At 63.8% G+C, this 57030-nt stretch carries 53 protein-coding genes, 1 tRNA gene and 1 pseudogene; 27 read left to right on the forward strand and 28 right to left on the reverse strand.

Annotated elements, in window-relative coordinates:
* Nucleotides 1–609: 609 nt before the first annotated feature.
* Entirely contained in the window at nt 610–1173 is a 564-nt protein-coding gene (locus tag RH858_RS12950) for a hypothetical protein (RefSeq protein ID WP_310562095.1), read from the reverse strand.
* A gap of 497 nt (nt 1174–1670) precedes the next feature.
* Entirely contained in the window at nt 1671–2780 is a 1110-nt protein-coding gene (locus RH858_RS12955) for a tyrosine-type recombinase/integrase (protein WP_310562096.1), read from the reverse strand.
* Nucleotides 2781–3206: 426 nt separating this feature from the next.
* Here RH858_RS12955 and RH858_RS12960 point away from each other — a divergent pair, with 426 nt between their 5' ends.
* On the forward strand, nt 3207–3524 hold the full coding sequence (locus RH858_RS12960) for a winged helix-turn-helix transcriptional regulator (RefSeq protein ID WP_310562097.1): 318 nt from the start codon (nt 3207–3209) through the stop codon (nt 3522–3524).
* 84 nt (nt 3525–3608) lie between these two features.
* Here the strand turns inward: RH858_RS12960 and RH858_RS12965 are convergent, their stop codons facing one another.
* The 6 genes from RH858_RS12965 to thyA form a co-directional block, all read right to left on the reverse strand.
* Nucleotides 3609–4712, reverse strand: a complete 1104-nt coding sequence (locus tag RH858_RS12965) for a site-specific integrase (RefSeq protein WP_310562098.1) — start codon at nt 4710–4712, stop codon at nt 3609–3611.
* Between the two features lie 164 nt (nt 4713–4876).
* A tRNA-Glu gene (locus tag RH858_RS12970) sits at nt 4877–4951 on the reverse strand.
* Between the two features lie 117 nt (nt 4952–5068).
* Nucleotides 5069–6238 (reverse strand): amidohydrolase family protein, encoded by a 1170-nt coding sequence (locus tag RH858_RS12975; RefSeq protein ID WP_310562099.1) that lies wholly within the window; start codon nt 6236–6238, stop codon nt 5069–5071.
* Between the two features lie 56 nt (nt 6239–6294).
* Nucleotides 6295–7071, reverse strand: a complete 777-nt coding sequence (gene psmA / locus RH858_RS12980; protein WP_259536360.1) for an archaeal proteasome endopeptidase complex subunit alpha — start codon at nt 7069–7071, stop codon at nt 6295–6297.
* 148 nt (nt 7072–7219) lie between these two features.
* A complete protein-coding gene (locus tag RH858_RS12985) occupies nt 7220–7720 on the reverse strand; it encodes a dihydrofolate reductase (RefSeq protein ID WP_259536361.1) in 501 nt (166 codons plus the stop codon).
* Entirely contained in the window at nt 7717–8745 is a 1029-nt protein-coding gene (gene thyA, locus RH858_RS12990; protein ID WP_259536362.1) for a thymidylate synthase, read from the reverse strand. The genes RH858_RS12985 and thyA overlap by 4 nt, the downstream gene beginning before the upstream one ends.
* A gap of 83 nt (nt 8746–8828) precedes the next feature.
* Between thyA and RH858_RS12995 the strand changes: the two genes are divergently transcribed.
* The 8 genes from RH858_RS12995 (at nt 8829) to RH858_RS13030 (ending at nt 15965) form a co-directional block, all read left to right on the forward strand.
* Entirely contained in the window at nt 8829–9455 is a 627-nt protein-coding gene (locus tag RH858_RS12995; RefSeq protein ID WP_259536363.1) for an MBL fold metallo-hydrolase, read from the forward strand.
* Between the two features lie 66 nt (nt 9456–9521).
* On the forward strand, nt 9522–11135 hold the full coding sequence (locus RH858_RS13000) for a cobyric acid synthase (RefSeq protein WP_259536364.1): 1614 nt from the start codon (nt 9522–9524) through the stop codon (nt 11133–11135).
* Nucleotides 11132–11821: an HAD family hydrolase gene (locus RH858_RS13005; protein WP_259536365.1), complete on the forward strand. Its 690-nt coding sequence runs from the start codon at nt 11132–11134 to the stop codon at nt 11819–11821. The genes RH858_RS13000 and RH858_RS13005 overlap by 4 nt, the downstream gene beginning before the upstream one ends.
* On the forward strand, nt 11818–12771 hold the full coding sequence (locus RH858_RS13010) for a CobD/CbiB family cobalamin biosynthesis protein (protein WP_259536366.1): 954 nt from the start codon (nt 11818–11820) through the stop codon (nt 12769–12771). The genes RH858_RS13005 and RH858_RS13010 overlap by 4 nt, the downstream gene beginning before the upstream one ends.
* On the forward strand, nt 12768–13544 hold the full coding sequence (gene cobS / locus RH858_RS13015; protein WP_310562100.1) for an adenosylcobinamide-GDP ribazoletransferase: 777 nt from the start codon (nt 12768–12770) through the stop codon (nt 13542–13544). Before RH858_RS13010 ends, cobS begins: the two co-directional genes overlap by 4 nt.
* Complete coding sequence (locus RH858_RS13020) at nt 13529–14152, forward strand: NTP transferase domain-containing protein (RefSeq protein WP_259536368.1); 624 nt, start codon at nt 13529–13531, stop codon at nt 14150–14152. Before cobS ends, RH858_RS13020 begins: the two co-directional genes overlap by 16 nt.
* On the forward strand, nt 14153–15244 hold the full coding sequence (locus tag RH858_RS13025; protein ID WP_259536369.1) for an aminotransferase class I/II-fold pyridoxal phosphate-dependent enzyme: 1092 nt from the start codon (nt 14153–14155) through the stop codon (nt 15242–15244).
* Nucleotides 15237–15965: an adenosylcobinamide amidohydrolase gene (locus RH858_RS13030; RefSeq protein ID WP_259536370.1), complete on the forward strand. Its 729-nt coding sequence runs from the start codon at nt 15237–15239 to the stop codon at nt 15963–15965. The genes RH858_RS13025 and RH858_RS13030 overlap by 8 nt, the downstream gene beginning before the upstream one ends.
* A 5-nt stretch (nt 15966–15970) precedes the next feature.
* On the opposite strand, the gene RH858_RS13035 is transcribed toward RH858_RS13030, so the two are convergent.
* The 6 genes from RH858_RS13035 to RH858_RS13060 form a co-directional block, all read right to left on the reverse strand.
* Nucleotides 15971–16342: a DUF192 domain-containing protein gene (locus tag RH858_RS13035; protein WP_259536371.1), complete on the reverse strand. Its 372-nt coding sequence runs from the start codon at nt 16340–16342 to the stop codon at nt 15971–15973.
* Nucleotides 16343–16505: 163 nt separating this feature from the next.
* A complete protein-coding gene (locus RH858_RS13040) occupies nt 16506–17252 on the reverse strand; it encodes a phosphoglycerol geranylgeranyltransferase (RefSeq protein ID WP_259536372.1) in 747 nt (248 codons plus the stop codon).
* A 70-nt stretch (nt 17253–17322) separates the two neighbouring features.
* Nucleotides 17323–17541 (reverse strand): hypothetical protein, encoded by a 219-nt coding sequence (locus RH858_RS13045; RefSeq protein WP_259536373.1) that lies wholly within the window; start codon nt 17539–17541, stop codon nt 17323–17325.
* 62 nt (nt 17542–17603) lie between these two features.
* Nucleotides 17604–18890, reverse strand: a complete 1287-nt coding sequence (gene gdhB, locus RH858_RS13050) for a glutamate dehydrogenase GdhB (RefSeq protein WP_303650973.1) — start codon at nt 18888–18890, stop codon at nt 17604–17606.
* Between the two features lie 9 nt (nt 18891–18899).
* A complete protein-coding gene (locus RH858_RS13055) occupies nt 18900–19046 on the reverse strand; it encodes a rubrerythrin-like domain-containing protein (protein ID WP_259536374.1) in 147 nt (48 codons plus the stop codon).
* Between the two features lie 92 nt (nt 19047–19138).
* Nucleotides 19139–21610, reverse strand: coding sequence for a bacterio-opsin activator domain-containing protein (locus RH858_RS13060; RefSeq protein ID WP_259536375.1), 2472 nt, complete (start codon nt 21608–21610; stop codon nt 19139–19141).
* A gap of 296 nt (nt 21611–21906) precedes the next feature.
* Between RH858_RS13060 and RH858_RS13065 the strand changes: the two genes are divergently transcribed.
* The gene (locus RH858_RS13065; protein WP_259536376.1) at nt 21907–23685 is read left to right on the forward strand and encodes a glutamate--tRNA ligase; all 1779 of its coding nucleotides are present in this window, start codon (nt 21907–21909) and stop codon (nt 23683–23685) included.
* Between the two features lie 16 nt (nt 23686–23701).
* On the opposite strand, the gene RH858_RS13070 is transcribed toward RH858_RS13065, so the two are convergent.
* The 4 genes from RH858_RS13070 to RH858_RS13085 all read right to left on the reverse strand — a co-directional run bounded on the left by RH858_RS13070 (nt 23702) and on the right by RH858_RS13085 (nt 27168).
* The gene (locus tag RH858_RS13070) at nt 23702–24184 is read right to left on the reverse strand and encodes a DUF456 domain-containing protein (RefSeq protein WP_259536377.1); all 483 of its coding nucleotides are present in this window, start codon (nt 24182–24184) and stop codon (nt 23702–23704) included.
* Entirely contained in the window at nt 24181–26475 is a 2295-nt protein-coding gene (gene tmcA, locus RH858_RS13075; RefSeq protein ID WP_259536378.1) for a tRNA(Met) cytidine acetyltransferase TmcA, read from the reverse strand. The genes RH858_RS13070 and tmcA overlap by 4 nt, the downstream gene beginning before the upstream one ends.
* A 58-nt stretch (nt 26476–26533) precedes the next feature.
* Nucleotides 26534–26734 carry a dodecin gene (locus RH858_RS13080; RefSeq protein WP_259536379.1) on the reverse strand — a complete coding sequence of 67 codons (201 nt, stop codon included), beginning with the start codon at nt 26732–26734 and terminating at the stop codon, nt 26534–26536.
* A gap of 92 nt (nt 26735–26826) precedes the next feature.
* Nucleotides 26827–27168, reverse strand: coding sequence for a hypothetical protein (locus RH858_RS13085; protein ID WP_259536380.1), 342 nt, complete (start codon nt 27166–27168; stop codon nt 26827–26829).
* A 197-nt stretch (nt 27169–27365) separates the two neighbouring features.
* On the opposite strand from RH858_RS13085, the gene RH858_RS13090 reads away from it, so the two are divergent.
* Nucleotides 27366–27767: a universal stress protein gene (locus RH858_RS13090; RefSeq protein WP_259536381.1), complete on the forward strand. Its 402-nt coding sequence runs from the start codon at nt 27366–27368 to the stop codon at nt 27765–27767.
* On the opposite strand, the gene RH858_RS13095 is transcribed toward RH858_RS13090, so the two are convergent.
* The 3 genes and pseudogenes from RH858_RS13095 to RH858_RS13105 form a co-directional block, all read right to left on the reverse strand.
* Nucleotides 27764–28072, reverse strand: a complete 309-nt coding sequence (locus tag RH858_RS13095) for a hypothetical protein (protein ID WP_259536382.1) — start codon at nt 28070–28072, stop codon at nt 27764–27766. The two genes, RH858_RS13090 and RH858_RS13095, sit on opposite strands and share 4 nt — an antisense overlap.
* A gap of 3 nt (nt 28073–28075) precedes the next feature.
* The gene (locus RH858_RS13100; protein ID WP_259536383.1) at nt 28076–29227 is read right to left on the reverse strand and encodes a DUF63 family protein; all 1152 of its coding nucleotides are present in this window, start codon (nt 29225–29227) and stop codon (nt 28076–28078) included.
* Between the two features lie 125 nt (nt 29228–29352).
* A pseudogene (locus tag RH858_RS13105) lies at nt 29353–29781 on the reverse strand (Lrp/AsnC family transcriptional regulator); the annotation flags it as partial.
* Between the two features lie 107 nt (nt 29782–29888).
* Here RH858_RS13105 and gatB point away from each other — a divergent pair.
* Nucleotides 29889–31376 (forward strand): Asp-tRNA(Asn)/Glu-tRNA(Gln) amidotransferase subunit GatB, encoded by a 1488-nt coding sequence (gene gatB / locus RH858_RS13110; RefSeq protein WP_259536384.1) that lies wholly within the window; start codon nt 29889–29891, stop codon nt 31374–31376.
* A 3-nt stretch (nt 31377–31379) separates the two neighbouring features.
* Here gatB and gcvPB read toward each other — a convergent pair whose 3' ends face one another.
* The 4 genes from gcvPB to gcvT all read right to left on the reverse strand — a co-directional run bounded on the left by gcvPB (nt 31380) and on the right by gcvT (nt 35824).
* Nucleotides 31380–32798, reverse strand: a complete 1419-nt coding sequence (gcvPB, locus tag RH858_RS13115; protein WP_310562101.1) for an aminomethyl-transferring glycine dehydrogenase subunit GcvPB — start codon at nt 32796–32798, stop codon at nt 31380–31382.
* On the reverse strand, nt 32795–34123 hold the full coding sequence (gene gcvPA / locus RH858_RS13120; protein WP_259536386.1) for an aminomethyl-transferring glycine dehydrogenase subunit GcvPA: 1329 nt from the start codon (nt 34121–34123) through the stop codon (nt 32795–32797). Before gcvPA ends, gcvPB begins: the two co-directional genes overlap by 4 nt.
* 42 nt (nt 34124–34165) lie before the next feature.
* The gene (gcvH, locus tag RH858_RS13125; protein WP_259536387.1) at nt 34166–34546 is read right to left on the reverse strand and encodes a glycine cleavage system protein GcvH; all 381 of its coding nucleotides are present in this window, start codon (nt 34544–34546) and stop codon (nt 34166–34168) included.
* A gap of 153 nt (nt 34547–34699) precedes the next feature.
* The gene (gene gcvT, locus RH858_RS13130) at nt 34700–35824 is read right to left on the reverse strand and encodes a glycine cleavage system aminomethyltransferase GcvT (protein WP_310562102.1); all 1125 of its coding nucleotides are present in this window, start codon (nt 35822–35824) and stop codon (nt 34700–34702) included.
* 189 nt (nt 35825–36013) lie between these two features.
* On the opposite strand from gcvT, the gene RH858_RS13135 reads away from it, so the two are divergent.
* Both RH858_RS13135 and RH858_RS13140 read left to right on the forward strand, forming a co-directional pair.
* Nucleotides 36014–36463 carry an NYN domain-containing protein gene (locus RH858_RS13135; protein ID WP_259536389.1) on the forward strand — a complete coding sequence of 150 codons (450 nt, stop codon included), beginning with the start codon at nt 36014–36016 and terminating at the stop codon, nt 36461–36463.
* A 147-nt stretch (nt 36464–36610) separates the two neighbouring features.
* On the forward strand, nt 36611–37564 hold the full coding sequence (locus RH858_RS13140) for a transcription initiation factor IIB (protein WP_119819569.1): 954 nt from the start codon (nt 36611–36613) through the stop codon (nt 37562–37564).
* Between the two features lie 18 nt (nt 37565–37582).
* On the opposite strand, the gene RH858_RS13145 is transcribed toward RH858_RS13140, so the two are convergent.
* Nucleotides 37583–39274: a flippase activity-associated protein Agl23 gene (locus RH858_RS13145; RefSeq protein WP_310562103.1), complete on the reverse strand. Its 1692-nt coding sequence runs from the start codon at nt 39272–39274 to the stop codon at nt 37583–37585.
* A 133-nt stretch (nt 39275–39407) separates the two neighbouring features.
* Here RH858_RS13145 and RH858_RS13150 point away from each other — a divergent pair, with 133 nt between their 5' ends.
* Nucleotides 39408–39839: a universal stress protein gene (locus tag RH858_RS13150; protein ID WP_259532920.1), complete on the forward strand. Its 432-nt coding sequence runs from the start codon at nt 39408–39410 to the stop codon at nt 39837–39839.
* Nucleotides 39840–39918: 79 nt separating this feature from the next.
* Entirely contained in the window at nt 39919–41748 is a 1830-nt protein-coding gene (locus tag RH858_RS13155; protein ID WP_310562104.1) for a class I adenylate-forming enzyme family protein, read from the forward strand.
* Nucleotides 41749–41776: 28 nt separating this feature from the next.
* Here RH858_RS13155 and RH858_RS13160 read toward each other — a convergent pair whose 3' ends face one another.
* Nucleotides 41777–43063, reverse strand: coding sequence for an MFS transporter (locus RH858_RS13160; RefSeq protein WP_310562105.1), 1287 nt, complete (start codon nt 43061–43063; stop codon nt 41777–41779).
* 119 nt (nt 43064–43182) lie between these two features.
* Between RH858_RS13160 and RH858_RS13165 the strand changes: the two genes are divergently transcribed.
* On the forward strand, nt 43183–45864 hold the full coding sequence (locus tag RH858_RS13165; protein ID WP_310562106.1) for a GAF domain-containing protein: 2682 nt from the start codon (nt 43183–43185) through the stop codon (nt 45862–45864).
* Between the two features lie 24 nt (nt 45865–45888).
* Here RH858_RS13165 and RH858_RS13170 read toward each other — a convergent pair whose 3' ends face one another.
* Entirely contained in the window at nt 45889–46557 is a 669-nt protein-coding gene (locus tag RH858_RS13170) for a helix-turn-helix domain-containing protein (protein ID WP_310562107.1), read from the reverse strand.
* 318 nt (nt 46558–46875) lie between these two features.
* Here RH858_RS13170 and RH858_RS13175 point away from each other — a divergent pair, with 318 nt between their 5' ends.
* From RH858_RS13175 to RH858_RS13220, 10 genes are read left to right on the forward strand one after another with little or no spacing between them, the layout of a single operon-like run.
* On the forward strand, nt 46876–47463 hold the full coding sequence (locus RH858_RS13175; protein ID WP_310562108.1) for a hypothetical protein: 588 nt from the start codon (nt 46876–46878) through the stop codon (nt 47461–47463).
* Entirely contained in the window at nt 47460–48113 is a 654-nt protein-coding gene (locus RH858_RS13180; RefSeq protein ID WP_310562109.1) for a Rieske (2Fe-2S) protein, read from the forward strand. Before RH858_RS13175 ends, RH858_RS13180 begins: the two co-directional genes overlap by 4 nt.
* A gap of 1 nt (nt 48114) precedes the next feature.
* Nucleotides 48115–49608, forward strand: a complete 1494-nt coding sequence (locus RH858_RS13185; protein ID WP_310562110.1) for a cytochrome bc complex cytochrome b subunit — start codon at nt 48115–48117, stop codon at nt 49606–49608.
* Complete coding sequence (locus RH858_RS13190; RefSeq protein ID WP_310562111.1) at nt 49601–49834, forward strand: hypothetical protein; 234 nt, start codon at nt 49601–49603, stop codon at nt 49832–49834. The genes RH858_RS13185 and RH858_RS13190 overlap by 8 nt, the downstream gene beginning before the upstream one ends.
* A complete protein-coding gene (locus RH858_RS13195) occupies nt 49831–52752 on the forward strand; it encodes a molybdopterin-dependent oxidoreductase (RefSeq protein WP_310562112.1) in 2922 nt (973 codons plus the stop codon). Before RH858_RS13190 ends, RH858_RS13195 begins: the two co-directional genes overlap by 4 nt.
* Nucleotides 52749–53789, forward strand: coding sequence for a 4Fe-4S dicluster domain-containing protein (locus RH858_RS13200; protein ID WP_310562113.1), 1041 nt, complete (start codon nt 52749–52751; stop codon nt 53787–53789). Before RH858_RS13195 ends, RH858_RS13200 begins: the two co-directional genes overlap by 4 nt.
* Nucleotides 53782–54609, forward strand: a complete 828-nt coding sequence (locus RH858_RS13205; RefSeq protein ID WP_310562114.1) for an ethylbenzene dehydrogenase-related protein — start codon at nt 53782–53784, stop codon at nt 54607–54609. The genes RH858_RS13200 and RH858_RS13205 overlap by 8 nt, the downstream gene beginning before the upstream one ends.
* Entirely contained in the window at nt 54606–55274 is a 669-nt protein-coding gene (locus tag RH858_RS13210; RefSeq protein ID WP_310562115.1) for a molecular chaperone TorD family protein, read from the forward strand. Before RH858_RS13205 ends, RH858_RS13210 begins: the two co-directional genes overlap by 4 nt.
* Complete coding sequence (locus tag RH858_RS13215; protein ID WP_310562116.1) at nt 55271–56134, forward strand: hypothetical protein; 864 nt, start codon at nt 55271–55273, stop codon at nt 56132–56134. Before RH858_RS13210 ends, RH858_RS13215 begins: the two co-directional genes overlap by 4 nt.
* A complete protein-coding gene (locus RH858_RS13220; RefSeq protein WP_310562117.1) occupies nt 56131–57018 on the forward strand; it encodes a HEAT repeat domain-containing protein in 888 nt (295 codons plus the stop codon). The genes RH858_RS13215 and RH858_RS13220 overlap by 4 nt, the downstream gene beginning before the upstream one ends.
* The last annotated feature ends 12 nt before the right edge of the window (nt 57019–57030 follow it).

Genomic DNA, 57030 nt, shown 5'->3' on the forward strand with positions numbered 1-57030 from the left:
GATGTAGTTGAAGACAAATCGCTGGAGAAAAAATGCCCTATCTGTGACAAAGAATTTCGTTCTCTTGGAGCAAAGAATGGCCATATAACGAAGGTTCATGATCATTAATATTTGGGCTGGCGAAGGTGATATACCGTGGACGACTTTCAAACTGGATATACTTTTGCGAATTTAAGAGGTGGTGACGGATGAACCGTTGTAAAGGTGGAAAACGTAGAAAAGAATATGCAGGGGAGACGCTCAGGACAAGCGCCAGATCAGGATAGTCACCCACCAATGCCACCGGTTCGATCAGCCGTGTCGTAGCCGCAGCTTTCTCCGTGGACAATAGCTGTGCTTAGTCCTGGATGCGTCATAGAATCATCTGTGGAAGATTCTACAAACTACACCTTCCTAAACAGGTTCGCTTCGAGATCGTTTCTCCCGAGATACCTCGAGTAGGATTGAACTGGTTCACCACGTGGTCAGCGAGAGCGAAATTCAGCCGTTATCGGCGTGGTAGCGTGGAAAGAAAGTATCCCACCAGCTAATCATATATAATTTACAATAGATACTGCAACTATAATTACCCTAGATCAAACGGAGGTGGTTTAGTACGACGAAGAATCATCATGAAGTCTCCCCCTCACCTTCGAGGGCCGTGGTGAACTTCTTCACATCTACCCCGGCACTGTGAACACCTTCAAAATCTATCCCGAGCACCTTGTTCTCGCCGCTTTTATCCAGTTCTAAACTACCGTACTGACTCATGTCTGATGAAGATAGAGCCCAGTCGTACTCATCTGGGAGATTTTCAATAAGATCGTAAGCATACCGTCTTGAACAGCCAGTTGCGCCCTTGATCTCTTTTGCACCAACTTTCACAACAGACTGACCAGCACGCTTGTTCGCCGCAAATCGGACAATGCTTGCTACTTTTTGTTTTTTGCCTCCACTATCGCTGACGCGACCTCTGAGTCGTTGACATTCTGATTCGAGGTTGGAGATGTCTCTTTGCATTTCTTCAATCTGCTCTTCCATCTGCTTGCGACCCTGAACATTCTTATCAATAACTGACATAATGTTCTCAATTCGTCCATTGTGCTCTTCGACCATCTCGACAATTTCGATGAGAAGATTGACTAATTCGTCTCGCTGCATCGATTCTATCTCATCGCTATCAGGAAGCTCCATTACAGATCACCTCCTCCGGCTTCCATACCCTCGAACAACGAACACATTCGAAGCGTTTGCCCTGGTTAATACGAACTACAACGGCTCCATCTGCCGGACAGAAGAGCGATTCAACTGGTATCCGACGGGCCGTCATTTTTTCTCACCTTCCGTAGGAGGTCTTCGGGTGGTCACGACTTTGAGCCGATACTCATCGGATCCGTCGTGAACTTTGATACGATCACCTTCCGTTACATTTAGAGCCCGACACGCTTTGGCCCCAATGACGATATTATGAGGGGAAACAGCACTATAGTCGACAAATCCTCTATCTCTTCCAGGTCGAAGGACAATTACTCCGTCGTCATTACACACTGAGACACGATTAGCTTCGTCCGCAAGTCGGTGTCGCGCGAGTACTGGTAGTACGAAGTAAGGACTTCGTCCCTGTCTGGACTTCGTACCAACACGAACAGTTGCTGTGCCCAGATCATCTGGGGTATATGGCGACTGTTCGGTCATAGATCCTCCAGCGTGCTACTCCGAGCCTCGACGGACGAGTGATCGTACCTCTTGGTCGTATTGATCGATTTGTGTCGGAGCTGGTCACTTGCCTGACCTAGGCCCTCTTCCTCGGTCATATACGTGCCAGTTGAGTGTCGAATAGAGTACCACGTCAGATCCCGATTGTCCGTCCGAATATCCGTCTCTTGAAGCAGGCGGTCGAGCAGGTCGTTCAGAGTTTTAGAAGTGTATGGATTTGCCTGTCTGTTCAACCAGATCTCGTCCCGGCCATCGTACTTTGGCAGACTGGAACGCTGCTTGAGCCACCGTTTGTTGATCCGAGTCGTCGCCGCCGTTAGTGCGACTTTCCAGTTTTCTCGTCCTTTCGCCGATTCATCTTTTGGGATATGGATTTCCCGAGCATCAAGCCGCATCCAATCCGTCGTACTCTCTTCGACTTCGATTGGCCGCAGTGCTGCATCTAATGCTGTGAAGACAAGCGAAGGGATTTTGAGCGACTCGCGATGTGCGTTCCAGACGTCTCTCGTGATCTCCTCCTTCGGGAGTCCGGTTTTTTGAGCGAGATACTGCTTTATACGATCACGTTCGGTGGGATCAACCGACGAGTAATGCGGTAGCTGATCGATTTCTAGTGCGGCTTCACGGAGCTTCGGACGTTCGTCTCGCCGAAAGTAATCTGTCTCCCGAGAGGCCGACTCTTCGAATTGGTAGGTTGGAGTCCACGATCCACCGCCATTATCCGACCGATATTCGAAGTATTTCTCGAGCGTGTTTTGGAATTTTCGTTTACTCGATTGGCTATAGTGTTCGTCGTTGGAGCGTACAATTTGGTCCTGCTGGAGTGCTTCTTCAAGCCGATCAGCTACTTCGTGAGTGATTGGGTACGTCTTCTCCCCCTCAAGTACCCATGCGGCTCGGAGAAGTTGGTCGAATCTGGAGAGGTAGTTCTCGGTTGTTAACTTCGCGAGCCCCTCTCCTTTGTGAGGTGATTTCCCTTTATTCCGCATGAAGGAACGGAAGTCCCTCAAGTCCTGCTCAACCAAGATCTTGAGCCTTGGTCCGGCTAATTGAGCAGTCTGTTCAGTTAGAAGGCGGTCTGTCATCCGTACCACCTCCTGAAGTCTCCATGACTGCGCCTCCTTCAGATACCGAGGGGGCAATCGATCTGACGTGCACTATGCGCACGGGTACCTGTATTACTATATGTAGCCCATCGGCGGCTCGTCCGCAGACGGTGCACTCACCGCTAGTAGTTTGTGTGTGCGTTACCTCTTGTCGCTGAGGGCGTTCGAGCGCCCTCGTGGTGGCGTCTGTCATAGCGCGTACAGTGGACGCCACCTTTTCGGGTCCGTGCCTGCGGACCCGTTCTCGCAGCCCAACAGGGTCATCAATAGCCGGCAATCGGCGGCAAGTTGAGATATCAACTCCAGCAATGTAAATATAACGCCGAAGTTCGTTTTCGTGGCAACTATTATACTTCGCCGTCTAGAAAATGTAGATCAATGCTTCCCCGAAGATCGGCTGAATGGATGACCGCAACTGACGATCGTATATTGGAGATTCTGAACTCCGAAGGTCGATCAACCCCGAAAAACCTCGCCGAAACAGATTTCATCCACAGATCCCGACCTACTGTCAATCAGAGACTCCAAAAACTCGAGGAGGCTGGATTAGTCGAAAAAGAAGGCAGGGGCCTCTATAAGGTCACAGATAATGGAAGACTGTATCTAATCGGTGGATATGATGTTAGCGAGAGGGAGAAGACAATAGAAATTGAAGGAGAAGGAGCATACAATTTTGATCGTGTTAGGGTGGAGATTAGACGTATTATCAATGAGTATCTTTAGTTTGCATTGCAATAAGAAAATATTTGATATCCATTCAGATGCTTATTCGGTGATGATTACGAACAAAACTAAGGTCTTCAGGAATTATCCCATTCTATCGAGGGCGTCCCGTCGATCTTCTGCCGGGACCTGATCGTATTTCATCGTCGTCTGTGGGCTAGAATGGCGAAGTTGTGCCTGCGCTGCAGCTAAGCCTTCTTCTCGTGTCATGTACGTCCCTACTGAGTGTCTAATCGCGTACCAACTGAGGTCCCGATCTTCGGTATCAATATCCGTAAGGTTACAAAGCCGAGTCAGAAGATGCTTCAAGGCGCGTGAGCGGTACTCATTCCCTTGTCGTGTGAGCCACAGTGCATCCGAATTATCGTACAGAGGGATCGTGTCTCGTTGTTCTATCCATTTATCCAATACGTCGGCTGTTCTTGCCTGGAGGCTCACGATCCAGTTGTCCCTGTTTTTCGAACTCTCTTCCTTCGGGATACGGAGCACATTATTGTCGACGTCTACCCATGACGGTGTCGCTCGAGCTACCTCGATTGGTCGTAATCCAGCATCCAAGCTTGCGAAGACTAATGATGGGATCTTCCACCCGTTGGCACGATCCCAATCGTCAGGCGTAACCTCCGATTTGGGTTTCTCGAAGCGCTGAGCTAAATAGATCCGCCAGCGCTCGCGTTCTTCGGGTGTAAGACTATTATACGATGGAATCGATCCATATTCGAGAGCAGCTTCACGAATTTTACTTCGTTCCTCACGAGTCAGAAAATCTCTCGGCTGGGACGAACCACCAGAATTGAAGCGGATATCTGGCTCCCACTCATCGAGTCCATGCTTGTGATGTCTCCACTTCAGCAACATCTGTACTGCCTTCTGGCAGTTATCTTTGTGGGCGTTGCTCTTCTCCTCGTATGCCAATTCCTGCATCCACCCATCCGCATGCTCGTGAGTTACATCAGCGACATATCGTCCTTCTTGCTCCCAGACCCACCGATAGAACATGTCCATCCGGTATGCTCTAGCCCGCACTGTCTCGAAGGCATACCCATTGACTTTGTCTGGATTCTTCCCGAACGTGAGCAACCACTTGAGACAGTCCTCACGTTGGGACCGATAGTCAGATAGCTGACGTTCGTTGAGCAATTCCTCGCTTGGTTCCGTGACTACCGTGATACCGTCCAGATCGGTCATGATTGCCCCCTGAATCTTACATCGAATGTAATTGCCGGGGCAACAACATGAACCGCAAGACGGCGTCGGGGTAACACGGCTTCGATTACGTGTTTGCCCTGTGGCATCGTATTCACCTGAGGTTAGCCACGGACCAAAACCGCAAGACGAGAAAGGGAATGGGATGCTCCGACGGGGATTTGAACCCCGGTCATTGCCTCGAGAGGGCAATATGATTGGCCGGACTACACTATCGGAGCGTCCACGTTCTCTCGAACGCAATAGCGAGTAGCGATGTGACCCCTAAAACGCTTCCGTTTCGCCGCCGCCGTGCGATCCGTCACCACCGTTCCACCGCGGTCGACCCCGCTCGACTCTCACCTGATCTTCGATCCATCCTTATAAACTGCCGTCGGTGACTGCCACGCCGTGGCATCCGTGTTCGGATCCGCATCCAACACCACCAGATCCGCACGATACTCCGACTCCACGCGCCCAACGTCGTCGAGCCCCAGTAGCTCCGCCGCGTTGACGGTCGCCGCCTCCAGCGCCGTCTCGGGGGCCATCCCGTACTCGACCATGTACGATAGCTCTCCCGGGATGTCCCCGAAGTAGTTGAACGGCGTCCCGGCGTCGGTGCCCATCGCCACCCGAACGCCCGCAGACAGTGCGTTCTCGAAGGCACTCTCGAACGCCTCGGCCGCCTCCTCGGCCTTCGCGACAGCCTCCTCGGGAATGCCCGCCTCGACGCCGTGCTCGACGATCCCCCGCAGAGCGCTCGCGGTCGGAACCCAGTAGGTTCCCCGATCGGCCATCAGTTCCGCCGTCTCGCGACTCATGAAGGTCCCGTGCTCGATGCTCGTGATCCCCGCCCGGACGGCGTTTTCGATCCCGCGGTCGCCGTGGGCGTGGGCGGCCGTCGGGACGCCCTTCGCGCTCGCCGTCTCCACGAGCGCCTCGAGCTCTTCGGGGGTCAGCTCCGGGGCGCCAGTCTGGGCGCCGCTTGTCAACACGCCGCCGGTCGCCATGCACTTGATTACCTCTGCGCCGGCCTTGAGCTGCTCACGGACGGCCTTCCGGATCTCTGCCGGACCGTCGGCCTCCCGCCCGAACCAGTAGCCGTGTCCGCCGGTCATCACGACGTTTTCGCCTGCGGCCACCACCCTCGGCCCCTCGATCGTGCCCTCGGCGACGGCCGTTGCAGCGTCGACCGCCAGCGTCTCCCGCGAGCCGAGGTCCCGAACTACGGTCACACCCGCCGAAACCGCCGTCCGCAGGTTCTCGGCTGTGCGGTAGGAAGCCATGTACGCCGTGTCGTCGAGGTACTCCTCGACGTCCGGACGGCCGTCCATCGGCAGGTGGACGTGACTGTCGATCAGCCCCGGCGCAATATACTCGCCGGAGACGTCTGTCACTCGCTCGGCGTTCGCTTCCTCGAGTGCGGGGTCGTCCGTACCGACCGCCGAAATCTGTCCGTCTTCGATCGCGACGTCGGCACGCCGTGTTCCGGACGCGTCCGCCACGTGGCCGCCACACAGAAGGTGCATACTCGCGAGTCGACTCCCGGAATCGTAAAATCACCGCAGCCGGCGGAACGGGCCGGTTATTCCGCGCTGTCGTCCTCGTCGTCGTCGGTCGCGTCGCCGTCGCCTGTGTCCTCGTCGTCTCCCAGGATCCGATCGAGCACGTCCGCGACGTCTTCGACTGGACAGTGGCGGTAGCCGTCCTCGGGCGTCACCGTCACCAGGTTCACGTGCTCTGCCTCGAGCTCCTCCGACCGGACCTGCAGCGCCCGAATCGCGAGTTCGATTCCGTCTTCGAGCGTGAGTTCCTCGTCCCACTCCTCCTCGAGGAGCGACTGGATCTCGCTTCTGTCGGCGCCGATGACGGTCGCGCGCCACTCGTGTGGCGTCCCCGAGGGATCGGCGCTGAACAGCCGGGGACGGCCGTCCTCGATGCCGCCGATCAGAAGGGCAGCCCCGAACGGCCGGGTACCACCCATCTGGGTGTTCTCCTGGATGTAGTCGGTGACGTGTTTCGTCAACGCTTCGACGCCGACCGGCTCGCCGTATCGCAGCTGGTTCCCCTGGGCGAACCGCCGTGCGTAGTCGATCAGGTTCCGAGCGTCGGCGACGTGGCCGGCGTTGGTCGTCCCCACGTGGTCGTCCAGCTTGTGGAGCTTCTCGATGCTCTCGGCCTCCATCAGCTCCGAGGAGGGCTGTGCCAGCGCCGCCAGGACGACCCCTTCGGGGGTCCGGATCCCGACGCTCGGCGCACCGCGCGAGACTGCCTCGCGGGCGTATTCGACCTGATAGATCCGTCCGTCGGGCGAGAACAGCGACGTTCCGCGATCGTACGCCTGCTGGTCGTTGCCCCTCATCGTCGGTCCTCCCGGGTCGTCGGCGACAGTGATCCGGCCGTCTGTTCGGTCATCGCGCACGGCTATGGCTGCCGCGGGGAAAAACCCTCGCGAATCGGCACGACTCCCGTCCGGCCCTGCTGTCGTCTCCGGAGCCGGTCTGCACTCGCTACGACCGGCGTTCGTACGTCACGAACGAGAACGCTTCCCTGTCGTCCCGTTGGACCTCCCGCCAGTCCTCCCGGTCCCACGACGGGAACCGTGTGTCTCCCTCGTGTGACTCGTGGATCTCTGTCAGCTCCATTCGGGTCGAAAGCGGGCGGAACGCTTCATATACTGTCGCTCCGCCGGCGACGAACACCTCCGAGACGCCCATCTCCTCGGCCGCCGCCTCGGCGAGTTCGACCGCCTCGTCGACCGACTCCGCGAGGAGAACCTCGCCGGGGACGTCCGGGTCCGATCGCGAGAGGACGACGTTCCGCCGGTCGGGAAGCGGCCCACCGAGCCTGGCTTCGATCCCCTCGTATGTTCGACGGCCGAGTACCACCGGATGGCCGGTGGTAAGGCGCTTGAACCGACGGAGATCCTCGGGATACTCCCACGGGATCCCGCCCTCGTCGCCGATGACGCCGTTTTCTGCCACCGCGGCGATCAACGTGAACGTCGTCATTCTGCGACCGCGAAGTCGATGCCCGGTTCCGGGTCGTAGTCACGCAGATTGATGTCCTCGAAGCCCAACTCCTCGAGGGGTTTGTCCGCGATCTCGATCTCCGGACGGGCGTTCGGCTCGCGGGTGAGCTGTTCGAGCAGCCCGGGGACGTGATCGTACCCCTCTTCGTCGGGCGCTTCCGTCGGTGCCTCCGACTCGATCCACGCGTTGAGCTCCGCGTAGTCGGCCGCCCGGTCGGCGTCGGCGAGGCGCCGTTGCAACTCCGGCAGGTTCTGGGCGTACCACTCTCCTCGATTCCCTTGCCCGCAGTAGACGTGGGCGTCGACGATCGTGTGACCGAACTCCCCGAGTTCGAACCCGGTACGCTGGGCGATCGCGTTCGCGAGCAGCGAGTAGGCGGCGATGTTGAAGGGCACTCCCAGCGCGATGTCGCCGGAGCGTTGCATCAGCTGACAGTGGAGCTTCCCGCCCTGAACGTTGAGGACGAACGTGTAGTGACACGGCGGCAGCGTCGACACCGCCGCGTTGGCGGGGTGCCACGCGTTGACCACGTAGCGCCGCGAGTGTGGGTCCTCCAGGAGTCCGTCCAGCACGTACTGGATCTGATCGAACGTCCGCCGGACGCCCGTTCCCGACTCCGTCTCGACGGTGATCCACGGGTTGTCGTCGTCCGGCCACGACTCCCCCGGGAGCTGGCCCGCAGCTTCGGGGACGGGGTACCGTCGCCAGAACCGGCCGTAGGCGGTGTCGAGAGCCCCGTCCTCGTCGGCCCAGGCGTCCCAGATCCCTGTTTCCTCCGAGAGGTTCCGGACGTGTTCTTCCCCCGAGAGATACCACAGGACCTCGTGTATCAGCGAGTTCCAGCGGTAGCCGTCGAGTTTCTTGGTCGTGAGCAGAGGATACCCCGAGGCGAGGTCGATCGTGTAATGCTGGCTAAACGACGCGATCGTGTCGACGCCGGTTCGGTTCGGTTTGTACGTTCCGGTCGCGAGAGCGTCTTCGACGAGATCGAGGTACTGTTGCATGGCTCGGTTGTCGGTGGAGACGACCGGGGCCAGATACAAATAGATGCAGATAATTGAACTACCGACCCTCCGTAGGGAGAGCCATGATCCGTAACCTGGCAGCCGGCGTGCAGGCGTTCACGAGCAACGCGTTTCTCGTGGTGGGCGACCGGACAGTACTGGTCGACACCGGCGCCAACTTCGACATCGTCCCCCGAATCCGCCGAGAACTCGAGGAGCGAACAGTTGATGGGGACGACGGCGTCGACAGGGGTGGATCGACGACGCTCGACGCCGTCGTGCTCACCCACACTCACCCCGATCACGTCGGCAACGTTCCGGAGGTGAAAGAGGCGTTCGACGTCGAGACGTGGGGGTTCGACACCGACCAGCCCGCCACCGACAATCCGATCGAAGACGAGGAAACCGTTCGACTGGGCGATCACGACTACCTTGCGGTCCACACGCCGGGGCACAAAAACGATCACCTCTGTTTTTACGCCCGCGAACCGGGAATCCTCTTCGCGGGAGACCTCGTGTTTCAGAACGGTGGATTCGGCCGAACCGATCTCGCAGAGGGCGACCGAGGAAAACTGATCGAGAGCATCGACCGAATCCACGCGCTCGTCGGCGACGACGTCGCCGAGATGCACGTCGGTCACGGGCCGAGCCTCACCCGAAACCCGTCCCACGACGTGGAACTCGCCCGCCAGGCGGCCCGGATGGGATAACCACCTTCTCGGGATTCGAACCGGATCCCGTACGTTCTTGTCGGACCACGACAGACGGACGGACAAGTGACCCGAACGATCCTCGTCGCCGGTACGGCGTCACACGTCGGGAAAAGCACTGTCGTTGCCGGCCTCTGTCGTCATCTCGCCGATCGCGGGTTCGACGTCGCGCCGTACAAAGCACAGAACATGTCGAACAACGCGCGTGCGGTCCCGAAGGCGACGGCTCCCCGTCCGGTGGACCGCGATGGTGCGACGGATTCCGACGACATGCCGGAACGTGACGGGAACGCCTTCGGCGAGATCGGCGTCTCCCAGTACGTCCAGGCGCGGGCCGCCCGTATCCATCCGACGACCGATCACAACCCGGTCCTTTTGAAGCCCCACGCCGAGGGCGCCTCCCAGCTGGTCGTCGACGGCGACGCGGTCGCGACGCTCGCGGCCGGAGAGTACTACAGCGACTACTGGGATCGCGCCCTGGAGGCCGCCAGCCGAGCACACGGACGGCTCGCGGCCGATCACGAGGTGATCGTCGCGGAGGGGGCCGGCAGCGTCGGCGAACCCAATCTGCGGGATCGCGATCTCGCGAACGTCGAAACCGCGCGCTTCGCCGACGCCGACGTGGTGCTCGTGGCCGACATCGAACGCGGCGGTGCGTTCGCGAGCGTCGTCGGCACTCTCGAACTCGCGCCCGATGACGTAACCGACCGGATTGCTGGCGTCGTCATCAGCAAGTTCAGAGGCGACCGGGAGATCCTGGAACCGGCGATCGAGGAGCTGGAGGAACGCACAGGCGTCCCCGTATTGGGTGTCCTGCCCTACGACGATCCCGGTCTCCCCGAGGAAGACAGCGTCTCCCTGCCGGCGGTCGGCGAGCGCGCCGTCATCGGCGACGACGACGGCGTCCCCGAGCACCGAACCGTACAGGTTGGTGTCCCGCGGCTCCCTCGGGCCTCGAACATGACCGATCTGGGGCCGCTGGCTCGAGAGCCCGGCGTCCGGGTGGTCTACCTCCCGCTTTCCGCGTCGCTCGACGGGATCGACGGCCTCGTACTCTCGGGGACGAAAAACACCGTCGACGACCTTATCGCCCTCGAATCCGCCGGCATGGTCGAGGAGATCGCCGACTTCGAAGGCCCGATCGTCGGCCTCTGTGGCGGCTACCAGCAGCTCGGCGAGCGCATCCTGAACGCGGACGTCGAGGGGACCAGGGGCGAAACCGAACTCGAGGGGATCGGTCGGCTCCCCGTCGAGACGCGATTTTCCACCGAGAAACACGTCGAGGCCGTCGAGCGAACGCTCGCGCCGACGGCCGCACTCGGCGGCGCGACGGGGACCGTCTCCGGCTACGAGATCCACATGGGGGACACCGCGCTCCGGGAGAGCAAAGGGAGTTCGACGGACGATATCGACCGGCCGGTCGGCCCGACGAGCGCGGCGATGGATGACGTACTCGGGACGTATCTCCATGGGCTGTTCGAAAACGAAACCGCCCGTCGGGGCTTTCTGACGGCAGTCTTCGAGGCGGCCGGTCGACGACCGCCCGAGGCTGCCGGAAGCGACGCCGGCGTACCCGACCCGTACGACGCAGCCGCCGAGCTCGTCGCCTCGAACCTGGATCTCTCGCCGCTGAAGCTGTCGCCGGAGAAGCGACCTTCCCGGGAGGGAAAATACCCGTGAGCGACGATCGGTCGATCGCGATCACGTTCGATCTCTTTGGAACTCTCGTGTCGGCTTCCCGCCCGGACGATCCGGCGGAGGCCCTCGCGGAGGAACTCCGGACGCGGGACGTCTCCGTTCCAGAGAACTGGGAGGAACTGTACGCCACTCCGCAGGTCGACATCGAGCCGGGTCGGGAGCTCTCGCTTCCCGACCACGTTCGAGCGGCGCTCGAGGAGTCCGGGGTGGACACAGACTCCCCGGGGCAAAGCAGGCGCCCTGACGGGCCGGGATCTGGCGAAGCGGACGTCGTCACTGAGGCAGTTCGTGCCGCGTTCGACCGCCGAGTGAATCGTCGGGATGGAGCCGGGACAGCGATCGAGGCGGCATCTCGGAGGGGACGGGTTGGCCTGCTCTCGAACTGCTCGGTACCGGGACTGGTCGACCGGACGCTCGAACGGGTCGCGCTCGACGGTCGGTTCGACGCCGTTCTCGCGAGCGTCGACGTCGGCTACCGCAAACCGGACCGACGGGCCTTCCAGGCCGCCGCCGACCGTCTCGGTGTCGACGTGACGGATCTCGTCCACGTCGGTGACAATCCGGAAACGGACGGCGGGATCGAGGACGTCGGTGGGATCGCAATCCTGCTCGAGAACGTGTCGCTTTCGGCAGTGCCGGATCGGCTCTCGGAGGTGCGGATCCAGTGATCGAGCTCGCGTCACCGGCGAGTGTTCCCGCGGCCGTTTCCGTCGGCGTCTCGGCCGCCCTCGCGGTCGCGATCGCGTTCCTCCTCGATACGACCGTCGGAGAGCCGCCGAAACGGCTGCATCCGGTCGCCTGGTTCGGGCTGGCCGTCGCGGCGGTGGATCGCGAGTGGAGGCGTCCCCGAGTGGTCGGAACGCTCGCGTTGGGACTTCCCCTGGGGGCCGCGGCGATAGTGTGGGCGGTCGTCTCCGTCGCGCCGGGTCCAGCAGAAGCACTGGTCGCCGGGCTCGTCCTGTTCGTGACGCTCAGCCGTCGGCTGCTCCGCTCGGAGGCGCGGGCGGTCATCGCCGCAAGCGAGTCGGATCCCGCCGCAGCGCGCGAGCGACTTCCCGCACTCGCCGGGCGCGATCCGGAGTCGCTCGCCCCCGAGGAACTTCGCAGCGCTGCTGTCGAAAGCGCCGCGGAGAACCTCGCGGACGGTCTCGTCGCCCCGCTTGCGGCCTTTGCGGTCGGCGCCCTCGTCTCGCTTCCGGTTGCCGCGGCGGCCGCCGCCTGGGTGAAAGGGGTCAACACGCTCGACTCGATGCTGGGCTACCGGTCGAAAGCCGTCGGCGGGCCGAGCGCACGTCTCGACGACCTCGTGATGGCGGTTCCAGCGCGGGCGAGTGCAGTGTTAATTGCAGGTGTTGCGCTGGATCCCGCAGCGATCCGTCGGGCCGCTGGCTGGGCACGAACGCCCCCGTCGCCGAACTCGGGCTGGCCGATGGCGGCGCTGTCGGCCGCCATCGACGTCAGGCTCGAAAAGCCCGGATCGTACGTTCTCAACCCCGACGCGGCGTTTCCCGACGTCGGCTGCGGACTCGAGGGAGTCCGACTCGTCGACCGGGCCGCGATCGCGTCGTTTTTGCTTTCGGGCGGCTGGGTGTTGGGTCTGGGAGGTGTCCTCGGGTGACTGACGGACTGTTGCCCGCAGTCCGGGGGGCGATCGGGTTCCTCTCTCGGATCCCGATCGGCAGGGAGACCCGGGACTGGGAGGCGTTCGAACGCACGCCGACGGCGTTCCCGCTCTCGGGGTACGTCATCGGTGCGCTGATCGGCCTGCCGGTCGCCGTCGTCGCCGCGGCCGGGGTTCCCGCCGCGAGCGTGGCGGTCGTCGGACTGCTTGCCGTGTACGCGGTTGCAGGGATCAACAACCTGGACGGCTTGCTGGATCTCGGCGACGCGGCAGTCGTCCACGGCGAGCCGGACGAACGGGTCGCGGTTCTGAAGGACACCACCGTCGGCGTCGGCGCGATCGCGGTCGCCGTTGCCGCGCTCGTCGCGCTCGCGTTCGGATTTTACGGGCTCGGACGCGTCGGCTCCACAGCAGTGTTCGCTGTCGTGATCGCCACCGAAGTCGGCGCGAAGCTGTCGATGGCGGCAGTCGCCTGCGTCGGCACAGCCAGACACGACGGGCTCGGATCGGCGTTCACGACGAATGCGGACCGCAGCGACCTGGCGGTTCCGGTACTCGTGTCGCTACCGATCGTCGCGGTGGGTGCTCCCGTCGGGGCTGTTGTCCCCGTCGCCGCCGCACTCCTCGGCGCGTTTCTGGGAGGCGGATTCCTGGCGGCCTGGGCGAACCGCCTGCTCGGCGGCGTCAACGGCGACGTGTTCGGTGCGGCGAACGAAATCGCCCGTCTCGCCGGACTCCACGTGGGGGTGATCGCGTGGACGCTCTCGTGATGTGTGGCGGGCAGGGAACCCGCCTCGAATCGGACACTGAAAAACCCCTGGTGCCGATTTGCGGCGTTCCAATGGTGGATCGGGTCCGGGAGGCCCTCCGGAACAGTCGCGTCGATCGGGTGTACGCTGTCGTGTCGCCACATGCACCGGAGACCACCGCTCACCTCGACGGCGAGCTCCCGTGCATCGAGACGCCGGGGAACGGCTACGTCTCCGACCTTCAGACTGCGCTCCAGGCGGGACCGGTCGAACCCCCAGTACTCACGGCCGTTGCCGATCTGCCGTTGCTCGCATCCCAACCAGTGAACCAGCTGATCGCACACGCCCGGGAAGACCCTCGAAACAGGAACGTCGACGAACGCCCCGAAGGCGGCTTTCGCGTGCGATCGGCCACGACCGTCGTTCCGGCTGCACTCAAACGGGAACTCGAAGCGAGCATCGACGGCGACACCCCCTGGATACCGGCGGGGCTCAACGTGGTCGCAGCGACCGAAACCGAACGGGAGGACAGTCTCTTCTACAGCTGGGACGCACGGCTCGCAGTGAACGTGAACCGCAAACGCGACGTACGCGTGGCCGAACGTCTTTGTACGGTGGAGGAACCGTAGATGGATCCACACTCGATCGACGGCGTCGAACGCGCGACCCACGGCGGAACCGAGCGGGATGACCTGCTGGATTTCAGCGCCAACACGAACCCCAACACCCCTGCGGGAACCCGTGCGGTTTACGAGGCCGCGTTCGACGACGCCCGCAGATATCCCGACGACGGATACGACGCGTTCAGGCGGGCCGCAGCCGGCTTCCTCGAGCGGTTTCACGGCGAGGAAGAATCGGGTTCCGGCGACGCGTCCTCCGGCGACGTCGACCCCGAGGACGTCGTCGTGACACCGGGCGGGCTGGCCGCGATCAGACTTGCCGTCTCCGTTACCGTCTCGCCCGGCGACGAAGTCCTGATTCCAGCACCGAGTTTCGCCGAATACGAGCGTGAAGTCCGACTTCAGGGGGCAACACCTGAGTTTTACGGTCAGGACGAACTCCTCGGATTGGATCCGGAGCCGTACCCATTGGCCGTCGTCTGTACGCCGAACAACCCGACTGGGGAGCTTCCCGATCCCGATCGCCTGCGGGAGTTCACACACCGGTGTCGGCGCGCAGGGACGGTCCTCCTGGCCGACGAGGCGTTCCTCGGCTACCTGGATGCCCCGTCGCTTGCGGGCACGGAGGGCACCGTCGTCGCTCGATCGCTGACCAAACTGTTCGGCCTCCCGGGGATCAGGGTCGGCTACGCGGTCGCGACTGGCTGCCTCCGCGACCGGCTCGAAACAGCGAGGCGGCCCTGGAACCTCTCGACGCCGGCCGCCCGCGTGGGAACCCACTGTCTCACCGCCGACCGCCGGGGTGATCGGTTCGTCGAAGCGACCCGCGAGTCGGTCGCACTCGAACGGAAACGGATCCAGAAACGGCTCTCTACGGCGTTTGAGGTCGTCTCACCGCCGTCATCGGAGCCTGCAGCGCCGTACGTCCTGTTCGACGTCAGCCCGTCGGGACGGACCGTCGAGGAAGTCGTCGAAACCGCCCGCGATCGGGGCGTCGAGATCCGGGACGCGAGGAGTTTCCGCGGACTCGATTCCCACGTACGGGTTGCGATAAAAGGGTCCGACGCGAACGACCGGATGCTGGAGGCGTTGAATGTTTGAGACCAGCCTCACTGGTAGGGTCCTCGCGATCCGGCGACCGGAAACCGTCTGGTTGTCCACCGGCTGGCGCGGCGGGAGACGCGTCGCGGACGCCGCCTACAGCGTCACTGTTCCGGAGGGCTGGCATCCCGACGACCTCGCTGTCGACGTCGCCGACCGGTTGTCCGAGCCGGGAGTCGCCGACCTCCCGGCCGACGAGATCGGGCGAGCGGCACCGATACTCCTGACGGGAGTCGACGCCGAGAACGCACGCGGAGCCAGGCTGGGACCGGTGGAGGCGTACGCGACAGCGGGCGTGTCGAACCTCGCGGAGCTACCGATGGATCCGGAGGGCACCGAACTTCCGGACACTGGAAACGAGGACCGTCCGATCGGAACGGTCAATCTCGTGGTCGGGACCACCGCCGCACTCTCGAAGGGGGCGCTCGCCAACCTGGTGGCGGTTGCCGCCGAGGCGAAAGCGGCGACGCTGCTGTCTGCAATCGGCGCGCCCGGAACGACCAGCGACGCGATCGTCGTCGCCTGCGATCCGTCCGGCCCGGAGACGACGTTTTCGGGGAGCGCGACCGTCGTCGGCAACGCGGCGCGCGCCTGCGTTCGGGAGGCGGTCCGGGCCAGCCTGGCTGCCCGATACGACGAGAACCCGCCGCCGACCGCGGTCGATCGCGCCGAGTACGGCGTCGTGACCGACGATCGGGCCGAGGTTTTCTCGCCCGAGTAGCCGAGCTAGCCGTCGTTTTCCTCGATGAGCTCGATCGTGTCGCCCGGGTTCACGTCGGCGGCCGTCCCGGCCGGCAACTCGAGTATCGTGTCTGCGGTTGCCCGTGCGAACCCGATCCAGGGACGGAGTCGCTCGACGCGGATCACCTCGGGACCTGTGAGCCAGACCGCGTCGATCGGGAACGGAACGAACAGCATGTGAAGCGTTCGCGTGTCCGGACGGTCGAACCGAAACACGAGGGCGTAGTCGTCGGGGATCGACCGGCGAAACATCAACCCTCTGGCCTGTTGGAGCGTCGTGTCGGCACGGTCGATTGCGGTGGCCAGTGTCCGTTCCTCGCGTGCGTCCGGCGGACCGCGACGATGAACGAGTCGCACGTTCTGGGCTCCTCCAGCGATCACTTAACAGTTGTTGGCAATGTGATTTACTTTAGTTAGCTCGGAACGCGTAAACTGGCGTTCCGAACTCGATTACCGCGGATTCGTATATAAACCTGAGTCATATTGCCAACTACTGTTAACTGTACCTCGTCGCAATCGTTCACTCGGCGTCCGGGCCCGTCGCGTCGACGGCCGTCGATTCCGCGTGAGCGTCTTTCACGCCCTCGACAGTGTCGCGCACCGCATCGACCCCTTCCTCGTGGAGGAGATCCCCGACGACGACGACGTCCGCGTGTTTCCCCATACGGTAGGCGTCGTCGTAGTCGGCGATTCCGCCCCCATAAAACAGCGTCGCAGTATCGAGCGCGTCAGCGGCCGCAGACACCACGTCGGGGTCCCCGAGCGTCCCGGAGTACTCGAGATAGACGATCTCTTGACCGAACAGTTTCTCGGCGACTGCGGCGAAGGAGGCGACGTCTTCTGGGGCCTGGTCGCAGTCGGCGTCGGTGTATTCAGCTACTGCCGAGTCGGGGTTCAAGACGACGTACGCCTCGGTGTGGGTGCGATCCCAATCGAGCCCGTTTTCGATCCGGACCCACTCCTTGTGGGCGCCGGTGATCCAGAAGCTGTCCTCTGCATTGAACACCGTCGGGATCAGGTAGCCGTCCAGTGCCGGCGAGTCGATGACCACCGACGGGTTCGACGGCTCCTGATACAGCGGAACGTCGTGTCGGGAACACGCTTCGATTACCCGCTGCATCTTCTCTTCGGTTATCCCGCGCGTACCGCCGATCTCGATGGCGTCGGTGCCGGTCCGACAGACGTCCGCGAACGTCTCCCCCGCCACAAGATCCTTGTCGGGATCGACTTTCAGTACGTGGTCCCAGCCGTCCCACGGTGCACTCATTGAACTGCTATTGTCCCCCAGGGGGTTAAAAAGGGTCCGATAGGGATAGCTCGGGGTGCCGCGGTCGGACTCACAGTTCGCCGGCGAGACGTTTTGCAACGGCTCGCGCTTCTTCGGGTCGGTCGACGTGGTGTCTCGGCGCCCGCTTCGTCGCGACGTCCCGACCGCAGCCGTCTTCCGGATCACACGTCACGGAGATCTGCCAGCCGGTAGAGTCCTCGAGGTATCGGTAGTACAACGCTGAACCACACCGATTACAGGTCGCCGACGGGTGACGTCGAAGCACCATCGCGCCGGGATGGAGCCGGCTTCGGACTTAAGCGTTCGTGCGTCAGTCGCTCGAACGCTCGTTCAGGGCCACAGTCCCCGGGTCTCTTTGGCGGCGCCGATCCGTTCGAGCGCGACGACGTACGCTGCGTCCCGCCAGCTCACGTCGCCGGCCTCGACCTCCTCGCGGACCGAATCCCACGCCGAGAGCATCTCCGACTCGAGCTCGTTGTACACGCGCTCTTTCGACCACTTCCGGCGGTTGATGTCCTGGAGCCACTCGAAGTACGACACCGTAACTCCGCCGGCGTTGGCGAGTATGTCCGGGATCACCGGAATCCCCCGCTCTTCGAGCACTCGATCCGCGCCGGAGGTCGTGGGACCGTTCGCCCCTTCGACGACGACGTCCGCCTGGATCCGGTCGGCGTTCTCGAGAGAGAGTACGTTGCCGATTGCCGCCGGAATCACCACGTCAACGTCCAGTTCCAGCAGTTCCTCGTTCGTGACGGTGTTGGGCGCGTCCTGACGCATCACCGCTTCCGGTTCCTCTTCGTGTGACGGCACCGTTCGGGTGTCGAGGCCGTCGGGATCGTAGATCCCCCCGTTTACGTCGCTTACAGCCACGACTGTTGCGCCCCAGTCGTCGAGGAGCCGGGCGGCGTTAGCTCCGACGCTACCGTACCCTTGAACCGCGACGCTGGTCTCGCGGATGTCCATGTCGTAGTAGTCTATCGCCTCCCGGGCGATAATCGCGACGCTGCGTCCCGGCGCCTCTTCCCGACCGTGGCTCCCGCCGATGACGGGCGGTTTTCCGGTGACGACGCCGGGGGCAGTCTCGCCTTCCTGCATACTGTAGGCGTCCATGAACCACGCCATCGTCTTGCCGTCCGTCCCCATGTCGGGGGCGGCAATGTCCTTGTGAGGGCCGACTTCGTCGCGGATCTCTTCTGCGAATCGGCGGGTGAGTCGCTCCTTTTCGCGCGTCGACAGCTCCTTCGGGTTCACGACCACGCCACCTTTCGCACCGCCGAACGGGATGTCCATCACGGCGCACTTCCAGGTCATCCACATTGCCAGTCCGACACACTCGTCGGCGGTGACGTCGGGATGATACCTGAGCCCACCCTTGTACGGGCCGCGGACGTCGTCGTGTTGTGCACGATAGCCCGTAAACACGTCGACGGTGCCGTCGTCTCGTTTGATCGGTACCGAGACCTCCACGACACGGGTCGGATGGTTGAGTCGCTCGATTACGCCAGGATCGACGTCGACGTGGGCAGCCGCCTCGTGCAGCTGACGTCTGGCGGTTTCGAGTGCAGTTTCGTTTTCTGAATCTTCACCTGTAGCTTCCATCAGTGCTTTCTGAGACATGGAGGGTAATTACTCGAACGGTGTCGCTCGGTTGCGCATCGGCGCTGCACACTCCGGACAGTCGCCCGGATAGCTCGCCGCGGTGACGGTCTGGCCGCAGTTCGGACATTCGTACTCCGAGCGCCCGTCGACGTCGTAGGCTGCGTCGCGACACATTGGTACAAATTTGGGTACGAACTACCTGCAGATAGGTGAGTTGGGTGAACTGTAAACCACCCTTCGGAACGAAGGGGTTTACTATTCAACTTCTATTCAACTGTTATATACTCGTCCCCGCTGTCGAACAGCGACGTGAACAGTTTGTCCTGGACCCGACGGACGTGGTTGTAAAACGCGGTGTGTGAGATGTCCAGCGTGTCCGCGATCTCGCGGCCGGAGACGTTCCTGTTCGGTTCGAAGAAGCCGCTGTGATAGGCCACGCGGGCGACCTCCTCCTGCCTCGCGGTCAACAGCGCGCCGACGTCGTGGTCGGTGTCTCTGGACCGGAGCTGCTTTTGGCGTGCGGTCAGTTCTACCTCCGCAAACTGTGTGGAGAGCAGTTCGTCCACCGATCGCGACGTCGCCGCGTCCGGGACGTCGACGACCAGATCGAGCGCTTCCGGCGTGGCCGTGAGTGTCCGGCGGGTCGCACCGTGGTTCGCCAGCAGCGAGGTCACGAACGGCTCGTCGACCGTCAGGCTGACGAGTCCTCCCTCCCCCGACTCCCGAATCACTTCACAGTCTCGGACGGAAACGAGTTCGGTGGCCTCCGCAGCGACCGCCTCCGGGCTGGCCCCCTCGACGTCGACGAACACCACCGTGCTCTCGTCGGTGCGGGTCACCTCGCTTCGGACTTCCAGACGACAGTCCAGTGCCGTCGCCAGCCGCGAGAGGATCGATGCCGGATCCTCGAGCCGGTAAGAGAGCCTGAAGACGGTGTCGCTTTGAAGCGCTTCCTTCCGCTGGACGTCGTTGATGGCGGAGCCGATCGTGGCTCCCAGCTCCTCGAACACCGACCGAACAGTGTCGCTAAAGGAGTCCGGCTCGTCGTCGTAGACGGTTAGCGTCCCGAACAATACGTCGTCGTACATCAACGGAACCGACATAATCGAGTCGAACTGCCGAGACACAGCCTGCTTGCACCAGTCGGCCTCCTGGAGAACGTCCGCGACGTTCGGTACAACCGTCGTCGATCGGTTCCGTGCGGTCTGGAGTGTCGGTTCCTGGATCTCCATATCCTCCTGGACGGACAGCGAGATGTCGTCGAGATATCCGCTTCCGTCGCCGGCCCACTCTCGGGGACGGAGGTGACGATCGCGTGCGGTTGCCTCCCCGATCCACACGAAGGTGAAGCGGTCGCTCGTGGCCAGCCGCTCGCAGACGCCGCGTTCGATCTCGGCTCTGGAGTCGGCGTTGACCAGGATCCGGTCGATCTCCCGAATAATCTCGTTGAGGCGGTTCGCTTCCGTCAGACGGCGGTTCCGCTTTTTGAGTGTTTCGTCCCGTTCTCGGAGCTGCGTTTCCCGCTCCAGGCGATCGAACGCCGCCTCCGTCGTGGCCGCAAGCAGCTCGGCGATCTCTTCGTCGACGTCGGCGAGCTCTGCCTCCCCCGTGGCGGCTGCCAGCAGAACACCGTGATCATCCAGTGGGACGGCAACGACCCCCGACAGGGTCCCGAGCAGGCTGTCCGGGAGGTCGCTTTTGTCCACGTCCGATCGCGTAGTCCTCCGGCCGTCCACGTACGCCCGGCTGATGCAGGTCTCCTGGTCGAGACTCACGTCGGGAAGCGATCCGGCCGCCAGCAAGAGCGGCTGTGACACTGCCATCGGGTACAGGACGTTTTCCTCCCTGTCGAACCGATACAGAGCGACGCCACCGTTCGAAAGCGCCGTGGTCGCGTCCTTCGCCACCCGGGTCGCGATCTCGGCTTTCGTCTCGGCGTACAGCAGTTCTCGGCTCGTCTCCTGTAGCTGCGTCAGTGCGGTCTCGCGCTGTTTCCGTTTGGTTATATCCCGACAGCTGTACAGCGTCGTTCCCCCCTGGATCGACACCTGCCGGACGTTCACGAGCAGTGCGTGCTCGTCGCCGTCCTTGTCGGTCGCGGTACATTCGAGGTTCGTGAGCACACCCTCGGACTCCAATCGTTCCCGGTCGAAGAGATCGCCGCCGAGGAGCGCATCGATCGTTCCGAACTCGTGAATTTCCTCGACGGTGTAACCGAAGATGAAGTGAACGTTCGGACAGACGTACGTGAACTCCCCTTCGTCGTTCGTCACGAGGATCGTCTCCGTCATGTTCGTGAGCGTGACTCGATGGAGCTGCTCGGACTGTCGAAGCTCCCGTTCGAGACGCTCGCGTTCGGCCTGCAGTGAGCCCTGGACGAGAATACGACCGCCGTCCGATCGGGAGCCGTCACCGATCGGCTGGAATCTGAACTCGAGTTTCGTTTCGGCGTCGGCAGGATCACCGCCGTTCGGTCGGGGTGCGATCGTCGCCTCGACGTTCGCGTACTCGCCGTCCGCCGCGTCGGTGACCGCGTGCTGGAGCCGTCTTCGGGTTTCGACGTCACCCTGCCACGGGAGCGCCCAGAACCGCTTTCCCTCGAGGTGTTCCCGGGATGCGTTCAGACGGCCGGTCGCGGCGTCGTTGATCTCGCGGACGGTCCCGTCGGCGTCGAGGATCGCGACGAACCGGTCCGGATCCTCGAACAGCGAACCGACGACGCCCTCGCCCGTTTCCATAGTCGAACGAAGTAGTCTCGGAGCGAAAAACCTGTCTCTCGTTCCGATCCCCGACACTGTCAGCCACGTCCTCGACTTGTATTTCCCTTAAAACCCGGGGATCGTTCACGCTGCAAGCCGTTTTTGGTCGGCAACACCGGGTCAAAAACGACGACCGCCTTTTTCCTGTGGCGTCCGTAGCGGACGTTGCCCCTACCCGGGTGTGCTCTCGACGGAGCGCGTCATCGGATCCGGGCGTCCGCAGATTGGGGCGTCTTCGGATCCCTTTTTACTGCGCCCAGGCGAAGCCTCCGTCAATGGACGAAACTCTGAAACAGCGCGTTCGAACAGAGGCGAAACGACACGCCCTGTTTAACGCCCTCAAACACGGCAACGACCCGGACGTCGGAGCGATTATGGGGCCGCTCATGGGCGAGAATCCCGACTTCAGGCCACACGGCGACGAGATCCCCGGCGTCGTCGCCGGCGTCGTCGAGGAGGTCGCGGGGCTTTCCGAGACCGAACGACGGGATCGGCTGGCCGAACTCGCCCCCGAGATGATCGCGGAACTCGAGGCCGACGAAGAGGACGACGATAACGTTCTGCCGGAACTGCCCGACGCCGAGCAGGGTGCGGTCGTCATGCGCGCGGCGCCGAACCCCAACGGGCCGTGGCATCTCGGACACGCCCGCATGCCCGCCGTGATCGGCACGTACAAAGACCGGTACGACGGGGAGTTCATCTGCCGGTTCGACGACACCGACCCGGAGACGAAACGGCCGGATCTCGACGCCTACGACGCGATTCTCGAAGACATCGACTATCTCGGCTTCGAGCCGGATCGGGTACTCAAAGCCAGCGACCGCCTGGAGACGTACTACGAGCACGCACGAGAGCTGATCGAGCTCGGCGGGGCGTACACCTGTGACCTGCCCGCCGAGGAGTTCTCCGAGCTGAAAAACGCCGGCGAACCCTCACCCAACCGCGACAAAGAGCCCGAAACGGTGCGGGAAGAGTTCGAGGCAATGGTCGACGGGGAGTACGCATCCGGAGAGATGGTCCTTCGGGTCAAAACCGACATCGAACACAAGAACCCGGCCCTGCGCGACTGGGTCGCGTTCCGGATCATCGACACCCCCCACCCCCGAACGGAGGCGGCCGACTACCGGTGCTGGCCGATGCTCGATTTCCAGTCGGGGATCGACGACCATCTCACGGGCGTCACCCACATCATCCGCGGGATCGACCTCCAGGATTCGGCGAAGCGTCAACGGTTCGTGTACGACTACTTCGGGTGGGAGTACCCCGAGGTCCTCCACTGGGGACACGTCCAGCTCGACGAGTACGAGGTGAAGCTGTCGACCTCGACGATCAAGGAGCTGATCGACGAGGGGAAACTGACCGGCTGGGACGACCCGCGCGCGCCCACGCTCGCGTCGGTTCGGCGTCGAGGGATCCGCGGCGAGGCGATCGTGGAGGCGATGATCGGACTCGGAATGTCCACCGCCGACGTCGATCTCGCGATGTCGACGGTGTACGCGAACAATCGCGAACTCGTCGACGACGAAGCGAACCGTTACTTCCTGGTTCGAGATCGGGAGGGGAAACCCGCCGTCGAGGTTCCAGTGCGGAGACCTGCCGGTGTGGCCGATTCCGGGAGTCCAGCCGTCGGCACGCCACCGCTACATCCGGACCACGAGGACCGTGGTCGGCGGGAGATTCCAGTCGGGGATGCCGTGCTACTCGAAAGCGACGACCTTCCGGCCGACGGCGAGCGAACGTGGCTGAAGGGGTTCGGCTGCGTTCGCTACGAGGCTGCAGACGCCGACGCGAGTGCGGAAACGGGCGTGTTCGTCCCCACAGGCGACGACATCGACGCCGTCCGGGAAGAGGGCGTCCCCGTGGTCCACTGGGTTCCAGCCGACGGCGGAATCGACGTCCGAATGCGGACGCCCGACGGCGACGTCCGTGGCGTCGCGGAACCGGATTTCGCGGCAGCTGACGTCGACGAGGTGATCCAGTTCGAACGTGTCGGGTTCGTTCGTGTCGACGGGTCCGGTGACGGGGAGTCGGTCGTCTACTACGCACACCCCTGAACTCCGAGCCACACACTCAAAACAGAACGACGAAGACGACGAACCCGACGAGCACCGACAGCGTGAGCAACAACTGTACGCCGGTGGAGGCGAGAATTCCGGCCAGCGTATACAGCGCGCGCCGGAACGCGATCTCCGGCGGGGCCTCCTCGAGCAACTCCGCGAGAAAGACCACCGCGACGATTCCGATCACGATCCCGACCGGTCCGGCGACGAAAAACAAAACGAGTCCGGCGAGCACGGCGGCGACCGTCGTTCGGTTCGACGCGCCGGTGGCCTTCGCCGCGATGGCGCCGCCGAACTGTTCGACGACAGTCGCGATCACGGCGACGACGACGAGACTGAACAAAACAAGCGGGCCGATCGGCTCGGTGCCAAACAGCCAGTAGACGAGCACCCCCGCAAGGGAGAACAGCCCCGAGGGGACAAGCGGGACGACGCTGCCGACCACTCCCGCGATCAACAGCACGAGCGCCACGAGGAGCGCGATCTCGATCATTCGTACCGGCTCCGTTCCTCGCGGGCGGCGTCTCCACCGAAGCGTTCGACGAGTGGTCGATACGCCCGTCCGAGCGCGCGCAAGCACTCCCCCCGGGAGTGGTAGCCCAGTTCGTCTGCGAGCGTTTCGGCCGGTGCCCCCTGGAGCACCTTCCGAACCAGCAGTCGCTTTTCGTCGGGGGTGAGGCTCCGGACGTCACCGTCCGTCGACTGTCCCTCGAGGTCGGGTTCCAGCAGTCCCGCCGTCGCGAGCTCCCGGAACGCCCCCGGCGCGGCGGTGTACATCCCCGGCCCGTAGGCGGCGCTCGCGATGACCCGCCAGTCCCGCTCGGAGAGACGCTCGGCGGCTGTCTCCGGATCCGCGGGGCAGGCACCGATCGCGAGTCGGGCGACCTCGGGGTCGAGATCCGCGAGCGCGTCCGAGAGGAGATCACGCATTCGATCCCGGAAGTAGCCGGCGTGACGAGCCGCAAGTTTCCGTCCGTCGGGCCCGGTCGGGGAAAGCATGAGCGCGGAGTACTCCCCACTCGAATCGTTCCTGGTGGTCGAGACGTGGACGGTACCGTAGCTGTTGTCCGCCCAGAAGCGGAGCAGTTCCGGCGTCGCACCGTAACCGACCCCGAGATACTCGATCCCGTTACGGGAGCCGAGCCGCTCGTGCAGTTCCGTTAGCAGCCTGGAGCCGAGTCCACGGGATCGCACGGCGTGGTGGGTCGCGATCCGGGCGATCCGGTAGCCCGTCGGGGCACTCGCCTCAGGATCGCGGAGCTGGCTCGTCAACACGTCCGGAAGCATGTTGCCCCGGATCCGTTCGCCCAGATAGGTCCGCTGCCGGGTCGCCTCATCGAGGCCGCCCTCCCGGGCGAGAAGCGCCACCGACGCCACGTGCCCGTCCGACAAAAGCGCGTGCACTGAGAGGTTCGGCGCGTCCAGCAGTCGCGCGAGGTCGTTCGGCTCCGTCCGGTAGTGGGCGGTCACGAGTAGCCCGAACGCCTCCCCGAGGAGGTGCTCGTCGGCGGCGAGCTCTCCGGGAGATAGCTCCCGATAGGCGCACGTTTCGGGGGTGGCGTCCGCCACGGCCGGCTCTACCGCCGGGCTCGCGTCGAGCAGCAGCGCCCGGAACACCCACGACTCGACGGGATCGCCGGGGGCGTACCGGATCGGCTCCGTCATCGCAAGCTCCGTGACCTGGAGGCCGGATTCGGCCAAGCGCTCGCGGAACCGCACGGAGAACCCCCGGCCAGATCCCTCGTAGCCGTGGACGGTGGTGCAGAATCCGACTGCGGGCGCCCCGAGCAGCCGTTCCAGCGTGCGGACCGGGAGTGCGGCCGCCTCGTCGACGAACACGACGTCCGGATCGCCGGGCAACGTGACCGCGTCGGCGGGAACCGCAAACCGGACGTCGCCCGCGGTGGCTCCCGGATCGTCTCCCAGTTCGTCGGTGACCGTCCGGGCCCGGGCGAACAGTTCGTCGGCGTGTTTCCTGGTGGGTGCCGTGACCAGGACGTCGCGGCCGTCGGACGCGAGCGCACCGGCGGCCAGCCCGGCTGCGCTGGATTTTCCCCGCCCGCGGTCGGCCTCCAGCACGACCGCGTTTCCGGGTTCGCGGAGTCGCTGGAACGCCGTGACTGCCCGTACCTGATCGCGGGTCAGACACCGGTCGTACACCGGGGTCGGAAACGTCGCTTCCGGAGGGGGCTCCGGCGACCGGCGTTTCGGTGCGTTCGGTGGATCGGTCGTTCCCTCGCGGACGATCCGAATCGCGTCGCCGCCACCCGCGTCGACGTCGACGATCCCGACTCCCGGATGCTCGCGCAGGGTAGCGACGAGCCGGGACCGGAACCGTCCACCGACGTCGTCGACCGCGAACGGGGGGACGGCCATCGATTCGTCGAACGCGTCCCTGCGACGGGACCAGTCTGCAAGCGGCGGGGTCAACAGGACGAACAGCCCGCCGCCGTCGACGACCCCCGCGACCTGTCCGAGCACGTTCGGGGTGAACCCTTCGTGACAGTCAAGCAGAACGATCGATCGAGTCCGTCCCAGCAGCTCGTCGGCGCGTTCCGGCGCGTAACGTTCGAAACGGTGCCCGGATCGCGAGGAGACGACGGTCACGGTCGCGTCATCGCCGTTGTCGGAGTTCTCCGTCCGACTGGCGCCAAGGACGGCGTCGATCGCGTCGAATGCGGCGTCGAATCCCGCCTCTCGGTCGCCTGCGATCACGAGGAGGCGTCGCTGGTTTGCCCGGGTTGCCTTCAGGTGCAGCCGGCGAGCGAGTGCGGTGACGCTCATGGGAAAGAGTACGGAAGAAAACGGGAAGGTCGTTGCGACTCGACACCGACGCAACCGGTCAGTCTTCCAGTTCGAACGCGACTTCGACTTCAGCCTGGTACTGCCTGTCCTCGACGCTGGCTATCTCGACGCCGAACTCTTTTACTTCTGCCCAGTAGACGTTGTCCAGCGTTGCCTTCGCCCGATCGATGGCGTCGTCCGCGGCGGCGTCGAAGCTTTCGTCGCTTTTCCCGATCAGCGTGATCTTCTTGTAAACCATGGCGATCGCTACTACTCGTGGAGAGATCTTAAAATGACGTGTTGTTTCTGCGAAAGGACAACCACCTCCCGCGGAACGATCGCCGAGGACCGTCAGGGGCTGTTCGGTGCCCCCTGCATCACCTCGAAGTCGCCCTCCCTGTCGACGCCGATGACGGCCCAGTCGTAGGGGGGCTTCAGGCCGAGCAGGAACTCCCGGAGGTCGGGGGCCGCGCGTTTCCACGTCACATAACACCGAAGCCGGGCGCCGTCCTCGCCGCCGTCCGTGAGTACGCGTTCCGGCTCTTTCGCGTCGTCGGCGTCGAGGGGAACCACGTGAACGCGGCGCCACTTTCGCTCGGCGACGAACGTCGTCTCCCCGCCGGAGATCGTGTAGCCGAGCGACCTGAACACCTCCCTGGCCTCCGTCGTCGGTGGCATGCTTGCAGGGGCCATCTATCGGGGGGTTTCGCCCACATTGTGTTAAAGGTTATCACGATTCAACGACGCCGACATGTCGAAACGAGATCACACTGGCCGAGCGACACCCACGCCGGCTTCGACGGCCGGAACCGTCGGTGGGGGCGACTCTATCGAACCGGTTTCGAGCGAAAGCGACACGCTCTTGCCCCGAGACGTACCCATCTCGAGCAATGACGCTCGTCGTGGTCCCTGTCAGATATCCGCTCTCTGAACACTCGAGAGTCACGCTGGAACACGCGATCGGCGTGGCCGACGAACACGACGCGACGTTGACTGTTCTCCACGTCAACCTGTTTCAGGAATCGCGGAAAGTGACCCGGACCGACCTCAAACGCGCCGTCCAACGGGAGTTCGGGCGGCTACCGAATGCGAGATACGTCGTCCGCGGGGGGTTCCTCCTCGAGGAGACGATCCTCGAGGAGGTCGCCGCCGAAGGGGCCGACATCGTGGTGATCGGGGCGAAACAGGCGGGCCGCTGGCGACGGATGTTCCGCAACCTCCTTTCGGATCCCGACATCGACGAGTACCTCCGCGAGCAGCTCGACGCGACCGTGGTTACTGTCGACTTTTAAGTACCGCCGTCGTCGTTCTCGAACTCGCCGAGCAACTCTGCGGTGAGCCGCCTCGCGGCGTCGACGTGTTCGTCGGCTTGCGGGTCTCCGGTTTCGTCCACTTGCTCGAGGAGCTCCCGAACCTTCGCCAGCCGCTTTCGCCGCACCTCCGGGGACGCCCCTCGCTCGACGAGATCACCGACGAGCGCTTCCGACTCGCCGATCCAGTTGCTCGCGTCCCGTTCGACCGGCAGCTCCAGAACGGCCTGGAGCCTCTGGTGGAGATCGTGCAGCTGATCCCGGGTGTCCGGATCAAAATCGGTCACGCGTTACACCCCGAACGTCGCCCGCAGCATGTCGCGCGTTCCGGGTCCGAGCCCGACCGCGAGCACCGCAACGAGCAGCAGGATCGAGAACCGCGGGGACTCCTCCATGACCTCCGGTTCGAAGATCCAGACGACGAACGTCGCCGCCGCGAGCTTGACAAACAGGAACGGCCACGCGTCGCCGGTGACTGCGACGATCGCCTCCGGAAGGAACCGGCCCGTGTACTCGACGATCGCGGCGTTTATGGGATGTTTCGGAACGAGGTTTGCTCCTGCTCCGAGTGTCGGCATCCAGTTGAGGCCGATCACGTTTGCGACGCCGTCGACTGCGTGTCCCCAGATGATCACGAACCCCATCCATCCGGTTCCGGCGTTGATCCCGGGCGCGAACCGTGCGATCAGCCGCCACGTCCCCCACGTCGCGGCCGTCGCGATGAAAAGCGTCACGACGAGCACCTGGACGTGGAACTCGGTGAACTCCGTCGTTACGGCAAGGTAGCCGAGATATCCGATGGTGAGTACCAGGACGACGCTTCCGAGTCCGAACAGCGCGTAGTCGTACCGGTCGACCATCCCGCGTTCGGCCGCCGAATACGCCGCGAGCACGCACGCGAGCGTGAGGAGAAACACCGTGACGTAGATGAACGGGCTGATTATTAGTGCGCTGTACGGGAATGCCACGAGCGGCTCCGCCCCTGCCCGGACGGCGGAGACACCGGCGTCCTCGACGGTGCGAAGCGCCCCCCCGAACAGCATGAACGGGAACAGCGCGTAAAAGAACCGCCGGTCGGTCCCGATGTCGAGTCGCTTGAGCAGCACGTAGACGCCAGCGAGCGCTATCAGGAGCACCGTGATGTAGCCGAGCGACGAGACCGGCGTGTATCCCGGGTAGGCGACGATCTGGCTCGCCGCGTCGGCCTCCGCGCAGGCCTGAGTGCCCTGGAGATACTCGACGGTCCCGCCCGACCGGGCTGTGCAGGTTGCGCCGTGCCCGTCGGCGGCGACCGGCCCCCAGAAGTACTGCCAGATAAACCGATCGTAGACGAGTCGCGGGAACAACAGATATCCGACGCCGAGCACCGCCACGATTCCGGCGACCGTGGCTGCCCAGGCCCCTTCCGGGTTCCGATAGAGGCGATCGGGAAGGCTACTCATATCCATCACACGGGCGAGGGATCGCTTCAGCGTTCCGATCCGCCGTCGGATCGAGTACCGCTACCGAACTCTCCGGCGGAGTCCTCCGTAGAGCGCTCACTCTCGGGAACAGCCACGCCGACCGCCTCGTAGTCGGTACCGAGGATGATCATCGTCTGAGAGCGTGCGAACCCGGCCATCTGTGCGACGTTGTCGAACATGATCTCACGGAGCTCGTCGATGTTCGGAGCGTGCACCCGCGTCATCACGTCGTACTCGCCGGTCGTGAGGTGGACCTCGGTGATGCCGTCTATCTCTCGCAGCCGCTCGAGGGCGTCCTCCTCTCTGCCCTGTTCGACTCTGAGGCCGACGAACGCCGACACGCCGTATCCCAGCGTTTTGGGATCGACTCGGGCGTGGTATCCCTCGATGACGCCCGCCTCCTCCAGTCGTCCGACGCGGTCGTGAACTGTCGCGCTGGACATGTCGATCCGGCGGGCAATCTCGCTGAATGGCGTCCGCGCGTCCTCCTGGAGGAGCCGCAATATGGCACGGTCCGTGTCATCGAGTTCCATGGTTCGTTCAGGGGCTCCGCGGCCTTTGAGGTTGCGAATGCGTCAACGTATCGCCGCGACGGTGTCGTCCCGTCACGTTTTACTCGCCCGGCCACGAACCCCGCCCAATGAGCGCGCAGGCCGCCGAGAAAGACCTCGCGGTCGTCATCGGCCTCGAGGTCCACGTCCAGCTGGAGACGGCAACGAAGATCTTCTGTGGCTGTTCTACGGACGCCGCCGACGGGGAGGAACCGAACAGTCGAACGTGTCCGACCTGCCTCGGGCTCCCCGGATCGCTCCCGGTGCTCAACGAGGCCGCAGTCGAAGCCGCCGTCAAGATCGCGAAGGCGCTCGACGCCGAGATTCCGGAACGGACCACGTTCCACCGCAAGAACTACTACTACCCCGACCTGCCGAAGAACTTCCAGCTCACCCAGTACGACGCCCCGATCTGTGCAAACGGCGAACTGGAGATTAGCGTCGAGGGGACTCGCCGGTCGATCGGGATCACGCGAGCACACCTCGAGGAGGACCCCGGCAGCCTCGACCACGTCGGCGGTGGGATCGACACCGCCGACTACACGCTCGTCGACTACAACCGGGCGGGGACGCCCCTCGTCGAAATCGTGACGGAGCCGGACTTCCGGTCGCCCGCCGAGACCAGAGCGTTTCTGGCGAAACTCGAGGAAGTGCTGGAGTACCTCGGCGTGTTCGATCCCGAACGGGACGGGAGCCTCCGGGTCGACGCCAACATCTCGATGGTTCCCGGCGACGCCGTCGACGACGGCGGTCGAATCGCCGAGGAAGCGCTCTCGACGGCCAACCGAACGGAGGTGAAGAATATCTCCAGTCACAAAGGGGCCGAGAAGGCGCTCGCCTACGAGGTGACCCGCCAGCGGAACGCCATCAGACGGGGACGGGAGATCGAACAGGAGACACGCCACTGGGACGAGTCACGCGGGATCACCGTCTCCATGCGGACCAAGGAGGCGGAGAAGGACTACCGCTACTTCCGTGAGGCCGACCTGCCGCCGCTTGCGGTCGCCGGCTGGCGCGACCGGATCCCGATCCCGGAGCTGCCGGACGCCCGCCGCGAACGGTTCCGCGAGGAGTACGGGCTCGACGCCGAATCCGCCTCGAAACTCACCTCGACCAAAGAGGTCGCCGACTTCTTCGAGGACGTCGCAGCAGAGTTCGACCCCGACCTCGCGGCCACCTGGGTGGCCGACAACCTGCTCGGGGAACTGCACTACCGCGACATGGAGATCACCGACGTGGCCGGCCGTCTCGATGAGTTCACCCGCCTGATCGAACTCGTCGACGGCGAGGAAGTGACGGTCAAGAACGCCGAGGAGATCGTCCTCCGGACGATGCTCGACGAGGGGCGCTCGCCCGACGAGATCGTCGACCGCGAGGGGCTCGGCAAGACGGGCGGCGAGGCGGTCGCCGCCGCCGTGACCGAAGCGATCGAGGAGAACCCGGAGGCGGTCGAGGACTACCTGGCCGGCGAGGGCGGCGCGATCAACTTCCTCGTCGGACAGGTGATGCAGAAAACGGGCGGCAGCGCCGATCCGGGGGACGTCAATCAGCTGTTGCGCGAACGACTGGACGACTGATCGTCACTCGTCGTTCAGCGTGTGCCACGAGAGAATCGGATTCCGTGCGGCCGACGCCTGGTCGATCCGGGCGGCGGTCGTTCGGTTGGGCGCCGACTCCAGCGTTTCGTCGGAGTCGCCGTACGCCCGGTTGAACGCCTCTGCGAGGTCCTCGACGGACTCTTTGCTCTCGATTTCGGTCGGCTCGGTGAGCATCGCCTCCGGAACCATCTCCGGCCACTTCGTCGTCGGCGGGTGGACCCCGTAATCCAGCATCCGCTTTGCGACGTCTGCGGCGTCGCGGTCGCCGGAGGTAGCCGCGAACTCGTGGTGGAACGGGCCGTACGGCACCTCCAGGTCGATCTGGGACGCGAGGTAGTTCGCGTTCAGCACGGCCTTCGCACTGGTGTCGACGAGCCCCTCGTTGCCGAGCCGGCTGATGTAGGCGTAGGTTTTGATCAACACCAGCCAGTTGCCCATGAAGCCGTGGACTTTTCCAATACTGTGGTCGGGCTCCTCGAGAACGTAGTTGCCCTCGCGCTCGCGAACTTGCGGTTCCGGGAGGAACTGCTCGAGTTCTTCGACGACGCCGACCGGGCCCGCGCCCGGACCGCCGCCGCCGTGGGGGGTGGCGAACGTCTTGTGCACGTTGTAGTGCATGATATCGAACCCCATGTCGCCGGGCCGGGCGCGTCCGAGCAGCGCGTTCAGGTTCGCGCCGTCGTAGTACAGTACGCCACCGGCGTCGTGGACGATCTCGGCGATTTCGACGATGTCGCGCTCGAACAGCCCAACCGTGTTCGGGTTCGTAAGCATGAGCGCGGCGGTGTCTTCCGACACCGCGGCCTCGAGCGCCTCGACGTCGACGCGACCCTCCTCGTTGGAGGGGAGTTCGACGACGTCGTAGCCTGCAAGCGCCGCGGTCGCGAAGTTCGTCCCGTGTGCCGAGGCGGGGATGATGACCTCGCTTTTGTCGTTGCCGTGGTGTTCGTGATACGCCTTCGCGATGAGGATCCCGGTGAACTCGCCGGCCGCGCCGGCCGGCGGCTGGAGCGTCACTGCGTCCATGCCGCCGATCTCGGCCAAATACTCCTGGAGACTGTGATACAGCTCCAGTGTCCCCTGGACGGATGCAGAGGATCGGTCGGGATGGACAGCCGCGTTCGGATCCGCCGCGAGGTCCTCGGTAAACCGCGGGTTGTACTTCATCGTACACGACCCCAGGGGATACGGCCCGGAGTCGATGCTCCAGTTCATCTGCGAGAGCCGGGTGTAGTGGCGCGCCACTTCCGGCTCGGACACTTCCGGCAGGGTCAGCGAATCGCGGGTCAACTCGTCGGGCAGCGGCGAGTCGTCCCCGATCTCGACGGTCGTTTCGTTTTTCTCAGACAGCAGCGGTTCGTGTTTGTCCTCGCGCGTGTAACGGGCCTGATCGTGTCTCATCGTGCCACCTCCTCGAACGCCGCGACGAGACCGTCCATGGCAGCCTCGTTCGTGTCGTCCACGCACACCTGCAACAGGTGATCGTCGACGACGTGGACCGCGTACCCATTGGATTCCAGGTCGCCTGCGATGGCAGCGGCCGGCTGGTCGGACCGGACGAGGAACTCCCGGAAGTGGTGCCGATCGTGGACCGGGGCCTGGAACCCGGAGAGCTCGTCGATTCGATCGGAGAGTTCGGCCGCGTTCTCGACAGCATCGGTCGCCAGATCGACGAGTCCGGTCGGTCCGAGCAGCGCGGCGTGCATTGCGGCCCGGAGCGCGACCCACGCCTGGTTGGTACAGATGTTCGAGGTCGCCCGCTCCTTGCGGATGTGCTGTTCCCGGGTCTGGAGTGTCAGCGTGTACGCCCGGTTGCCGGCGTCGTCGTCGCTCGCCCCGACGAGTCGCCCCGGGACCTGTCTGAGGTACTCTTCTTTCGTCGCAAACAGGCCGAGACCCATTCCGAAGCTCGTGGGCAGCCCCAGCGCGTCGGCCTCGCCAACCACGACATCGACACCCAGCGCTGCGGGCTGTTCGAGCAGCGCCATCGCGACCGGATCGGTGCCGTAGACGAACAGGGCGTCGTGTTCGTCGGCGAGATCGCCGACGGCGGACAGTTCCTCCTGGATAACGCCGCGGACAGTCGGGTTCTCGGCGTAAACGGCGACGACGTCCTCGCCGATCCGGTCTCGGATCGCGTCGACGTCGGCTGCGCCGTCGTCCATCGGGTACGTCTCGACGACGAGATCGGCACCGTCACAGTAGTTTTCCAGCACCGACTGCTTCCCGTCCCGGAGCTGTTCGGGAATCAGCACCGTATCCCCTGAGATCTGCCGGAGCCGGCTGGCGAGCGTTGCCGCCTCACCCAGCGCCGTCGCTCCGTCGTACATCGAGCAGTTGGCGATCTCGAGACCGGTGAGTTCGACGATCAACGACTGATACTCGAACAGTGCCTGCAGGAACCCCTGTGTGATCTCCGGCTGGTACTGTGTGTAACTCGTCAGGAATTCTGCCCGCAACGAGAGGTGATCCACGAGCGAGGGGACGTAATGCGAGTAGTGTCCCCGGCCCAGGAACTCCGTCAGATCGTCGTTGCGAGCAAACGTCCGGCGAACCTCGGACTTGACCGCGGGCTCTCCCCGTGCCTCGATGTCGAGGTCGCCATCGAAGGCCACCTCCTCGGGGATGTCGAACAGCTCCGACTCGTCGTCGACACCGACCGCCTCGAGCATCGCCGCCACGTCGGCGTCCGTGTGCGGAGCGAACGGCGTTCCACCTGTCGTCATCGCCCGCTCCCCCGTCGGAATGCTGGTTGGATCATGGCTCGATCACTCGATCTGTGCTTCGTACTCGTCTGCGCCGAGAAGATCGTCGAATTCTCCCTCGTCGCTCACTTCGATCTCGACGAGCCAGCCGTCCCCGTACGGGTCGTCGTTGACGAGTTCCGGCTGGTCGAAGACGGCGTCGTTTACGGCCGTCACTTCCCCCGAGACGGGGGCGTAAACGTCCGAGACCGCCTTGATGGATTCGACCACGCCGAACTCCCCGGCCTGCTCGACCGTGTCGCCGACGTCCGGCAGTTCCACGAAGACGATGTCGCCGAGTTCGTCCTGGGCGAAGTCGCTGATGCCGAACCGAACCGTGTCGCCGGTCGTCGTCCACTCGTGTGTGTCCCTGTACCGCAGGTCGTCGGGTATTTCGAAGCTCATCCCGGTTGAAATTCGGGGATCAGGTACTTATACGGCGTGGACTTCGTCCGGCCCGCCGGAGACGATAGATCCAAATCCCCGAACCACGAACGGCATGGGGTTCAGCAATCGGACGAACGGGGATCAGACGGACGGGGATCAGACGGACGGGGATCAGACGAACGGGGGCGTGACGACCTTCGCGCGCTTCTCGTCGCCGCGGACGACGACCGAGATCTGGTCTCCCTCCTCACAGTCAGTCGAGAGATATCCCAGCGCGATCGGTTCCGAAAGCGTCGGGCTCATAGTTCCCGACGTGAGGTGTCCGACCGGTTCGCCGTCGGCGCGGAGTTCGTAACCGCCGCGGGGGACGCCCCGGTCCAGCAGTTTGACGCCGGTGAACCGCTCCTCGATGCCTTCTTCCTTCTGCGCCTCGAGGGCGTCGCGACCGATGAATTCCGTGTCGAGTTTGACTGCAAAGCCGATGCCGGCTTCGTAGGGCGTGTGCGGTTCGTCTTCGGGGTGGAAGTCCTCGCCGGACAGGAGGAACCCCTTCTCGATCCGGAGGGTGTCGCGGGCGCCGAGGCCACACGGCTGACAGTCGAACGCCCCCCACACGTCGACTGCGGCGTCGGTCGGGCACATCACCTCGAACCCGGGCTCGCCGGTGTATCCGGTCTTGGCGATGAAGCAACGTGCCCCCGCGATAGTCCCGAAGCCGGCCTCGTTCCGGGAGAACTCCGAGACGGAGCTTGCCGGCGCCGACTCCTCGAGTTCGGTGACTGCGTCGGCGACGAGTCTCGGGGCGTCGGGACCCTGCACCGCGACCATTCCCCACGACTCGGTAGTGTTTTCGACCGTCGCATCCAGCGCCTCGTCGTCGCGATAGTCGACCCACCGGTCGTACATCTGTTCGTCGTGGCCGGCGTTCGGGATGAACAAAAACGACGTCTCGTCGTCCGCGGCGCCGGCGGCTTCGCCGTCCGGATACCGGTAGACGATCGTGTCGTCGATGATGACGCCGTCCGCTCGGGTGATCGCCGAGTACTGTGACTCTCCGGGGTCGAGGGCGGTCACGTCGTTGGTCGTCAGTCGCTGCATCAGCGTCGTCGCGTCGGGGCCCGACACCTCGATCTGTCCCATGTGTGAGACGTCGAAGATGCCGGCCTCCTCCCGAACGGCCGCGTGTTCGACCCGGATCGAGTCGAACTCGACGGGCATCTGCCACCCGCCGAAGTCGGTGAACTTCGCTCCTAGATCGTCGTGTGTTCCGTGCAGCGGCGTTTCGCGTGATGCCATACCGGATGTACGGCTGTCACTGGTAATTGTTCTTGCCATCCACTTTTTTGACGGGAGGCTCGCTGTGAGTCGAAACCGATGAAGGTAGCTTGTCAGCGGATCCTCGAACGCAATCGTCTCTCCAAGGCCGTTACGGCAACACGACACCGGGAACGCGGAGTATTTCCCCGCCGGCCCGGTACGGGGGATATGAACATCGTGGACAGGTTTCGAACCCCGTCGAAGCCCACCGGCGTCGCGCTGTTCGTCGACGGTCCCAACGTGCTCCGCGAGGAGTTCGACGTCGACCTGGACGACGTTCGAGCGGCAGCAGAAAACCGGGGACCGCTGGTCGCCACGCGGCTGTATCTCGACGAACACGCCACCCCCGGGCTGATCCAGGCGGCGGAGGCCAGGGGCTTCGAGGTGATCGTCACGAGCGGCGACGTCGACGTGAAACTCGCCGTCGACGCGACTGCCTTCGCGATCGAAGGACGCGCCGAAACCATCGCCATCGCCTCCAGGGACACCGACTTCAAACCGGTTCTGGAGGCGGCCAACCGCCACGGTTGCCGGACGTTCGCGATCGCGCCGGGAACTCACGGTCGATCGGACGCGCTTCGCAACGCCGCGACCGACAGCGTCACACTCGGCGAATAGCTCGGCTCCGGCGGCTGTCACCCCCGTATTAGGCCCCAAACTGACCTATCTATTCGGTCAGATATTGCTCCGAACCGGAGCAGCTAAATCGAGCAGTTCATTCCCCAGCAAGAATCTTTATATATGAACCCCACCACAAATCTTATAATGGAACGTCCGAACAGGCAGCGCCAACAGCAGCGAGAAGCCGAACAGGAATCGGACGAATCCGTCAATTGCCCGGAATGTGGCTCCGAGGAGGTCGTCGCGGACGCGGATCAGGGGGAACTCGTCTGCGACGACTGCGGGCTCGTCATCGACGAACGACAGATCGACCGCGGACCGGAATGGCGGGCGTTCAACCACTCAGAACGACAGTCCAAGTCGCGCGTCGGCGCCCCGATCACGGAGACGATGCACGACAAGGGGTTGACGACGACGATCGACTGGAAGGACAAAGACGCCTACGGGCGGTCGATCTCCTCGAAGAAGCGCTCCCAGATGCACCGGCTGCGAAAGTGGCAGGAACGCATCCGCACCAAGGACGCCGGCGAGCGCAACCTCCAGTTTGCCCTCTCGGAGATCGACCGCATGGCGTCCGCGCTCGGTGTACCGCGCTCGGTACGGGAAGTCGCCTCCGTCATCTACCGTCGCGCGCTCGATGAAGACCTCATCCGCGGCCGCTCCATCGAGGGCGTCGCCACCGCCGCCCTCTACGCCGCGTGTCGTCAGGAGGGCATTCCCCGATCGCTCGACGAGGTCGCAGAAGTTTCGCGGGTACCACAAAAGGAGATCGGCCGGACGTATCGATACATCTCCCAGGAACTCGGCCTCGAACTGAAGCCGGTCGATCCCAAGCAGTTCGTCCCCCGGTTTGCGTCGGCGCTGGAACTCTCCGAGGAGGTACAGGCGAAGGCGACCGAGATCATCGACGTCTCGGCCGAACAGGGCCTCCTCTCGGGGAAATCCCCCACCGGGTTCGCCGCCGCCGCCATCTACGCCGCCTCGCTTCTGTGCAACGAGAAGAAAACCCAGCGCGAAGTCGCCGACGTCGCCCAGGTCACCGAAGTCACCATCCGAAACCGCTACCAGGAACAGATCGAAGCGATGGGCTTCAGGTAGCGGTCGGGGGCGCCCCTGTTATCCGCGGAGGAAGACGACGACTTCCCTGTCTTCCAGTGCCGTCCGATAGCTCCGCTCCTGGTAGCCGTCGAGTCGCTCGGCCACTGCGTTCCGGTGCTCCGGTGTCGTCAACACGACCGCTGGCGGGTCATCGTCTGCGTCGTCGCCGACGTACTGGGCGAGTCCGTCGGGGGACGCAACGCTTTCCGACTGCGCACCTGCGCGTTCGAGATACCACGGCAGCGGGAGGCGTTCGCCGAACGTGGCGGCCTCTTCCTGCGACAGCGGCGGCGCGTCGAACGCACGCTCGTCGGCAACCGCGAACTGGTCGCCGACGTAGACGGCGTCTGGGCTTCCGACCTCGGGACTCCCGGCTCCGGGCCCTCCGTCGTTCGTCCCGCCGATCGCGTCGGCGATATCACCGACGAGCGGTTCGAGGTCGTCGGCGGGCTGGGCGAAGTGAGCGAACCGGTCGTGATACTCCTCGTCGTCGAGAGCCGGATCCCCCGGCGTCGCGTACGCGTCCGCCGCCAGCGCGGCCGTCGGAACGGCGAGTGCGAGCAACACCAGAAGCACCGCAGCGAGGCGGGCGGCGTCGTCGGCCGCGAGGGCGTTTCGGGCCGACCGGAACAGGAGGGCGATCCCGACCGCAGCCGGAATCGAAAGCACGACCGTGACGTGGACGAGCACCCAGGAGGCGAGCACCTCGTTTCCGAGCGAGAACACCAGAACACCGAACCCGGCAGCCAGCCCGGCCCAGCGGATCAAAAATCCAGATCTGCCGTCACCATCGTCGGCCCGAATCCCGTACCGCTGGGCGAAGAAGCCGATTGCGGCGGCGACGAGGACGGGAAACCCCTGGAGCGTCAGGGATTCGGTGGCGAACGTCACCGCATCGAGGAACTGTGTTCCCTCCCGGCCGGCGACGTATACGCCAGTTGCGGCGTCGAACGGATCCACCAGCGCGGCCTCGAACAGCGCGAACGGGCCGAGATCACTGCCGCGCGGCACGTACGCGACGAACAGCGTCGCCGCAAACGCCAGAGCGCTCCCGGCGACTGGACCGAGCCAGCGATCCGCGAACGATCGAACCGCCGCGACTCGGCGTTCCGAAAGCGCTTCCGCGTCGCGCACGCGCCGGTGATCTACCGCAAAGACGAACGCGGCCGCGAACGCAGCGAGATAGCCCAGTGCCTGCATCGAGGTGGCGACGGCGAGTCCGGCGGCGACACCGGCCGCGTAGAGGAACCGCGCGTCGTCCGCGTCGACTGCGCGAACTGTCAGTCCGACTGTAATTAAGGCGAACGTGGCGACGGGGAGATCGCCGCGCAGAAAGCGGCTGTAGTAAAGTAAAAGCGGCGCGAACCCGAGCACCAACGCGAGTGCGACGGTCTCGTCGTCCCGGAGCCGGCTTCGGAACAGCAACGCGGCAAGCGCCAGTCCACCTCCCAGGAGCGCCACCGCGGCGCGGGCGCTCGCGTCCGTCGCCGGGAGCACCGCAAACAGCGTCTCGTTGAGGTGATACAACAGCGGACCGCCGCCCACCGGTCGGTACGCGTAGCTCCCGGTGTCGGCGTACCGGAGCGTCCAGTAGCCGACGCGGGCCTCCTCCCAGTGGAACGGCCGCGCGCCCAGCCGGACGAACCGGGCGAGCATCCCGGCAACTGCCACGGCCGCGACGGCCGCGACGACGCGGTCGATCCGGCGCATAACCCTCCGTTTCACTCCGTCCCAAGAATGTTTTCGGGTTTCCGTCGGCGGCCCGGTCGGTCGACGTTCCGCCCGGTTGCCTCGCCGTCGCTTATATCATGGTTTTTAACGGAAGGGGTCGTAGCTTCACTCGATGTACGACCGAATCCTGATCCCGACGGACGGGAGCCCGGCGGCCGAGGCGGCGATCGAACACGCGATCGACATCGCGGAGAAGTACGACGCGACGGTTCACGCGCTGTTCGTCGTGGACGGTGCAGCCTACTCGACGCTCGAGGCGGGCGCCGAAATCGTGATGGAGGCGCTGGAATCCGAGGGAAAACGGGCGGTCGAACGCATCGCCGAAATCGCAGACGACGCCGGTCTCGACTGCGAAACGAGCGTCGTATCGGGGACGGCCTACCGATCCATCCGCGAGTACATCGACGATCACGACATCGATCTCGTGGTGATGGGGACACACGGCCGCCGGGGGATCGACAGGTATCTCCTGGGTTCGGTCACCGAGCGAGTCGTTCGGACGTCCGACGTGCCAGTGTTGACCGTTCGAAAGCCGGCCGAGTGAACGGATTCAGTAAAGATTCGGAAAGCGAGAGATCGAAAGCGACCGGAACACAGTAGTAGGAGGCTATGAATCGCCCACTATGCGCGATTGGCTGTCACACAGGGCGGCGGCGACGCCGGATCGCCAGGCGTTGATCCGCGCACGCGACGGCGAGACCTGGACGTACGCCGAACTCGACGAAGAGGTCGACGCCCTCGCCGGCCGGCTCGCCACGCTCGGCTTCAAGCCCGGAGATCACCTCGGCGTGGTTTTGCCGCCCCGCGTGACGTACGTCCGACTCGTCCACGCCGCCATGCGGCTCGGGCTCGTGTTGGTTCCGCTGGGTCACGACCTCACGGAACCCGAACTCGCCGATCGGGTGGGACGGGCCGACCTTACCGCGCTCGCCTGTGGGGAAGAGACGCTGGAGCGAGCGGTTGCCGCCGTCGATGGCACCGACGTTCCCCTCGTCACCGTCGATCCAACCGAGGGAGACGTCGCAACCGGAGATGCGTCCGATGGGAACCTCTCCGACGGGGACACGGGTGAAACTGTCACGGCCCTTTCTACCGTCCAGCCCGGCGAGGTGATCGTCGCCCCCTGGGAGCGCGTTGATCCGCTCCTCTTGCTTTTCACCTCCGGAACCACCGGGACGCCGAAACCGGTCGACGTCCGGATGGGGAACGTGCTCGCGAGCGCGGTCGCCTCCTCGTTCAGGCTAGGAAACTGCCCGGGCGACCGGTGGCTCGTGACGCTCTCGCTGCATCACACTGGCGGGATCGCACCCCTGTATCGAGCGACGCTGTACGGAACGACGATCGTTCTCCGTGAGGGGTTCGAGGCCGGCCCGGCCGCCGACGACATCGACCGGTACGACGTAACCGGCGTCTCGTTGGTTCCGACGATGCTCGAGCGGATGCTGGACGTCAGAGGGACGCTATCGGACTCGCTTCGAGTTGTACTTTTGGGCGGTGCGCCGGCCACGGCCGAGCTCGTCGAGCGGTGTCAGGGCTTTTCGATCCCGGTGTATCCCACCTACGGAATGACCGAAACCGCCTCGCAAGTGGCCACAGCCGCTCCCGACGAGGCGTTCGCCCACCGCGGAACCGTCGGCCGACCGCTGCTGTGGACCGACGTAGAGATAGTCGACGACGAGGGTAACCCGGTCGCCCCCGGCGAACGCGGCGAAATCGTCGTCTCGGGTCCGACTGTCGTTCCCGGCTACTACGGGATGTCCGAGCAAACAGATGACTCGTTCGGGGAGCGAGGGTTTCACACCGGTGACGTCGGCTACGTCGACGCGGAGGGAAAACTGTACGTGACGAACCGGCTGGACGACAGGATCGTCACCGGCGGCGAGAACGTCGACCCGGTCGAAGTCGTCGACGTCCTCCGGGGCCATCCCGACGTCGCAAACGCTGCAGTGGTGGGCGTTCCCGACGACACGTGGGGTGAGATCGTTGGGGCACTGATCGTTCCCGCCGACCGTCCGGGGGATGCCGACGTGGATGTCGCCGTCGACACCGACCCCGACAGGAGCGACCGGGAGGCAACCCAGGAGCCGGTCGGTCGCAGAGAATTGACCGCGTTCTGCGAGAACCGACTGGCGGACTTCAAGCTCCCCCGGGTCATCGCGTTCGGGGATTCGCTCCCTCGAACAGTGTCGGGGACTGTCGATCGGGACGAGATACAGGAGCGGCTGGAAGCAAGACTCGAAGAACGGGTCGACGATCAGGTGGCACTCGACGAAGATGACCCGGACCCCGAGGCGGAAGAGGCCGACTCGGAGGCGGAAGAGGCCGACTCGGAGGTGGAAGAGGCCGACTCGGAGGCGGAACGGAACGTGTCCGAACCGGGTTCCGAGGAGGACGTGTTCGATTACACCGAACCGTCCGACGCCGAGTTTCGGGGACCAGCTCACGAGGAGTGACTCGCTCGTCTCGAGCAGGAGATCCCAGTCACCCACGGTCGACGACGACCGACAGGTATACCGACAGGATGACGCTTGCAGCACCCAGCAGCAGAAACACGACGAACCCGTTCGCGTAGCCGGCGACTCCCTGGATATCGACGACGAGCCCGAATATCGGTGGAAGGACGAACCCGCCGAACGCGCCGATCCCACCGACGAGTCCCGCTGCACCACCGACTGCGCTGGGGATGTAGTGGGGCAAAAGCTGGAAAACAGCCGCGTTGGCGAGGCCAGTGCCTGCTGCAAGGAGCGCCATCCCGACCGCAGCGGAGATCGGGGTACTCGAAACCATCAGGGAGATCGATCCGACTCCGATGACGCCGAACCCGGCTATCGACGCCGACTCCCCTCCGATCTGGTCGCTCGCGACGCCGCCGACAACTCTCACGACCGTCGAGAGAAAGACGAAGCCAATCGCAGTCACCACTCCAGCAGTCCGGGCATCCAGCCCGTGGAACGCGGACCAGTAGGTAGGAAACCAGACGGTAAGCGCGAGGAACCCGCCGAACGAAACGAAATACAGGCCGACGAGTGCCCACGAGCGGGGCAATCTGGCGGCTTCCCTGATCGAGTCGTACCTGTCGCCGCCCGGAAACATGACTTGCCCGAGCTCCTCGGCCCGGGCTCTCGCCTGCTCGGGGGCAACGCCTTGCTTCAGCAGTTGGAAGTAGTATGGATCAACTGCAAGGTGGGCGTACAGAAGGGTTCCCGCGGCCAGTACCCCGAGCCAGAGGAGGTACGTGTTCGCGAGTCCGACCGCGGAAAGCGAGATCGGAACGAGAACGGTGAACACGCCGGGGGCACTGTTGCCGAGGCCACCGTAGACGGCGAGGGCGGTTCCCTGCGTTTCTATCGGATACCAGTACGAGGCCTGGGCGCTGCCGACTGGAAAGACGCCGACCCCGCAACCGGCGAGGGCACCGAAGAGGAACACCAGCGGGAACGACCGCCGGTCCAGACCGTCCGGATGAAACCCGACCAGAAGTGTGGCGAGTCCGGCCATCCCGACCGTCGAAAGCACCAGCAGAACCACGAACGGCCGTTTCGGACCGATCTCGTCGGCCCACGCGCCGACCGGAATCCGGAGCAGCGAGCCGATCAGGTTCGGCGCCGCCACGAGCAGCCCCAACAGCACGCCCGAAAGCTCCATTGCCCGAGTGAACTCTTCGGCAGCCGGGCCGTAGACTACCACCACCCCCAGGCCGAGGAAGAATCCGAACGTCGCGCCGGCCAGCCCGCGACGGGGTGTCCCGTCGACGGAAACCTCGCCCATACGTTGGCAACATCGAGGCCCGGTTTCTAGGTTTTGAAATCCCTGGCAGCCCTCTTCTCACTCAGTTAAAACCGTTGTGAGTGTTTAATGAATGACGAACGTACCTACAACAGAGTCAAATGTCGGATCAGTTCCTCGAGCAACGCACTGGAACTCACCGTCGGAGGGAGGGATTGACAGTTCTTCTCGTCGCACCGACGACGCTTCTCCCCGAACTCGAGCGTGGCATCCGGCCGGAGATCGATCGCGTCCTCACCACCTCTTCGGTCGAGAGCGCGCTCGCGTTGCTCGAAGGATCTGTCATCGACTGTGTGGTCAGCGAACTCCGGCTCGACGACGGTGACTGGCGCACGCTTTTGAGCCGGGTACAGGAGCGGGAGACGTCGCTCCCGTTCGTGGTGTGGACGGCGGACGGTGACGAGTCCGTCGCGAGCGACGGCATTGCCGCCGGTCTGTCTGATTACATTCCACGGGAGTCGACCGGCGACGTTGCCTTCGAAGCGGCTGCACGCCGGATCCGCAGAACAGTCGAACGCACCACCTCCCGGGAGGAGGGAGTGGGACGTGACCTCGAAATCGTCGCGGACCTGAATCAACGCCTGGGCCGCACCGACTCGGTCGAGGAGGGATTACACGTCGTGCTCACGGAAGTGTGTGAGTTGACCGAGTGGGCGTACGGTGAGCTGTGGGTGCCCGACTCCGAGCGGTCGGAACTCCGTCACGCGAAGTCGTACGTCCTCGACGACGCTTTCGGCGAGTTCGTCGACGTGACGAGGACGACGACGTTTCAGAAGGGCGAAGGGCTCCCCGGGCGGGTGTGGGCGACCGGGGACACGGAGTGGATCCGTGACGTCGCTGATCTCTCGCCGGACAAGTATATCCGGACGGAAATTGCAGACGAGTCGGATTTCAGTGCCGCGTTCGCCATCCCGGTGATCGTGGACGGCCGACTGGAGGCGGTGCTGGCGTACTACCTGACGGAGCCGCGCACGTTCGACTGTGAAAGCGCCGCCGTCGTCGAAACGCTCGCAGCGAGTTTCGGACACCTGATCGCAACCGAACGCGCGACCAGACGAGTCGGTGACGGTCCGATCCTCGAGCGGCAGGAGTCACAGTTGGAAACGCTGGAAGCCGCCACAGCAGGGCTACGCGAGGGGGGCACGGAGGACGAGATCGCCCGAACACTCGTCGATGTCATCGCGGACCTTCCAGGGGTGACCCTCCCGGTGGCGTACCTGTATGACAAACGCGAAGCGCGACTCGTCCCGATCGCGGCCGCCGGAACGGATTCCCTCGACGGGATCCCGGACGCGTTGCCAGGCGAAAGCGTCGTCTGGCAGGCATTCACGGAGGGCGAGATGAAACGGCTCGACGAGGGGCAACTCGTTGACGGGCTCGCTCCCGTCGGCACCGACGCCCATCGTCAGGTGGTGCTTCCGATCGGCGAACAGGGCGTGTTGATCGTCGCCGAATCAGAGGACGGATCAGGCTTCTCCCGGATCGAAATTCTACAGGCGGTGTGCCGGATGACCGGAGAAGTACTCGCACGACGGCGCAGCGAGGAAGAGCTCGCCGAGCGCAACGAGGAGCTCGAGACCCTACAAGACACGGTCGATCGCGACCAGCGGCTCCTCGAGATGGCTCAGGAAGCAGTCAGCGCAGTCGTGGGTGCAGACACCAGGCAGGCGATTTCCCGGCGAATCTGCACAGCACTCGCCAGCCAGCCGGGGATAGACGGTGCCTGGATCGGCGTTCCGGATCCCGGCCGGCGCGAACTGGAGGTGCACGCCGCCGTCGGCATGCCGGACGCGTATCTCAACGCCGTCCGACTCGCGCTGGAGGAGGAAGGTACGCTACCGGCCGTTCGGGCTGCAACACGGAGTGAGCCAGTCGTCGAACGCAACGTTGGGAATCGACCCCAGGAAACGGGTTGGCGGCGATCGGCGCTCCTGTATGGGTTCCGGTCGATCGTCAGCGTCCCGATAGAGCACGACGATTTCCTCTATGGGGTACTGACGGTCGTGAGCACCGACCTGGAGGCGTACGACGACTGGTTGCGTTCGGTTCTCGTTCGGGTTGGTCGGCTCGTCGGACACGGCTTCAACGCGATCGATCGGCGGGATGCTCTGATGGCCGAAGACCCGGTCGGAATAACTATCGAGCTGTCCGGCTCTCGGGACGTGTTCGATCGGCTCGTCGCAAACTGTGGAACGACGCTCCACATCCGGAACGTTGCCCGCCGCTCCGACGGCAGCTCGCTCGTGTATTTCCTCGCCGAGGGGGGCGACGCAGACGAGGTTTCGAGGTACCTCGAAGAGGACTCGGTCGTCCAGAGCCACCGAACACTCTCCCGGGACCAGTCGCCGGTCTTCGAGGCGGTCATTGTCGGCGATTGCATCGTTGCCGAGATGGCGGGCCTCGGTGCGGAGGTTCGCTCCGTCACTGTGTCACGCCGTGGGGCACGGATCGATCTTTCGACACCACGTGGGCGGGACAAACGCGAGTTCGTCTCACGCCTGAAAGATGCGTATCCCGGCGTCGAACTGACAGCGTACGTGACAGATCCGCAGTCGGGACCGGCGTCGACGCCGGCGTTCGAGGACTTGCTGACCGACCGTCAGCGCGAGATCCTCGAGGCGGCGTACCACAGTGGGTTCTTCGACCAGCCACGAAAAAGCACGGGCAAGGAGATCGCCGAGTCACTGGGCATCTCGCAGCCGGCCTTCTCGACGCAGCTTCGGGTGATTCAGCGCAAACTCGTCGAATCGATCTACGACCTGGAGTCGGCCGACCGCTCGTGAATACGGTGGGGAGGCTGGCGACCGCTAGAAGAGGTCCGTCACGAGTTTCGACTGGGCGGTGCGGAGACGCTCCGAGAGTGCGGATTTGCTGATGTCGAGTTCGCCTGCGATCTCCTCGAGGTGTACGTCCGCGCCGCTTTTAAAATAGCCACGTTCGACAGCTACCTCGACTGCCTCGCGCTGTTTCTCGGTCAATGTCGATCGATCGAACAGCACCAGATCGCCACAGTTTCCGGGTTCGGACACGACGAGGCGATCCACGGCGACGGATTCGACGGTCGATTTCAACTCGGTTACGAGTGGCCTGATCCCATTTCTGTCACTGATATGGGTCGTCACGTGCAACCAGCCGTCGGACACGCCGGTGTACTTTGGAACGCAGTCGAATCGCTGGAACGTATCGCAAAGACAGGACGCGTTCTCTTCCCGGCCGCTCATCGACACGACTTCGCCGCTTTCTAACACGAAGTCGATGAGACATCCCGACTCGCTCCTTGCGAACTGAATGTCTGATACCTCCGTCCCCTCGAGCCGGCGCGAGGTCCGGGGCTCCCCGCCGGGGGAGCCGAACGGGCGTGTCAACGGACACGAGTAGGCGGGGCCCGGCCTGAGGCGAAGTTCCAGGCGGGCACAGTTCCCTTTCGTACGGTCGATCGATCCCCCTGTGTTCCCCCCGTACTCTTTGATACTCATCCGTAGTTCGAATAACTACTGTGTGGTGCATAAGCAGATGTGTTAATCCGATAACCACAGTTCCGAAGATCCAATAATGATTGGCTGATCGTGCTGCTACCGGTTATTATTATGTCCCTCCGGACTTCCGCTTCGAGTTTGCTTTCGATCGAAAACGGGAGGGGTCTTAAAGTCCCGGACCGGTCCGGAGTGAGATACACCGCCCCGGTTTGCTTCGATACACCTGTCGACGATGATTGCCACGACTGTCTGTACAGATAGCGAACCGTATAGTAGCGGGAACAGGTCCCGCCCCAGACACCGCAGAGGTGTACCGCCGTGAGACGACGAGCGGCTGTCGTCTGGCTCGTCGTCGCGGCGGCGATCGTTCCGATGTGGATAACCGCCCTCTACGGCGGGCTCCCTACGGGGGTCCTGGAGATCAATTACGCCCTCACGGACATCAGGCCGCTGGACGGATTCATCGCGGTTCCCGGAAAGCTCACGCCGAGCCAGGTGGGGGTAATCACCTGGATCGCACTGCTGGGTCTGCTGGGCGTGCTCGCCGGACTCCACCGTTTCATGGAATCGGCGACCCGGCCCGCCTTCCCTGAGGCCGACGGCGGACAGTTCGTCGTTCCTGACTGGTTTGTCACTGAAAAGCGGTGGGTCGTCGAGTACCATCCCGGGGGCGAATCCTCGGAAGGGTTGGTGGTAGTCGCAGCGCTGTCGGTGCTTGCGATCGCCTGTGCGATGCTTTTTGCCGCCGAGTTCGCCACCCTCGTGCGCACCCAGTACATCGGCCTGTACGCGACGGGAATGTTCGTCTCGCTGGCCGCGATGACCGCCGCGTTTTACGCGTGGTTCATGCCCCACGTCGAGGTCGCCGAGCACCGAGGGCACGATGTCGGAGGTGAGACACCGTGACAACCGGTTCGGGCAACGACCGCTGTGGAACCCCCAACCAGCCATGTGATGAGAGCTGTGATGGCGAGGAGTATCCGAGCATCTTCCGCGACGACCGGGCACAAGTCCAGCGTCGAACCCTCACGAAGGGAATCGTTACGGTCGGCGGCGTCGCCTCCGCGCTGAGTCTCGCAGCACCGCTTTCCGCACTCCGGGACGTCGACGTGCTGGATCCCGCCTACACCGGCCCCGTATACGAGGAGAACATTCACCTCGTGGACGCTGACGGCGAGCGGATCCACGAGGAGGACCTCGAGTATGGGGACGTCATAACCGTCTTTCCGGAGCCGAGACCGGACATCCGCGACGCACCGACGCTACTCGTTCGTCATCCCGAACAGGAGTACGCCGAGGAAACCGCACTCGAACACATCGTGAGCGGGTACGCGGCGTTTTCGAAGATCTGTCCCCACATGGCTTGCATGGTGAGCCAGGTCGACGGAAACATTCTGGTGTGCCCGTGTCACATCGGGGAGTTTGATCCGCTCGACGGGGCAGCAGTCGTCGGGGGACCGCCACCGCGTCCCCTGCCGCAACTGCCGATCACGTTGAGCGCCGAGGGGTACCTTATCGCGACCGGGGATTTCCTTGCTCCGGTGGGGGTGGAGTGAGATGAGCCGACTCGACCGATACTACCGGCGCGGCTACGAGTGGTTCGACGAGCGACTGGATCTCGATTCCGAACGGAGTACCCTCGGCAAAGCGTTTCCGGCGGAGGACTCGTTCCTCCTCGGAGAAGTCGCGCTGTTCAGCTTCGTGGTGCTGGTGTTGACCGGGATCTTCCTCGGCTTCTTCTACCAGCCGAACACCGCGATGGTGGAGTACCAGGGCAGCATCGCCCAGTTCCACGGGGAGGAGGTCCCGCAGGCGTTCGCGAGCGTGCTCGCGATCACCTACGACATCTCCTATGGGATGTTCATCCGACGGATCCACCACTGGGCAGCACACCTGTTCATCGCCAGTGCCGCGCTGCACATGATGCGGGTGTTCTTCCAGGGTGCCTACCGGAACCCGCGGGAACCCAACTGGGTGATCGGTGTTCTGCTCGTGGTTCTTGGGATGGCCGCCGGATTCACGGGGTACGTGCTCCCGTACGACAACTTCGCAGCGGAAGCAGCGAGCATCGGATACGTGGTTGCGAGTTCGACCCCGATCGTGGGCGATTCGATCGCGTGGATCTTCTTCGGGGGCGACTACCCGACTGCGCTGTCGATCCCCCGGATGTACTTCCTGCACGTGCTCGTGATCCCGCTTCTCATCGGGATCTTGCTCGCAGCGCACATGGTGATTCTTTACAGACAGAAACACACGGAAGGTGAGCGAGACGAAGATTTCACCGGAGAACCGGTGACGCCCGCAGACGCCCCGACGGCGTCGCCTGTTGACGAAGGTGGGTCCGAGCTGGGCCTTTCGAACGAACCAACGAGCACAGACGGCGGACAACCCGAAACCGCCGCGGCGGCCGGCGGCGACAGAACCGTCGATCGGGACGACGACGGCGTCGTCGTCGGGCTTCCGTTGTTCCCCCAGCAGGCCGCACTCAGTGCGATCGTGTTCTTCCTCACGCTCGGGACACTGTCGCTTCTCTCCGGGTTCTTCTCGGTCCACAACATCGTTGAGTACGGCCCGTACGATCCGACGAGCACGCCCGAGCTGGTTTTACCGGACTGGTATCTGATGTGGATGTTCGGCATCCTGAAGCTGCTCCCCGACTGGGTCGGCGTCGGGCCGCTGACAGTCGAGTTCGTGGGCGGCGTACTGGTCACGGGACTCGTCATCCTCCTGGTCCTCGTGTGGCCGTTCATCGACCGGTACGAGGAGCCAGGCCACTTCGTCGTCGATCCACTCGAGCGAGATTGGCAGACCGCCACCGGCGTGGCGGGGATCGTCTTCCTGTCGATGTTGTCGCTCGGGGGAATGAACACGGTGGTCTCGGATCTCACCGGCATCGCGACGAGCAGCCTCAATCCGATCCTGCTGTCGCTTGCGATTATCCTGCCGATCGTGGCATGGCTGATCGTCTACGCGACGCTGGGTGGCTTCGCCGACGACTCCGGGGACGGCCCGGAGCCGTCGGGACCGTCCGGAGGTGACGAGGATGCGTGAACGGCTGCCGGTCCTGGATCGCCGGACGTACCGGTGGACCGACCGGCTCACGAAGCTCGCGGGCGTCCTGGCCGTCGCCGTCGCCCTCGAGGTCGGTATCGTTTCCGGCGGGGGGATCGCGCTCGCGCTTGCGGGCGTAGTTCTCGCGTTGAGCACTGTCCCGATCGAAACGACGCCGGCAACCGACGCCGGATCGACGGACGCCTTCGAAGGTGAACCTACATGAGCAAGACGGATCCACACGACACGACCGACCGAACCGACGACGCGAACAGCTCCGGAAGCGAGGGCGGCGTCGACCGCCGTCGCTTCCTGCAGGGAACCGGGCTCGCCGCCCTTGCTGGTGCCAGCGGGCTCGGTGCCGCATCGGAACTGCTGAACTTCGGCGGCCTGGAGACGGTCGACGATCCGATCGGCAACTACCCGTACCGCGAGTGGGAAGACCTCTATCGCGAGGAGTGGGACTGGGACAGCGTCGCCCGCTCCACCCACGGGATCAACTGTACCGGCAGCTGTTCGTGGAACGTCTACGTCAAAAACGGCCAGGTGTGGCGCGAAGAGCAGGCCAGCGACTACCCGGACATCAACGAGGAGCTCCCGTCGAACAACCCTCGGGGCTGTCAGAACGGTGCTTGCTTCAGTGATTACGTCAACGCCGACCACCGCGTGAAATACCCGCTCCGCCGGACCGGGGAGCGTGGCGAAGGGAAGTGGGAGCGTATCTCCTGGGACGAAGCGCTCGACGAGATCGCCGAGCACGTAATCGAGAAGGTCCAGGAAGGCGAATACGACGGGATCGACAGCTACACTCCGATCCCCGCGATGAGCCCGGTGTCGTTCGCCTCCGGGACTCGGCTTGTCAACCTCCTCGGTGGCGTCTCCCATTCGTTTTACGACTGGTACTGTGACCTCCCGCCGGGACAGCCGCTGACGTGGGGTCACCAGACGGACAACGCCGAGAGTTCCGACTGGTACAACGCCGACTACATCATCGCGTGGGGATCGAACATCAACATGACACGGATCCCCGACGCGAAGTACTTCGTCGAGTCCAGATACGACGGAGCAAAGACAGTCGGGATCTTCTCTGACTACTCGCAGACCGCGATCCACACCGACGAGTGGCTGGGCCCGGAATACGGCTCCGACGCGGCGCTGGCGCTCGGGATGGCTAACGTCATCGTCGACGAGGAGCTGTACGATCAGGAGCACCTGAAAGAGCAGACGGACATGCCGCTTTTGGTCCGGGAGGACACCGGCAAGTTCCTCCGGGCCTCGGAGGTCGGGATCGACGCTGACGACCCGGAGCACGCAATGGTGATGGTCGACGGGGACGGAGCGTTCCGACTCGCGAAAGGGTCAGTCGGCGACCGCGACGGTCGAACCGATTTCGACGCCTCGATCGAACTGGACTTCGATCCACAGCTCGACGTTCGCACGACCGTCAGTACAGACGACGGGGACGTCCCGGTGCGATCCGTGTGGAACAAACTCCAGGAGCGACTCGCCGAATACACCCCAGAGACCGTCCACGACGAGACGGGTGTCGGGACGGAAACGTACCAGCGGATCGCCCGCGAGTTCGCGAATGCCGACCGGGCGAAGATTATCCACGGCAAGGGCGTCAACGCGTGGTATCACAACGATCTGGGCAACCGGGCGCTCCAGCTTCTGGTCACGCTCACCGGCAACCTCGGGAAGAACGGGACCGGGTTCGACCACTACGTGGGCCAGGAAAAGATCTGGCTGTTCCGCGGCTGGCAGCAACTCTCGTTCCCGACCGGAGATATTCGGGGGATGCCGTCGACGCTGTGGACTTACTACCACGCCGACATCCTCGAGGAACTCGAATCCGACGACAACTGGGTGTCCGGCGAGTATGACACCGCAGATCGGATCAGAGAATCCATCGACGAGGGATGGATGCCGATGTACCCCGAGGAACGAGAAGACGGAACCCGGCCGGATCCGAACACGATGTTCATCTGGCGTGCGAACTACTTCGACCAGGCGAAAGGCGCCGAGTTCGTCGAGGCGAACCTCTGGCCCAAACTGGATCTCGTCGTCGACATCAACTTCCGGATGGACGGGACGGCGCTGTACAGCGACATCGTGCTCCCCGCGGCGACGTGGTACGAGAAATACGACCTGAACGTGACGGACATGCACACGTACGTCCATCCGTTTACGCCGGCAGTCGAGCCGATGGGCGAGTCGAAACCCGACTGGGAGATCTTCCGGCTGATCGCCGAACGGATCCAGGAAATCGCCCAGGATCGCGGGATCGACCCGATTCCGGACCGTAGCTTCGACCGGGAGATCGATCTCCAGTCAGTCCACGACGACTACGTCCGTGACTGGGTCACCGACGAGGAGGATGCGCTGACGGACGGACTGGCCGCCTCGGAGTTCATCATGGAACACTCCGACGAGACGAATCCGGACTACCTCGACGAACAGATCACGTTCGACGACATCGTCGACCAGCCACAGCGGTTTCTCGGGATCGACCCACACTGGACATCTTCGGGCGAACTCGATCAGGACACCGCGTACGTGCCGTGGCAGGATCACACCGAGGACAAAGTGCCGTGGCGGACCTACACAGGGCGTCAACAGTACTACATCGATCACGACTGGTTCCTCGACTTCGACGAGGAGTTACCGACCTACAAGGAGCCGCTCGAGGAACAGGACACCGACGAATACCCCCTCGAGTACATCCAGCCGCACGGTCGACACGCCAAACACTCGACGTGGCGTGACGACCCCAAATCGTTGCGGCTCCAGCGCGGCGAGCCCACAGTCTGGTTGAACCCCGAAGACGCGAAGGAACGTGGCATCGACGACGGCGACACGGTCGTCATGCACAACGAACTCGCGGAGATCGAGTTGGTGGCCAAATACTACCCCAGCCTGCCACAGGGAACCGCGATGCACTACTTCGCCTGGGAGCGGTTCCAGTATCCGAACCGGAAGAACTTCAACAACCTGCTGCCGATGCGCATGAAGCCCACGCAACTGGTTCAGTACCCCGAAGAGAGCGGCGAACACCTGTACTTCTTCCCCAACTACTGGGGTCCCACTGGCGTGAACAACGACACCCACGTCGAGGTGCAGCCGAAAGGAGGTGATTCCGCATGAGCCGCACGGAAACCGCAGACGGCGTCGACAACCAGATCGCGATGGTGCTCGACCTGAACAAATGTATCGGCTGTCAGACGTGTACGATTTCGTGTAAGACCAACTGGACGGACGAGCCGGGCAGGGAGTACATGTACTGGAACAACGTGGAAACCAAACCCGGCGAAGGCTACCCCCGGGGATGGGAGGACGTCGGCGACGGCTGGGCCTCTGAAGACCGTACCGAGCGGTCCCCCGGCGAGATCCCGTCACTGGAGGAGTACGGTCGCTCGTGGGAGTTCAACCATCAGGAGATCTTCTACGAGGGCAGCGACGAGCATCTGGCGCCGGAGGAGGACCCCGACTGGGGACCCAACTGGGACGAGGACGAAGGAGACGGACAGTTCCCCAACTCCTACTACTTCTACCTGCCCAGGTTATGCAACCACTGTACGCACCCCTCCTGTGTGGAGGCGTGCCCCAGACAGGCGGTGTACAAGCGCAGCGAGGACGGGATCGTCCTCGTCGACCAGGAGCGGTGTCGCGGCTACCGTCACTGTGTCGAGGGATGTCCGTACCACAAGATCTACTTCAACGTGGAGGAGAAGACCGCCGAGAAGTGCATCTTCTGTTACCCCCGGATCGAGGGCAACGGCCCCGACGGCGAACAGCACGCCCCCGCATGTGTCGAGTCGTGTGTAACCCAGCTCAGATACGTCGGTCGGCTCGACGACCCGCAGGGACCGATCTACAAGCTCGTCGAGGAGTGGGAAGTCGCACTGCCACTGCACGAGGAGTACCACACCGGTCCAAACGTGTTCTACATCCCGCCGATGTCGCCCGGGCAACACACACAGGAAGGTGAAAGCATCGACGCCGATCGGATCCCGCCGGAGTACCTGGAGGAGCTGTTCGGCGAGGACGTCCACGCCGCCCTGGACACGCTCGAACGCGAGCGCCAACGCGTCAGGGCCGGCGGAGAGAGCGAACTGATGGAGATACTCACGACGAACGACATGGAGAACCAGCACAGAATGGAGGTGTTCGCCGATGACTGACCGCACCCGTCAAGCCGTCGCGGTCGTCGTCGGGATCGCCGCCATCGCAGTCGTATTGCTGGCGTTGTCGGGCCCTGCGCTGGGATATGCGGTCGGCGTAAACGAGCTTCCAGTGACGGAGATGACCGCCGACGATGACCTCGAGGATCCCGAAGCGGAAGCGTGGGGCGAGGTAGAGTCAAAGACGGTCGTCCTCTCGAGCGCCGAAAGCGGTCTCCCCGGATACGAGGACACCGCGGTCGGGTTAGCCGACGTCGAAACAGCGCACACCGACGAACGGATTCACATCCGGTTGACGTGGGATGACGCCACCGCGGACGAAGAGATCGACGACCCGCAAGCCTTCGTCGACGGCGTGGCAGTCCAACTGCCGTTCGAACAGGACAAGGAACCGCCGATCGAGATGGGTAGCGAGGAGCAGCCCGTGAACGTCTGGTACTGGAGCGGGGACGGTGAGGTCGAAGAACTGTACGCCGGCGGCATGGGTTCGACGACCGAGATGGACGAGTCGGCTGTGTCCACGCAGGCTGTCCACGACGACGGTGAGTGGTCCGTCGTGTTTACCCGGGATCTGACCACTGACGACCGGGAGCGGACGGAAATCGCGACGGACCAGCGCCTGAACGTCGCGTTCGCCGTGTTCGACGGCGACAACGCAGAGCGCGGCGGTATCAAGGCCGCAAGCGAATGGTACCACTATCCGATGGACCCCGAGCCGGGTCCGTCGGTGCTCGAGTTGGTGCTGTGGACTGTCGGCGGACTCGCGATCGTCGCAGTGCTCGTGATGACCGTCTACGGGATCAGGAACGTGAAACAATGACTGGACATGGAACGACGGTCGACTCCGCCGACGAATCAGGCACAGTCGAACTCGAGGACGGCGAGGTCGATACGACACTCGCCAGTCGAGCGACCGTGTACGGGCTTTTCGTGCGGCTGTTCGACGAACCCGACGAGCAGGTGTACGAAGCCATCGATGACGGGAGCCTCTCTCAAGAGCTTGCAACCCTGGTCGAACGAGCCGACCTCGAGATCGACTCGCCCCAGTTGGAAACTGACGACGACCTGCGTACGCTGAAAGCGCGGTTCAACGACATCTTCGAGGTCGGCGTCCCGATGCCCTCCGTCCCCCTGTACGAGTCGTCCCACCGCGACGACGTCTCCTGGCACGACCTCAACCTCGATCTCGCCCGGGCGTACGACTACTACGGCCTGGACGTCGACGACTCGAACCGCGAAGATCACGACAATCTTCGCCTCCAACTGGAGTTCGCGAGCTACCTCGCCCGACGGGAGGCGGTCGGCGATCCCGACGCGCGTGCAGCCAGACGCGACTTCCTGGATCGCCACCTCACAGTGTTCGCCCGGCAGCTGAGTGACGCAATCGAGTCGGAACCGAACACTGGCGTATACGGGGAACTCGCCGATTTCCTCGAGGCGTTCGTGGCGGCCGAACACCGGTCACTCGCATCGACAGACCAATGACCAAAACCACGTCGCTCTCGCGTCGAGCTTCGACCCGACTCCGTCCACAGCGGCGGCCTCAGCTGTTTCGGACGATCGTGCTCGGCGTCGCATTCGTGACTGTGGCTGTCTTGACAACTGTCGGAACGCTCGGACAGAGCCGGTTTGCGGAGGTGCTTCCCGCGTTCGCAACCGCGGTCGACTGGGGCGTTCTGGCTCTTTTGACGCTCGGGGCGGTCGGGTTCGTGATCGCCGCGACGGTCGACAGCGACCTCGGGACGGTCGGGTTCGTGACCGTCGGCGCCTTCGCGATTCTGGGGACAGTCGCGGACGGTGCGTTCCTGCCCGCCGTCGGCGCGACGCTGGTCGGCAGCAGCGTTGCTGCCGCCAGCCAACTTCCGATCGCCACGTCGCTGCGATCGGTCACCGCCTGGGGCGTCACGGGTGCGCTACTGATCGGTACCGGCGCCTCGATCGTCGGGGCGCTCGGCGTCGAACCGGCGACGTTGCGAACCATGGGTGGCGTCCTGCTGTTCGCCGGACTGGCTGCCCTTCCGCTGTGGGTCGGCGTCGGCGGGATCGACGCCGCGCTCGGGGTCTTCGTCGGAGCGTTCCTCGTCGGGATCGGCACCGGGGCCCCGGCTATCATGGGCGCGGTGTTGCTCAGCGGCCTGGGGGTCGTCGGCGTTCCGCTCGTGCTCGTGGCCGTCGGCGTCGCCGGCGCCGTGGCGGCAATCTCGGGAGCGCTCCGACAGGGGCGCCCGGTGACCGCTATCGGGGCCGGGCTCGTCCTCACCGCCGGCGTCCCGGTATCGCTTCCCGCTGTGACTGCGGTGGCAGTCGGCGCGGCAACGATTGCGGTACGTGAGGGAGAACGATGACAGATGAACCGGCGGAAAACGACCGACACGACACGGATAGCAACGATCGAAACGGGAAGGCCACGGACGAACGACTGAACCCGGCCCGCAGTCCGGGGGTCGGTGACGGTCCGAAAGAGCTCTCGGAGATCGAAGTGAGCCGCGACGTGACGCTCGGAACCGCCGATCCCGAAGAGTTCACCGCGACCGACACGGCCCCGGTCGCGGACGCGACTGTCGAAGAACTCTGTACGACGTTACAGGACGGCGACCGCGTCGACAGGCGCCGGGCGGCCGTCGCGCTCGCACAGCGTCCGGCAGTCGAGGCAGCCGTCGAGCCGCTCAGGACGGCCGTCCTCGAGGATCCGGATCCGGACGTGCGTCAGTTCGCCGTCGAAGCACTCGCGTCGCAGGGCGACGAGACGGTCCGCGAAGCGGTCGAGGCAGCCGCGTCCGACGACAACCCCTGGGTTCGCGCCGAGGCGGTAGTCACGCTCGATTCGCTCGATCGCGAGGAGAGCCTCCCCGTGCTCGAGTGGCTGCTCGAAGACGATCACCCGGCAGTTCGCAGGAATGCGATGATCTCGCTGTACAAAGCACGTGGCGAGGAAGCAGTCGAGACGCTCGTCGCTGGGCTGTCCGACCCCGACGAACGGGTTCGCGAGTGGGCGGCGGAACTGCTCGGCGGCACCGACGATGATCGTGCCCGTGAGGAACTCACGCGAACTGCAGATGACGACGAGAGCGACTTCGTCCGCGTGACGGCGAAGCGGGCTCTGGGGGAATCCTCCCCGTTCGACGGCGGAGGATCTGTCCGCCCGGGGGGGTCGAATCTCCGTTCAGTCCCCGGAAAGTCGTCTGAGGGCGACGGTTCGAGAGATCTGAATGACGCACCCGATCTGTAGTTGATTTCCCGC

Origin of the sequence: Halalkaliarchaeum sp. AArc-GB, assembly GCF_031432225.1 — an archaeon.
Classification (GTDB): Archaea; Halobacteriota; Halobacteria; order Halobacteriales; family Haloferacaceae; genus Halalkaliarchaeum.

Bases quoted from the DNA above. Each gene is read 5' to 3' on its own strand.
- RH858_RS12950 (WP_310562095.1), bottom strand. From the start codon at position 1,173: ATGGAGCTTCCTGATAGCGATGAGATAGAATCGATGCAGCGAGACGAA.
- RH858_RS12955 (WP_310562096.1), bottom strand. From the start codon at position 2,780: ATGACAGACCGCCTTCTAACTGAACAGACTGCTCAATTAGCCGGACCA.
- RH858_RS12960 (WP_310562097.1), top strand. From the start codon at position 3,207: ATGACCGCAACTGACGATCGTATATTGGAGATTCTGAACTCCGAAGGT.
- RH858_RS12965 (WP_310562098.1), bottom strand. From the start codon at position 4,712: ATGACCGATCTGGACGGTATCACGGTAGTCACGGAACCAAGCGAGGAA.
- RH858_RS12975 (WP_310562099.1), bottom strand. From the start codon at position 6,238: ATGCACCTTCTGTGTGGCGGCCACGTGGCGGACGCGTCCGGAACACGG.
- psmA (WP_259536360.1), bottom strand. From the start codon at position 7,071: ATGAGGGGCAACGACCAGCAGGCGTACGATCGCGGAACGTCGCTGTTC.
- RH858_RS12985 (WP_259536361.1), bottom strand. From the start codon at position 7,720: ATGACGACGTTCACGTTGATCGCCGCGGTGGCAGAAAACGGCGTCATC.
- thyA (WP_259536362.1), bottom strand. From the start codon at position 8,745: ATGCAACAGTACCTCGATCTCGTCGAAGACGCTCTCGCGACCGGAACG.
- RH858_RS12995 (WP_259536363.1), top strand. From the start codon at position 8,829: ATGATCCGTAACCTGGCAGCCGGCGTGCAGGCGTTCACGAGCAACGCG.
- RH858_RS13025 (WP_259536369.1), top strand. From the start codon at position 14,153: ATGGATCCACACTCGATCGACGGCGTCGAACGCGCGACCCACGGCGGA.
- RH858_RS13030 (WP_259536370.1), top strand. From the start codon at position 15,237: ATGTTTGAGACCAGCCTCACTGGTAGGGTCCTCGCGATCCGGCGACCG.
- RH858_RS13040 (WP_259536372.1), bottom strand. From the start codon at position 17,252: ATGAGTGCACCGTGGGACGGCTGGGACCACGTACTGAAAGTCGATCCC.
- RH858_RS13045 (WP_259536373.1), bottom strand. From the start codon at position 17,541: ATGGTGCTTCGACGTCACCCGTCGGCGACCTGTAATCGGTGTGGTTCA.
- gdhB (WP_303650973.1), bottom strand. From the start codon at position 18,890: ATGTCTCAGAAAGCACTGATGGAAGCTACAGGTGAAGATTCAGAAAAC.
- RH858_RS13055 (WP_259536374.1), bottom strand. From the start codon at position 19,046: ATGTGTCGCGACGCAGCCTACGACGTCGACGGGCGCTCGGAGTACGAA.
- RH858_RS13060 (WP_259536375.1), bottom strand. From the start codon at position 21,610: ATGGAAACGGGCGAGGGCGTCGTCGGTTCGCTGTTCGAGGATCCGGAC.
- RH858_RS13065 (WP_259536376.1), top strand. From the start codon at position 21,907: ATGGACGAAACTCTGAAACAGCGCGTTCGAACAGAGGCGAAACGACAC.
- RH858_RS13070 (WP_259536377.1), bottom strand. From the start codon at position 24,184: ATGATCGAGATCGCGCTCCTCGTGGCGCTCGTGCTGTTGATCGCGGGA.
- tmcA (WP_259536378.1), bottom strand. From the start codon at position 26,475: ATGAGCGTCACCGCACTCGCTCGCCGGCTGCACCTGAAGGCAACCCGG.
- RH858_RS13080 (WP_259536379.1), bottom strand. From the start codon at position 26,734: ATGGTTTACAAGAAGATCACGCTGATCGGGAAAAGCGACGAAAGCTTC.
- RH858_RS13085 (WP_259536380.1), bottom strand. From the start codon at position 27,168: ATGGCCCCTGCAAGCATGCCACCGACGACGGAGGCCAGGGAGGTGTTC.
- RH858_RS13090 (WP_259536381.1), top strand. From the start codon at position 27,366: ATGACGCTCGTCGTGGTCCCTGTCAGATATCCGCTCTCTGAACACTCG.
- RH858_RS13100 (WP_259536383.1), bottom strand. From the start codon at position 29,227: ATGAGTAGCCTTCCCGATCGCCTCTATCGGAACCCGGAAGGGGCCTGG.
- gatB (WP_259536384.1), top strand. From the start codon at position 29,889: ATGAGCGCGCAGGCCGCCGAGAAAGACCTCGCGGTCGTCATCGGCCTC.
- gcvPB (WP_310562101.1), bottom strand. From the start codon at position 32,798: ATGAGACACGATCAGGCCCGTTACACGCGCGAGGACAAACACGAACCG.
- gcvPA (WP_259536386.1), bottom strand. From the start codon at position 34,123: ATGACGACAGGTGGAACGCCGTTCGCTCCGCACACGGACGCCGACGTG.
- gcvH (WP_259536387.1), bottom strand. From the start codon at position 34,546: ATGAGCTTCGAAATACCCGACGACCTGCGGTACAGGGACACACACGAG.
- gcvT (WP_310562102.1), bottom strand. From the start codon at position 35,824: ATGGCATCACGCGAAACGCCGCTGCACGGAACACACGACGATCTAGGA.
- RH858_RS13135 (WP_259536389.1), top strand. From the start codon at position 36,014: ATGAACATCGTGGACAGGTTTCGAACCCCGTCGAAGCCCACCGGCGTC.
- RH858_RS13140 (WP_119819569.1), top strand. From the start codon at position 36,611: ATGGAACGTCCGAACAGGCAGCGCCAACAGCAGCGAGAAGCCGAACAG.
- RH858_RS13145 (WP_310562103.1), bottom strand. From the start codon at position 39,274: ATGCGCCGGATCGACCGCGTCGTCGCGGCCGTCGCGGCCGTGGCAGTT.
- RH858_RS13150 (WP_259532920.1), top strand. From the start codon at position 39,408: ATGTACGACCGAATCCTGATCCCGACGGACGGGAGCCCGGCGGCCGAG.
- RH858_RS13155 (WP_310562104.1), top strand. From the start codon at position 39,919: ATGCGCGATTGGCTGTCACACAGGGCGGCGGCGACGCCGGATCGCCAG.
- RH858_RS13160 (WP_310562105.1), bottom strand. From the start codon at position 43,063: ATGGGCGAGGTTTCCGTCGACGGGACACCCCGTCGCGGGCTGGCCGGC.
- RH858_RS13165 (WP_310562106.1), top strand. From the start codon at position 43,183: ATGTCGGATCAGTTCCTCGAGCAACGCACTGGAACTCACCGTCGGAGG.
- RH858_RS13170 (WP_310562107.1), bottom strand. From the start codon at position 46,557: ATGAGTATCAAAGAGTACGGGGGGAACACAGGGGGATCGATCGACCGT.
- RH858_RS13185 (WP_310562110.1), top strand. From the start codon at position 48,115: ATGAGCCGACTCGACCGATACTACCGGCGCGGCTACGAGTGGTTCGAC.
- RH858_RS13190 (WP_310562111.1), top strand. From the start codon at position 49,601: ATGCGTGAACGGCTGCCGGTCCTGGATCGCCGGACGTACCGGTGGACC.
- RH858_RS13195 (WP_310562112.1), top strand. From the start codon at position 49,831: ATGAGCAAGACGGATCCACACGACACGACCGACCGAACCGACGACGCG.
- RH858_RS13200 (WP_310562113.1), top strand. From the start codon at position 52,749: ATGAGCCGCACGGAAACCGCAGACGGCGTCGACAACCAGATCGCGATG.
- RH858_RS13205 (WP_310562114.1), top strand. From the start codon at position 53,782: ATGACTGACCGCACCCGTCAAGCCGTCGCGGTCGTCGTCGGGATCGCC.
- RH858_RS13210 (WP_310562115.1), top strand. From the start codon at position 54,606: ATGACTGGACATGGAACGACGGTCGACTCCGCCGACGAATCAGGCACA.
- RH858_RS13215 (WP_310562116.1), top strand. From the start codon at position 55,271: ATGACCAAAACCACGTCGCTCTCGCGTCGAGCTTCGACCCGACTCCGT.
- RH858_RS13220 (WP_310562117.1), top strand. From the start codon at position 56,131: ATGACAGATGAACCGGCGGAAAACGACCGACACGACACGGATAGCAAC.